We start from the raw sequence: 56,438 nt of genomic DNA, 5'->3' as shown, positions 1-56,438 counted from the left end.
TCGTCCGTTCGCCGATGGTCGGCACCTTCTACCGCGCTTCCTCGCCGGAAGCCAAGCCGTTCGCCGATGTCGGCCAGAGCGTCAAGAAAGGTGACATCCTGTGCATCGTCGAAGCCATGAAGATGATGAACCACATCGAGGCTGAAACCAGCGGCACCATCGAATCCATCCTGGTGGAGAATGGTCAGCCGGTCGAATACGACCAGCCGCTGTTCACCATCGTTTGAACCGCGGAGAGCCAGCGATGTTGGAAAAAGTACTGATCGCAAACCGCGGTGAAATCGCCCTGCGGATCTTGCGAGCCTGCAAGGAGCTGGGCATCAAGACCGTCGCGGTGCACTCCACCGCCGACCGCGAACTGATGCACCTGGCCCTGGCGGATGAATCCGTCTGCATCGGCCCGCCCCTTGCCACCAATTCATATCTGCACATCCCGTCGATCATCGCCGCGGCAGAGGTGACCGGCGCCACCGCCATTCACCCCGGCTACGGCTTTCTCGCCGAGAACGCCGACTTCGCCGAGCAGGTGGAAAAATCCGGCTTCGCCTTCGTCGGCCCGAAAGCTGAAACCATCCGCCTGATGGGTGACAAGGTGTCTGCCAAGGACGCCATGATCAAGTCCGGCGTACCCGTGGTACCCGGCTCCGACGGCCCGCTGCCGGAAGATGAGAAGGAAGCGCTGCGCATCGCCCGCGAAGTAGGTTACCCGGTGATCATCAAGGCCGCTGGCGGCGGCGGTGGTCGCGGCATGCGTGTGGTGCACAAGGAAGAAGACCTGATCAAGTCGGCCAAGCTGACCCGCACCGAAGCCGGTGCTGCGTTCGGCAACCCGATGGTCTATCTGGAGAAATTCCTTGGCAATCCGCGCCACGTGGAAGTCCAGGTGCTCTCCGACGGCCAGGGCAACGCCATTCATCTGGGCGATCGCGACTGCTCACTGCAGCGCCGCCACCAGAAGGTCCTGGAAGAAGCGCCAGCGCCCTTCATCGATGAAAAGGCCCGCGCCGAAGTGCTCAAGCGCTGCACCGATGCCTGCATCGAAATCGGCTATCGCGGCGCCGGCACCTTCGAGTTCCTCTATGAAGACGGTCGTTTCTACTTCATCGAGATGAACACCCGCGTGCAGGTCGAGCATCCGGTCACCGAGATGGTCACCGGCGTGGACATCGTCAAGGAGATGCTCAGCATCGCCGCCGGCAACAAGCTGTCGATCAAGCAGGAAGACGTGGTCATCCGCGGCCATTCACTGGAATGCCGGATCAACGCCGAAGACCCGGAGAAATTCCTCCCGAGCCCCGGCAAGGTGAAGCACTTCCACGCACCGGGCGGCAACGGCGTTCGCGTCGACTCGCACCTGTACAGCGGCTATTCGGTTCCGCCGAACTACGACTCGCTGATCGGCAAGCTGATCACCTACGGCGCCACGCGCGAAGAAGCCATGGTGCGCATGCGCAATGCGCTGGACGAAATCGTCGTCGACGGCATCAAGACCAACATCCCACTGCACCGGGATCTGGTTCGCGACGAAGGCTTCTGCAAGGGCGGCGTGAACATCCACTACCTGGAAAAGAAACTGGGTATGGACAAGCACTAAGCACCAGCCGAGAAAAGCGCTGAAGGCTGGAAGGCCGGACGAAAAAGCGGATAATCCCGCCACCTTTCGTTCAGCCTTCCAGCCTTCAGCCGTTTCTAGACGAGAATTTTATGCCCTGGCTACAACTTCGCCTCGCCATCGCCCCGGAACAGGCACCCGCCCTTGAAGATGCCCTGCTGGGCGTCGGCGCGGTATCGGTGACCTTCATGGATGCCGAGGACCAGCCCATCTTCGAGCCGGACCTGGGCACCACGCCGCTGTGGTCGCATACCCACCTGCTGGCCCTGTTCGAAGCCGACGTGAATGAAAGCGATCTGCTCGCGCATCTGCAATTGCTGACCGGCGGCGAACTGCCCGATTACCAGTTGGAACGCATCGAGGATCAGGACTGGGAACGCAGCTGGATGGACAACTTCCAGCCCATGCGCTTCGGTCGTCGCTTGTGGATCGTCCCCAGCTGGCACGCCGCGCCCGAACAGGATGCGGTGAATCTGCTGCTCGATCCCGGCCTGGCCTTCGGCACCGGCACCCACCCCACCACGGCGCTCTGCCTGGAATGGCTCGATGCCCAGCAGCTATGCGGCTTGCAGGTGCTGGATTTTGGTTGTGGCTCGGGCATCCTGGCCATCGCCGCCCTGCTGCTGGGTGCCGAGCAGGCCATCGGTACCGACATTGATATCCAGGCCATCGAAGCCTCGCGCGACAATGCCGGACGCAACGGCATCGACCCGGCACGCTTCCCGCTGTACCTGCCCGAACAGCTGCCGAGCGGTCAGGCCGACGTGGTAGTCGCCAATATCCTCGCCGGCCCACTGGTGGAACTGGCAGGGCAGATTGCCGAGCGCGTCAAACCCGGCGGTCTTCTGGCCCTGTCCGGAATCCTTGCCGAGCAGGCCGAAGAGGTTCGCGCAGCCTATGCGGCGCAATTCGATCTCGACCCCACCGCTGAAAAAGACGGCTGGGTACGGATTACCGGCATTCGTCACCACTGAGCCTCACGGCAGTGACGGGCAACACGCACCACCACTGCCGTTCGACGATATGCATGCGCTAGACTAGCGAGCATTCTTCGCCGGACCTGCGCATGACCAGCTTCGTCACCCAATGCCCGCATTGCCGTACCAGTTTTCGCGTCAGCCGCGCCCAGCTCGCTGCGGCTCGGGGCGTGGTGCGTTGTGGCGCCTGCATGGAGCTTTTCAATGCGGCCCAGCAACTGAGCGACGAGGAAAAACTGCGCGCCAGCGCCGCAGAGACGCCAGCCCCGGCGCCCGTCAGCGTGCCGGCTCAGCCTTCGGCGCCCTCGAACAGCGAAGACGATACCCTGTGGATTCACGACGACCTCGATCTGGACAGTCTCGACCTGGACGAGGAACTGGCCAGGCTTGAGCGTGAAGAACTGGAGCTGGCCCGCGAACTGCTTCAGCTGGAACAGACACAGCCCCACACAGCGTCACCGGATGATGATGAAGCCTGGGCCGAACGGCTTCTTGGCGCAGAAACGACACAGGCACCCGTGCCCGCCCCGGTTTCCCAGGCGCTTCCCGAGCCGGACATGGAGACGGCGAAGGCACCACCTGACACCGTCATGCCCCCTGCTACGCCGCTGGATACAGCACTGCCACAGCCAGCGGAGCGGCTGGAGCCCTCACTTTCCGAGCCCGAGGAAGCAGACTCCGGATGGCCTGCCGCCGACTCAACGCCAGCGACGCAAGCTCATGCGCGCGAACGCAAGGATCGCGACGCGCCACTGTTCGAGCTTGAAGACGAGCCCCTGCAACTCGACTGGGTGGCCCGCCGCCGCCCCTGGGGCCGCTGGCTGGGCTGGGGCGCACTGAACCTGCTCGCCCTGCTGGCGCTTGCAGGGCAATACGTGTTCTATAATTTCGACGAACTGGCGCGCCAGGATCAATACCGCCCCTGGCTTGAGCAGCTGTGCCCGGCATTGGGCTGCGAGCTGCCATCGCGAGTCGATATCGAGCAGATCAGAAGCAGCAACCTGGTCGTGCGTAGCCACCCCGACTTCACTGGCGCGCTGATAGTCGATGCGATCATTTACAACCGCGCCTCCTTTGCCCAACCCTTCCCGCTGCTGGAAATGCGCTTCACCGATATCAGCGGACAGGTTCTGGCAAGCCGCACATTCAAGCCTGGCGAATACCTCTCCGGAGAACTCGCCGGCCAGCGCCAGATGCCCTCGCAGATCCCCATCCATATCGCCCTCGACATCCTCGACCCTGGCACCAGCGCGGTGAGCTACAGCCTGGCCTTCCACTCGCCGGAATAGCAGACGGGCCGTCGCGAACCTGGGCAACCCGCCGCTCATCGCCCGAGCGTGACAAGCCGGCCTTCGGCTATAAGCTGATGACTGTTCAGATTTTGTTCAACGCATGCTTTAACCTGCCATGCAGAGCGGGTATTATGCACACCCTTTTTTACACCCGATCGCAGGCTCCAGGCAGGGAATCTTCATGTCAGCGGTACGCATCGGTCCTTATATTCTTCCGAATCGATTGATTCTCGCGCCCATGGCCGGCGTGACCGATCAGCCGTTCCGCCAGCTGTGCCGACGCCTGGGCGCCGGCCTGGTGGTCTCGGAAATGGTGACCAGCGACGTGCGCCTGTGGAACAGCCGCAAGTCACGCCTGCGCCTGCAGCATGATGGCGACCCCGAGCCGCGTTCGGTACAGATCGCCGGAGGTGATCCGCAGATGCTCGCCGAAGCGGCCCGGCGCAATGTCGAACTGGGCGCACAGATCATCGACATCAACATGGGTTGTCCGGCGAAGAAGGTCTGCAACAAGGCGGCCGGCTCGGCCCTGATGAAGGACGAACTGCTGGTTGCGCGGATTCTCGAAGCCGTGGTGACAGCCGTGGATGTTCCGGTGACGCTGAAGATTCGCACCGGCTGGGACAGACAGAACAAGAATGGGCTCAGGGTGGCACGGATCGCCGAACAGTCCGGTATCGCCGCGCTGGCCGTACATGGCCGTACCCGCGCCGACCTTTACACCGGCGATGCCGAGTACGAAACCATTGCCCGCATCAAGCAGGCCGTATCGATTCCGGTATTTGCCAACGGGGATATCGACTCGCCGCTCAAGGCGCGCCAGGTGCTGAAGGACACCGGCGTCGATGCGCTGCTCATTGGCCGCGCAGCACAGGGCAGACCGTGGATTTTTCGCGAAATCGACCACTTCCTCGATACCGGCGAGCTGCTGCCTGCGCCGGGCCTGGATGAGATCGAGCGGATACTGCTCGATCATCTGGACGCGCTGCACGCCTTTTATGGCGAAGTAATGGGCGCGCGTATCGCGCGCAAGCACGTCAGCTGGTATCTCGCAACACAACCGGGGGCACGGGAATACCGTAGCCGATTCAATCGTTTGGAAAACAGGGACGCGCAGTGCGCCAGTGTTCGAGCCTTCTTCGAGGAACGCCGAACCAGCCCTGACTCAGGGGATGAAACAGGGGTGGCCGCATGACGCTGTTGAACGAAACACTGGCTATTGGAACCACATCCGTGAGCGACAACGTAAACCTCAAGCAGCATTTGAATACACCGAGCGAGGCAGGCCAGACCCTGCGCGGCAGTGTCGAGAAAGCGCTGCACAACTACTTCGCCCATCTCGAAGGCGCCGATGTCACGGATGTGTACAACCTGGTGCTCTCCGAAGTAGAGGCGCCCTTGCTGGAAACCGTGATGAACTACGTCAAGGGCAACCAGACCAAGGCCTCGGAATTGCTGGGCCTGAATCGCGGCACCCTGCGCAAGAAACTCAAGCAGTACGACCTCCTTTAAAAAGCCGCTGGAGGCTCAAGGCCGGAAGCTGGACGACCAAGCGACACCCTCGTTCCGCCTCCCGCCTCCAGCGTTGTCTACCTTCCGATGGAAACCGTGATGACCGACCAAACTCTCCGCCTTCCCGTGCGTCGCGCACTGATCAGCGTGTCCGACAAGACCGGCGTTGTTGAATTTGCCCGTGAACTCGCTGCCCTTGGCGTCGAAATCCTTTCCACCGGCGGCACCTTCAAGCTGCTGCGTGAAAACGGTATCGCCGCCGTCGAAGTGGCCGACTACACCGGCTTTCCGGAAATGATGGATGGCCGGGTCAAGACCCTGCATCCGAAGATCCATGGCGGCATCCTCGGTCGCCGTGACCTCGACGGCGCGGTCATGACCGAACACGGGATCAACCCGATCGACCTGGTGGCGGTCAACCTCTATCCGTTCGCCGCGACCGTGGCCAAGGCCGGCTGCACCCTGCCGGACGCCATCGAGAATATCGATATCGGCGGCCCGACCATGGTTCGCAGCGCCGCCAAGAACCACAAGGACGTCGCCATCGTGGTCAACGCCGGCGACTATGCCGGTGTCATCGAGAACCTGCGCAACGGCGGTCTGAGCTATGCCCAGCGTTTCGATCTGGCGCTCAAGGCCTTCGAGCACACCGCCTCCTACGACGGCATGATCGCCAACTACCTGGGCACCATCGACCAGGCGGCCGAAACGCTGTCCACCGAGGGCCGCAGCCAGCTGCCGCGCACCTTCACCACCCAGTTCGTCAAGGCGCAGGACATGCGTTACGGTGAGAATCCGCATCAGATCGCGGCCTTCTACGTCGAACACGCCGATGAAGCCTGCGTCGCCACCGCACGCCAGCTGCAGGGCAAGGAGCTGTCGTTCAACAACGTGGCCGACACCGATGCCGCGCTGGAATGCGTGAAGAGCTTCGTCAAGCCCGCCTGCGTCATCGTCAAGCACGCCAACCCCTGCGGCGTCGCCGTGGTGCCGGAAGACGAAGGCGGCATCCGCCAGGCCTATGAACTGGCCTACGCCACCGACAGCGAATCGGCCTTCGGCGGCATCATCGCCTTCAACCGCGAGCTGGACGGCGAAACCGCGCGCGCCATCGTCGAACGCCAGTTCGTCGAAGTCATCATCGCCCCGAGCGTCAGCCAGGAAGCCCGTGAAATCGTCGCCGCCAAGGCCAACGTGCGTCTGCTCGAATGCGGCCAGTGGCCAGCCGAGCGCGCGCCGGGCTGGGACTTCAAGCGCGTCAACGGCGGCCTGCTGGTGCAGAGCCGCGATGTCGGCATGATCACTGCGGACGACCTCAGGATCGTCACCCGCCGCGCGCCCACCGAACAGGAAATCCATGATCTGATCTTTGCCTGGAAAGTGGCCAAGTTCGTCAAATCCAACGCCATCGTCTACGCCAGGAACCGTCAGACCGTAGGTGTCGGCGCCGGCCAGATGAGCCGTGTCAACTCCGCCCGCATCGCCGCGATCAAGGCCGAACACGCCGGCCTGCCGGTGCCGGGCGCGGTCATGGCCAGTGATGCCTTCTTCCCCTTCCGCGACGGCATCGACAACGCAGCCAAGGCCGGCATCAGCGCCGTGATCCAGCCCGGCGGTTCGATGCGCGACGAAGAAGTCATCGCCGCGGCAGACGAAGCGGGTATCGCCATGGTGTTCACCGGCATGCGCCATTTCCGCCACTGATCGTAAAAAGCCGCTGAAGGCTGATGGCTGATGGCTGGACGAAAAAGCGACACCCTCGTCCAGCTTCCAGCCTCCAGCCTCCAGCCCAACACAGGGTTATAACAATGAACGTATTAGTGATTGGCAGCGGCGGACGTGAACATGCGCTGGCCTGGAAGGTAGCGCAGGACCCTCGGGTCAATAAGGTTTTCGTCGCCCCGGGCAACGCCGGCACGGCAACCGAAGCCAAGTGCGAGAACGTCGCCATCGACGTACTGGCCATCGAGCAGCTGGCGGACTTCGCAGCGCAGAACGTGCAGCTGACCATCGTCGGCCCGGAGGCACCGCTGGTCACAGGCGTGGTCGATCTGTTCCGCTCGCGTGGCCTGGACTGCTTCGGCCCCACCGCCGCCGCCGCGCAGCTGGAAGGCTCCAAGGCCTTCACCAAGGACTTCCTCGCCCGTCACAGGATTCCCACCGCCGACTACCAGAACTTCACCGACGTCGAGCCGGCCCTGGCCTACCTGCGCGAGAAAGGCGCGCCCATCGTGATCAAGGCCGATGGCCTGGCCGCCGGAAAGGGCGTGATCGTCGCCATGACGCTGGCAGAAGCCGAAGAAGCGGTGCGCGACATGCTCTCCGGCAACGCCTTCGGTGATGCCGGATCGCGGGTGGTGATCGAGGAATTCCTCGACGGCGAGGAAGCCAGCTTTATCGTCATGGTCGATGGCGAAAACGTGCTGCCGATGGCCACCAGCCAGGATCACAAGCGCGTCGGCGACGGCGACACCGGCCCCAACACCGGCGGCATGGGCGCCTACTCGCCCGCCCCCGTGGTCACTGCCGACGTTCACCAGCGGGTGATGGACGAAGTGATCTGGCCAACCGTCAAGGGCATGGCCGCCGAAGGCAACGTCTATACCGGCTTCCTCTATGCCGGCCTGATGATCGACGGCAACGGCGCGCCCAAGGTGATCGAGTTCAACTGCCGCTTCGGTGATCCGGAAACCCAGCCGATCATGCTGCGCCTGCAGTCCAGTCTCGTCCTACTGGTCGAGGCCGCGCTGGCCAAGGCGCTGGACAAGGTCGAAGCGCAGTGGGACCCGCGCCCCAGTCTTGGCGTGGTACTGGCCGCCGGTGGCTATCCAGGTAATTACGCCAAGGGCGCCGTGATTCACGGCCTGGATGCCGCCGCCCAACTGGAAGGCAAGGTCTTCCATGCCGGCACCGCGCTGCAGAATGGCGAAATCACCACGGCAGGAGGCCGAGTGCTCTGCGCCACCGCCCTGGGTGAAACCGTTTGTGCAGCCCAGCAGAGTGCCTATGCTCTCGCGGCCCGTATCGACTGGAATGGCCATTTCTATCGCCACGACATCGGTTACCGTGCAATCGCGCGCGAGCAAGGCGAAAGCTGAAGTTCCGGCAGGCCAGGTGCGCAACGGTCGATTCCCTTTACCGTTGCGCGCATTACAGCGCCAGTCCCTCACGACTATAATTTGTCGCCAGACCAATGAAGGGACTTCAACCGTGCATCGACTCCGGGTAGCCGTTGCCTTTACCTTCAGCCTGCTCCTGGCTGTAGCAGGCGCTTACCCCGCTTTTGCCGGTACCGAAACGCAAGAGCCTACTCAGCAGGCTGCCCCGCAGAACTGGCGGTTGCTGGTCGACCAGTCGGGGCGGCTCACGCTGAACGAAATTCTGGATCAGCGAAGCCTGTTCCAGCGCATCGAAAAACTTTCCCATAGCGCCCCGGCAAGTGATCAGGCCATCTGGCTGCAGGTCAGCCTGCCGACTTTCGCCCAGCCCCACTGGCTGTGGCTGTTCGCCCCTCGCGTGCAATATCTGGATTTCTATCTGCTACGTGACGGACAGCTCGAACGCCATGTCGAAACCGGCGAACTGCGCACCCCGCAATCACGCCCTTTGCCCGCCCGCGCCTACCTGTTTTCCCTGCCCAATGACGGCCAGCCCCGCGAAGCCTACATTCGCCTGAACTCATCGCATCCAATCATGGCCTGGTTCCAGACCCTCGATGAACGCGGACTGGTCGAGCAGGCACGCCCCGCCTACCTTTTCGGCGGTCTGCTCAGTGCGCTGGCACTGCTGCTGCTCTATAACCTGCTGCGTTTCGCCCGCACCACCAGCTACAGCAACCTGGGGCTTGCCGTACTGCATGGCGCATTGCTGGCGTGCGTATCGGCGAACCTCGGGCTACTGGCGCTATGGCTGCCAGGGCTGCTGCACAGCCAGGCGATGATTGCCGACATCTCGGCCCTGATTGCCTGTATTGCCTTGCTGGCCTTCACCCTCGACTTCTTCAGCCAGCGCCGCAAAGCCTGGTTCAGCCGCCTGCTCGCGCTTGAACTCGGCTTCATCAGCGCGCTGGCGGCAACCATCGCTCTCACGCAGCAGCTCTGGGTCAGCTGGTTGATCTGCGCCACGATACTGCTCAGCGCAGTCAGCGTCACCCTCATCGCCCTGCAGTACTGGCGCCAGACACCGGCGCGCCTGCTGCTGGCGGGCATGCTGCTGTTCGACGCCGGCTTCATCTTCATGCTGCCCATGCTGCTCGGCTTCAATCAGCTCGATCCCGACTGGTTGTCCGGCGTGGTATTCAGCGTGGCAACAGGTGCCGGTCTGCTCTTCAGCCTTGCCGCACATGAACAGCAGCGCCAGATCCAGGCCAGCCACCGCACCCGGCACACGGCCGAGGCCGTCACCAGTGCCGAACAGAAGACCAAAGCCGATTTCCTCGCCAGTATCAGTCATGAAATCCGCACGCCGATGAACGGCGTGCTCGGCATGAGCGAGCTGCTGCTCGACACCTCGCTGTCGGCCAGGCAGCGCGACTACGTCCAGACCATCCATAGCTCCGGCAATGAACTGCTCAACCTGATCAACGAAATTCTCGACGTTTCCAAACTGGAGTCCGGGCAGATCGAACTGGACGACGTACAGTTCGATCTCAATGCGCTGATCGAGGACAGCCTGGGTATTTTCCGCGCCAAGGCCGAACAGCAGAAGGTCGAGCTGATCAGTTTTATCCAGCCACAGATGCCGCACATCGTTGCCGGCGATCCGACACGCCTGCGCCAGACGCTGCTGAGCCTGCTGGAAAATGCTTTCAGGCAGACCGAGGAAGGTGAAGTTCTGCTGGTGGCCGCAATGGATGAAGCCGACGGCCAGACCCGCTTGCGCATCACCGTTCAGGACAGTGGCCGTCCGCTGGAAGCCCAGGAGTGCGAGGCCCTGCTCAATGCCGAGCTGGACAGCCGCGACCTTCTCGCCGCGACCGGACATGGAGGGCGTCTCGGGCTGATCGTTGCGCGGCAGCTGGTGCAGTTGATGAATGGCGAATTCGGCATCCAGACCGGCGATGTCACCGGCAACACCCTCTGGATCAGCCTGCCGCTTACCGCCAAAGCACTGGAGCAATCCGGCAGTGACCTGAATGGTCCGCTCTTGGGCGCGCGTCTGCTGGTAGTGGACGACAACGAGACCTGCCGCAAGGTGTTCGCCCAGCAATGCAGCAGCTGGGGCATGGAGGTCACCACCGCCGCATCAGGCAAGGAGGCGCTGGCCCTGCTGCGCACCAAGGCCCATCTGCATGAGTATTTCGATGCGGTGCTGCTCGATCAGGACATGCCCGGCATGACCGGCATGCAGCTGGCCAGCAAGATCCGTGAAGATTTCAGCCTCAACCACGACATCCTGCTGATCATGCTCACCGGCATGAGCAGCGCACCCAGCAAGATCATCGCGCGCAACGCCGGCATCAAACGCATCCTCGCCAAACCCGTGGCCGGCTACACCCTGAAAGCCACCCTGGCCGACGAACTCGCCAGCCATCGCAGCAGCGTGGCACGCCCTTCGCCCAGCGCCGGGAGAGCACTTCCGATACCCAACGACTTCCGCATTCTGGTGGCCGAGGACAACAGCATTTCCACCAAAGTCATCCGTGGCATGCTGAACAAGCTCAACCTCAAGCCCGATACCGCCAGCGACGGCGAACAGGCACTGGCAGCCATCAAGGCACAGCCCTACGACCTGGTCCTGATGGACTGCGAAATGCCGATTCTCGACGGCTTCCAGGCCACCGCGCAGCTGCGCGCCTGGGAGGCCGCAGAGAACCGCCCACGCACGCCAGTGGTCGCACTCACCGCGCATATTCTCAGCGAGCACCGTGAACGCGCACGCGAAGCAGGCATGGACGGGCACATGTCCAAACCGGTGGAAATGTCCCAGCTACGCGAACTGATCGAGCACTGGGCTGCGATCAGGGCCGCCACGAATCGTACGCCCCACCCCTGAAGGTAATCCTTCTATGGTGCCGGTAAGGATCTGACGTCACTGATGACAAACAGACTTTCCGGCTGAGCAGGCATTCGAGACTCATCCATGTGCAGATCCTGAGCGGGAACCGTGTAACTCATTCGACGCGTCAGCATGCGCAAAGCGCTCGTCAGCAATGCGATCGCCAGGGGCTCACCTGGACAGCGATGCCCAGTCGCAGTATCACCGCCCCCCTGGGTGATGAAATTGAAAGCGCCCCCCTTCCATTCGGCGAAGCGCTCGGGGCGAAACTGCTCGGGCTGCGCCCAGAGTCTGGCGTCTCGATTGGTGCCATACAGGTCCAGCAGCACACGGGTGCCCTTGGGGAATCGATAGCCTTTCCATTCAAAGTCCTCGCGCACGCGCGCCGCGGTGAAGGGAAAGAATGCGTGGAGACGACGGACCTCCTGGGCAAAGGGTTCCAGCGCCGCATCCTCCTGCTGTAAACGTTGGCGCCATTGCGGATGTGCCAGCAATTCCAGCGCCGCATAAATGATAAAACGCGCCACCGCCACGGTCGGCCTCAGCAGGTTAAGCATTTCCACAGCCGCAATCCGCTCATCCAGCGGCTGTCCATCCGGCCCGAGATGCCGGGCAACGACGGCCAACGCCCGGCCTTCATCGATCGACAGCCCCCCGTCGCGTACCTGCGCAATCAGCCCGGCCATCCATCTTTCGGCTTCCTTGCGGGCCTTTCGCGCGTGCCAATGGCGGGCGCCGACACCACCCGCACCGTCGATCAGCGCAGCCAACTGATCTCGACGTGTTTCCAGCTCCGCCGGACCGAGTGGAACGCCCGCCCATGTGCATACCGAACGGGTAAGGATTGCTTGCACCTCGGGCAGCAACGTGACGTGATCACAGCGTTGCCACATCCCGATGGCGGCTTGCCAGTTGGCCTCGTTCATTCGCACCAGTTCGGCGACCGCATCGGGGTTGAGCAACGACATGAACAGCTGCTTGCGATGCCGATGAGCAGAGCCGTCGAGGCCCTGCACCCCTCCCTGGCCAAACAGTGTTTTCTGCAACATGCGTGGGGCGGCATGCTCACGCTTGAACAGCTGCTCGTCGTAGAACAGCCTCGCCGCCTCTTCGCCGCTCATGCAGATAGTGTTCTGCAACAGCAGCCGGACCTGGAACAGGTCCGATTGCAACCGCTGACAGCGACTCGGAATGAATGAATAGCCTTCACGAAGCAACGCAATCGAACTTTCGACGCCCGGGCTGTGGGGAATATCAGGCATAAACCACCTCGGCAAAGAACGGCAACTGACCAATAGACAGCACCCAGCAGCTTCGGGTGCCTCAACCGTCCGCTTGCATGAAATGAACAAAATGCGATGGCCACTGCCGATAAGAAACGAACACCGTATTATTCCGCGGCCAGATCACCTATTGCCCGAGCCCTGCTTCGAGGCGAATAACCATCGCCAAGGAGCCCATGCATGATGAAGAGAAGCGATGCCGCCTGGACCCTGGTCGGCATCACTGCGGTACTGCTTTGCGGCTATCTGCTCTATCAGGAAATTCGCACGCTCTCGCTGGCCGAGCTCGCCGAAAGCCTCGCGGCCATCAGTTACCGCAACTGGCTGCTGGCAGGGCTGGCAACCCTTGGCGCCTATGTCGCGCTCGCCTGGTACGACCGAATAGCCATCGCCCATCTGGGCAAGCGAATCTCCTGGTGGTTCATCACCCTCTGCTCGTTCACCACCTACGCCCTGGCGCATAACATAGGCGCATCGGTGTTTTCCGGCGCGGTCGTGCGCTACCGGGCCTACCGCAGCAAAGGGCTCACGCCACAGGAGATCGGCGTGCTGATCGTATTCTGTTCGCTGACCTTCTTCCTCGGCACCCTGCTGGCCGGCGGCGCAGTCCTGGTTCTGAAGCCTGAACTGCTGAACCGACTCATCGATGTGCAACCCTGGGTATCGACCGCCATCGGCCTGTCTCTGATGTCCCTGGTCGGGCTCTACGTGACAGGCGCCTGGCGGCAGTTGGCGCCGTTTCGCATCGGCAAATGGCGGATCGAATACCCGCGCCTGCCGATCGTCGGCAAACAACTGATTGCGGCCCCGCTTGAGCTTGTCTGCGCTGCCGCGATCATCTATTTCGCACTCCCCGCAGCGGAAAATCCCGGCTATCTGGTGGTGCTCGGCGTGTTTCTCGCCTCCTTTTCGCTGGCCCTGCTCTCTCATGCACCGGGCGGGCTTGGCGTGCTTGAAGTGACTTTTCTGGCCGCGCTTCCGGAGCTGGACACCGCCGACGTCCTGGCCGCCTTGATCGTCTTCAGAGGCTTTTACCTGATCCTGCCCTTCGCCCTGGCGATTCTCGTCGTCACGGTATTCGAAACCACCCAATGGGCGGAGAAGCGCAAGCGGGGCTCGACACCCGGCCCGTAACGGAGCCGTTGAAAACGCAGGTCTTTAACTGATTGTCACGGAACAGCACATTGGCCCTATAGCCAAGCTCTCAGCGACAGGCGATGATTCCGCCCTTAATCGAAACGAACCGACCCAGATGACCGACTCACATACCCGCCAGCCGACCGAGCACAAGCCCCGCCCCCTGATCGACCTGCTGATAAGCATCCTGATCCCTTCGCTGATTCTCATGAAGCTCAGCGGTGAAGAGCGACTGGGGGCAGACGGCGCACTGGTGCTGGCGCTGGCATTCCCTCTCGGCTGGGGCCTTTTCGAGCTGGTGAAATATCGCAAATTCAACTGGATCGCCCTGCTGGGGCTGATCAGCGTGCTGCTGACCGGCGGCATTGGCCTGTTGCAGCTGGACCCGCAATGGCTGGCCATCAAGGAAGCGGCCATCCCCGGGATCATCGGTATCGCCGTACTGGGCTCGACCCGTACGCGCTTTCCGCTGATCCGCACGCTGCTCTACAACCCCAAGGTGCTCAACGTCGACAAGGTTCACGAGCAGCTCGAACGCAACGGCCAGACGGCTCACTTCGAGACCCGCCTGTTGCGCGCCACCTACTTTCTCAGCGGTACCTTCTTCTTTTCGTCCTTCATGAATTACGTGCTGGCCAAGTGGATCGTCAACAGCCCGGCCGGCAGCGAGGCCTTCAATGCCGAACTGGGCCGCATGACCCTGCTCAGCTACCCGATGATCGCCATTCCCAGCATGGCGATGATGATGGCGATCTTCTATTACCTCTGGCGCACCATCCACGGGCTGACCGGGCTGCGCCTGGAAGAAATCATTGCCACTGGCGCGCAGGACGGACAATCCGACAAACAGCCCTGACTGCCTAATAGAGCAGGGCGATCGGGCTATGGCGATGGTCGTTCGATAAAAGCGCTGGAGGCTGGACGAAAAACGCCATGTGCGCTCGAACCTGGATCGCTTGTCGTTCAGCCTCCAGCTTTCCAGTGCTGTTTTCGGCTCTTTGGCGCATAGCGCGGAGGCTGATTTCAACGCGGCATGATCGGGCGCAGTAATCTGTAAACGCCCTCTCAGAACCTGTTCAAAGTCTCGCGAGCTAGAGCAATGCAAGGCAAAAACAGGCGAGGACGCGGAGTTTACAGCTGTAAATGAGTAGTCCGAGCCTGTTTTTAACGCAGCAGTGCCGACGCGCAGCAGACTTTGGACAGGTTCTCACACCGCCATCAGCCACATCCACAATGGCAAGGTGGCAGCCGACAGCAGAGTGGACAGAAAGACCGCCGAACTGACCGCGCGGGTATCTTCTGGATTGGCCACGAAGGCCAGTACATTGACACCACTCGGGCAGGCGGCCAGCAACACCAGCACCGCACGCGCTTCCTGGCCCAGCCCCGGCAGCAGGCCGCTGAAATACCACACCAGCAGCGGAAAGACGCCCAGCTTGACCAGGGTCAGCACCAGCGCAGCCATATTGGGACGCAGGCGATAACGCGACAGACTGAGCCCCAGCACCATCAGCGCACAGGGCAATGCCGCCTGGGCCAGCCAGTCGGCCATACGCCAGAGCGGCTGCGGCAGATCCAGATTGGAAACGTTCAGCGCCGCCCCCAGCAGTAATCCGACGATCAGCGGGTTGGCCAGGTTCTTCAGCAATGATCGGGCACTGACCTTCTGCCCCGAGCCGAAGGCACTGTAGAAGCTCTGCAGTGAAAACAGAATCAGGCTGTGGAACACCAGAATGGCGAAGACATAGACCAGGCTCGCCGCACCCAGCAGGGTGGTTACCAGGGGAATTCCGACAAGCACATTGTTCGAATAGGCGGCAGTCAATCCCAGTGCGGACGAGCGCCCGAGCAAACGCTGGGTAACCAGCCCGACTACGGCAAAGACCGTCAGCACCGGGCCGAAATAGGCCAGCAACAGCATCGGCGACATGCCATCGCCCAGCTCGGCCCGGGCGATGCCGGTGAACAGAATCGCTGGCATGAACAGCTTGAAGGTGATGTTGGCAAGGCCGGTCGCCGCCTCACCGGCGAGCCAGCGCCGCCAGCCCAGCACATAGCCGAGCATGATCAAGCCAAAGATAGGCACAATCGCCTGAAGTACGCTCACACAGGATTCTCCACAAACGACGCGGCCCAATGTCACGCCGCAAAAAGGTCGCAAGAATACCCCGCGCCGGGGGTGAGATCACCTGATGGCGATGACGTCGGAATGCATTGCCGGCCCGCACTGGCCTTCAGGAGTTCGCCGCAGATACCCTGTGTCCGGCCAGCGTGTCGAGCACACTGGCCAGGTCGTCATGCCAGTCCCGCAGGGCGATGTCGAAGGTCTGCTCGAACTTCGTGCAGTTCAGCACCGACCAGGCCGGTCGGCGCGCAGGCGTGGGGTATTGCGCGGTAGTGATTGCCGACACTTGCGGTATTTTCACCAGCAGGCCCCTTGCCGCAGCCTGACGAAAGATCTCCTGTGCGAAGTCGAACCAACTGCACGGCGGATGACCGCTGTAGTGGTAAAGCCCCCAGGCAAGAGTGCCTTTGTGCGCATAGCGCTGAGCCAGTTGCAGCAGGACCTCGGCAAGGCTGCCAGCCTGGGTGGGGCAACCGAACTGATCGGCAACCACCGACAGCGCATCGCGCTGCTGCCCGAGACGCAGCATGGTCTTGACGAAGTTGTGCCCGTGCACGCCATACACCCAGCTGGTGCGCACGATCACATGCCGCTCCAGAACCGCCTGGATCGCGACCTCCCCTGCCCGCTTGCTGGCGCCATAGACACCGGTTGGCGCCACCGGATCGGTTTCACGATAGGCCTCTGGCGTGGTTCCGGAAAAGCCCGTCTCGCCGGAAAACACATAGTCGGTGGAGATATGCAGCAAGGGGATATCGGCCTGTCGTGCAGCCTCGGCCAGCCGGGCCACGCCATCACGGTTGACCGCATAGGCCTGTTCGGCCTGTGTCTCGGCATTGTCGACGTGCGTATAGGCGGCAGCGTTGATGATCAACCCCGGCCTGAACTGGCCAACCAGTTCCTCGATCCGATGGCTATCGGTGATATCCAACTGTTTCCGAGTCATGCCCAGCGCCTCGAGACCGTACACGCGGGCTCGGTCTACCAACTCGTGGCCGACCTGGCCACTGGCACCGCATACAAGGATTCGCATCGGGTCATCACCTCATCGAGAGCTCGTCAATAATGGCGAGCTCGGAATTGTAAAGCAGATTCGATTCACGCTCATCAGGCCGCGCTATGCGCTCAAAGAGCCGAAAACAGCGCTGGACAGCTGGAGGCTGAACGACAAGCGATCCAGGTTCGAGCGCACATGGCGTTTTTTCGTCCAGCCTCCAGCGCCTTTATCGAACGCCCATCGCAGAATGACGCCATAGCGCGATCGCCCTGAAGTACCGTCCTAGTGCGGTCCGTGCCTCGTTCAGGCCCGTTTTGAAGGCATTTGTTCCCAGGCAGCAGGTAATTACAGGGGCTGTTTCGATAGCCGGTGAAACTCGCGACCTGCAGTGCGGCCAAAACAGGAACAACCGGAGTCACCATCACGAATCCGCACGAGGATCGATGTCATGCCCAGAGGCGATAAATCCAGCTATACGGATAAGCAGCAGCGCAAGGCCGAGCATATCGAACAGAGCTATGAAGAGCGTGGGGTAGCGCCCAAGGAAGCCGAGGCGCGCGCCTGGGCCACCGTCAACAAGCAATCCGGTGGCGGGGAGCGCAAGGGCGGCTCGGGACAGAAGAAAAGCGAGACGGCCAAGCGCGCCGACCGCAAGGACTCGGCCCATCGCGCGGCACAGACCCGCACCGGCGCCTCCCCCAACAAGGGCTCGGCACGGGACAGGCAATCCGGCAGCACCTCGCTAACCGATCTCAGCCGCGACGAACTGATGCAAAAAGCCCGTGAACGCGATATCCGGGGGCGCTCGAAGATGCGCAAGCATGAGCTGCTGCAGGCGTTGAGCTGAAAGCGAGCCAGGGTCGATGACCACCTAGCAGGTCGGGTCACGCTTCACCGACCCGACAGGCGAGCGGCCAGGCGCGTTAAATGCTGAGGTGTCAGGCATGAATTGTCGGATTACACTTCGGATCGTCGGATTACGCCTTCGGCTAATCCGACCTACAACAGCCTGCGCCTCGGATATTCGCGGCTGAAGCCGCTCTCATAAGGGTTTCCTCTCACGGGCTCGCAACGGCTATTAACGGGGACAGAGCCTAAAAAAAAGCCACCCGAAGGTGGCCTTGAAAAGGAAAGAGAGTACTGCTCAGCCGGCGGCTGCCGGGCGCATGTAGGAGATCGGCGCGGTCTGGGAGTCATCGAAGGTCACCATTTCCCACGCATCCTTCTGTTCCATCAGGGTGCGCAGCAAACGGTTGTTCAATGCATGTCCGGATTTGAAGCCGCGGAATTCACCGATCAGGCTTGTGCCCAGCAAGTAAAGATCACCAATTGCATCGAGAATCTTGTGCTTGACGAATTCGTCCTCGTAACGCAGGCCGTCTTCGTTAAGCACCTGGTCTTCATCGACCACGATGGCATTATCGACACTGCCACCCAGGGCCAGGTTGTGCGAGCGCAGGAATTCGATGTCGCGCATGAAGCCGAAGGTTCGCGCACGGCTGACTTCCTTGACGAAGGAAGTGCTGGAGAAATCCACGCTGGCAGTCTGAGTACGACCCTTGAATACCGGATGGTCGAAGTCGATCTCGAAACTCACCTTGAAGCCTTCGAACGGCAGGAAGGTGGCGCGCTTGTCGCCGTCCTCCACCGTGACTTCACGGATGATGCGGATGAACTTCTTCGGGGCGTCCTGCTCCTGCAGGCCAGCCGATTGAATCAGGAATACGAAAGGACCAGCGCTGCCATCCATGATCGGCACTTCCGATGCCGACAGTTCGACGAAAGCATTGTCGATGCCAAGCCCGGCCATCGCCGAGAGCAGGTGCTCCACCGTGTCGACTTTGACGTCGCCGCTGACCAGCGTTGTCGACATGGTGGTCTCGCCGACGTTCTCGGCCCGCGCGGCAATCTGTACCGGCGGATTGAGGTCGGTGCGGCAGAACACGATTCCAGTATCCACAGGTGCCGGCTTCAGGGTCAGGTAAACCTTTTCCCCCGAATGCAGGCCGACGCCCGTGGCGCGAATGATGTTCTTCAAGGTGCGTTGTCTGATCATGGCCTGGTTTCGCTAGTGCGCTGTTGCGAATGGTTTCCAACAAAGGCGGGGATCATAGCAGAAGCCCACTTTGCTGAATACCAATCACGCCAATAGTCCTGATAAACCCAATCAATCAGCCTGGCGACGCAGGAATGCCGGAATATCCAGATAATCGAGATCCTCCTGGGGATTCAGCTTGGCCGCTGTAGCGGCAGCATGGGCCTGGTTGCGCATGATGGTCGGGCGATCCAGGTCACGGTAATTCACCGCAGCCTGATCCTGGCGAGGAGCCGAGGCAGCTTGCGACGCGACCGCTGCAGTCTGCACGGTGTTGTCCACAACCTTGACCGGCTTCTCGTTGCGCGGGCCAAGACCGGTTGCAACCACAGTGACATGCAGCTCGTCGGTCATTTCCGGGTCGATGACGGCGCCGACCTTGACGGTGGCCTCATCGGAAGCGAAGGCCTCGATGATTTCACCAACAGCCGCGTACTCGCCCAGGGACAGGTCAAGACCCGCCGTGATATTGACCAGAATGCCACGTGCACCTTGCAGATTGACGTCTTCAAGCAGTGGATTGCGAATCGCCGCCTCGGTAGCTTCACGGGCGCGGTTCGGGCCAGTGGCGCAACCGGTACCCATCATCGCCATGCCCATTTCACCCATGACGGTCTTGACGTCGGCGAAGTCGACGTTCATCAGCCCCGGACGCTGCATGATGTCGGAGATGCCGCGTACCGCACCAGTCAGCACGTCATCGGCCTTGGCGAACGCGGACAGCAGGCTGGCATCCTTGCCGAGGATGGTCAGCAGTTTTTCGTTAGGGATGGTGATCAGCGAATCGACGCACTCGGACAGCTGACGAATGCCTTCGTCGGCAACCTGCATGCGACGACGCCCCTCGAACGGGAACGGACGGGTCACCACGGCCACGGTGAGAATGCCCATTTCCTTGGCCACCGAAGCGATAACCGGCGCCGCGCCAGTGCCGGTGCCGCCGCCCATGCCGGTGGTGATGAACACCATATCGGCGCCCTGCAGCACCTCGGCGATGCGCTCGCGGTCGTCCATCGCGGCCTGACGACCGATGTCCGGATTGGTGCCTGCACCCAGGCCCTTGGTAATCGCGGAGCCCAACTGCAGTACGGTCCGCACATCGATTTTCTTCAGCGCCTGAGCATCGGTGTTGGCGCAGATGAACTCCACGCCTTCAACGTTGTTGCGCACCATGTGGTTGACAGCATTGCCGCCGCCTCCGCCTACGCCAATCACCTTGATGACTGCACTTTGCGGGGTATGATCTACGAGTTCGAACATGTCCCTCTCTCCTTCCAGCTTTCTAGTTGTGGTACTGCCGCACTGCTCAGAAATTGCCCTGGATCCAGCTTTTCAGCCGCTCCACGACAGATGGTTTGGTTTCTTCGGCGAAGTTGCCGAGGCCGGACATGGAGGTGCCATCGGTCTGCTTGCGCATGCCGTACAGCAACAGGCCCACGCCCGTTGAATAGATGGGGTTGCGGACGACGTCCGTCAGTCCCTGGAAACTGTGCGGCGCGCCCAGGCGCACCGGCATGTGAAAGATTTCTTCGGCCAGCTCGACGGCGCCTTCCATCTTCGCCGTACCGCCGGTGAGAACGATGCCCGCCGGCACCAAGTCCTCGTAGCCGCTGCGGCGCAGTTCGGCCTGGATCAGGGTGAACAGCTCGTCGTAACGCGGCTCGACCACTTCGGCCAGTGCCTGGCGCGAGAGTTCCCGTGGTGGCCGGTCGCCAACGCTGGGCACCTTGATGGTTTCACCTGGGCCGGCCAGCTTGGCAAGCGCGCAAGCATAGCGAATCTTGATCTCTTCGGCGTACTGCGTGGGCGTTCGTAGCGCCATGGCGATATCGTTGGTGACTTGGTCGCCGGCAATCGGAATCACCGCGGTGTGCCGGATCGCACCCTCAGTGAAGATGCAGATATCGGTGGTGCCGCCGCCGATGTCCACCAGGCAGACGCCCAGTTCCTTCTCGTCATCGGTCAGCACTGCGTGTGCCGAGGCCAGCTGTTCGAGAATGATGTCGTCCACTTCCAGGCCGCAGCGGCGCACGCATTTTTCGATGTTCTGCGCGGCATTCACCGCACACGTCACCACATGGACCTTCGCCTCCAGCCGCACGCCGGACATGCCCAGCGGCTCGCGCACGCCTTCCTGGTTGTCGATCACATAGTCCTGCGGCAGGGTATGCAACACACGCTGATCCGCTGGAATAGCCACGGCCTGAGCCGCATCCAGCACGCGCTCCAGGTCCGCACTGCTGACTTCGCGGTCGCGGATAGCGACAATCCCGTGGGAATTGAGGCTGCGGATGTGATTGCCCGCCAGACCGACGAATGCCGAATGGATACGACAGCCCGCCATGAGCTGGGCTTCCTCAACCGCACGCTGAATCGACTGTACGGTGGATTCGATATTGACCACGACGCCCTTCTTCAGGCCGCGCGAAGGGTGAGTACCGATGCCAACGATCTCCAGCTCACCATCGGGCGTTACTTCGCCCACCAGCGCCACCACCTTGGAGGTGCCGATATCGAGACCGACGATCATCTTGCCGCTTTGCACGCTAGACATGTGTTTCATTCCTCAATTCTTCGCAACGACGGATAGATCCGCCGCAGTCGGACTCGGCTCGTGCCAGGCCACGGCCAGGCCGTTGGCATAGCGCAGATCGATCCGCGCAATTTTTTCGCTCTCCTGCGCCAGCGTTTGCTGGTAAATGGCAGTGAAGCGACGCATTTTTTCGATTATCTGATCCCTGCCCAGCAACAGCTCGATACCCTGGCCTGTCGTCACGAACCAGCTGCCGCGCGCGCGCAACTCCAGGCGTTCGATGGAAAAACCCAGAGGACGCAACATCTGGCTGAGCATCTGGTACTGCTGCATGACGCGCTGCTGGGCCCGCTTCGGACCATGCAAGTGCGGCAGGTGTTCATAACGGGCCAGGTCACTGGGCGTAAAAGCCTGGCCGCTGTTGTTCAACAGTGCCTCCTCGCCCCAACGGGCGATGGGCAGGTGTTCCTCCAGACGTACCGTGACCTGATCCGGCCAGACCCGACGCACCTCGACATGGGCTATCCAGGGCATCTGTTCAAGGTCGTGGCGCAAGCCATCCAGATCAACCTTGAAGAAGCTGGCTTCGACGAACGGCGCCATGCGCTCCTGCACGGTCAACTGATCGACATAGGTCAGATCACCCCGAACGCTGACCTTGGATATCGGTCGATCGGCATAGGGCGCCAGACGCTCGGCCAGCTCGTAGAGTCCGACAGCCAGCGCCATCAGCAGTACCGGCCAGAGGATGCGTTTCACTGCACCCAGGCTCGGACGCGGCAGACGCGCCGACAGTGGCTCACGCTGCACCAGACGGCTCGCGCCACGCTGCACCGGCTTGCGCGTGGCGCGACCGCTGGCGGGTTGCGAGTGACGCAGCGTGGTAATCATGGGTCAGTTCCCCGCCATGCTGGCATCGAGAATCGCCAGCACCAGTTGCTGGAAATCCAGTCCGGCGGCGCGTGCGGCCATCGGCACCAGACTGTGATCGGTCATGCCCGGAACGGTGTTCACCTCCAGCAGCCAGAACGCGCCGGCGGCGTCCTGCATGACGTCCACCCGCGCCCAGCCGCGAATGCCCACCGCCTCACAGGCGCGCGCGGTGAGCGCCCGCAGTTCCTGCTCCTTGTCCGCTTCGAGGCCGCAGGGAATGCGGTACTGGGTATCACTGGCCAGGTACTTGGCGTCGTAGTCGTAGAAGGCGTGCGGCGTGCCCAGCCCGATTGGCGGCAGCACTTCGCCGCGCAGCGTGGCGATGGTGAATTCCGGGCCCTGGATCCATTGTTCGACCAGCACCTGGGCGTCATAGACGCTGGCCGCTTGCCAGGCCTCAATCAGCTCGGCAAGGCCAGCGACCTTCGCCATGCCGATGCTGGAGCCTTCATGGGCGGGCTTGACGATCAGCGGGAAGCCCAGACTGTCAGCCGCGGCCCGGCAATCGGCTTCGCTGGCCAGCACGGCATGCCGTGGCGTTGGCAGGCCGAGGCTCTGCCAGACCTGCTTGGTGCGCAACTTGTCCATGGCCAGGGCCGAAGCAAGGATGCCGCTGCCGGTGTAGGGAATCCCCGCGCATTCGAGCAGCCCTTGCATGCTGCCATCTTCACCGCCACGCCCATGCAGGACGATGAAGGCGCGGTCGATGCGTTCGCGACCCAGTTGCTGCAGCAGGTCGTCACCGACATCGATACCGAAGGCATCGACGCCCGCCGCCTGCAAGGCCGAGAGCACGGCCGCGCCGGACTTCAAGGAGACTTCGCGCTCCGCGCTCTTGCCGCCGTAGAGTACGGCGACCCGGCCAAATGCCTTGGGATCACGGGTCGATTGCAGGGCAGTCATTCACTCTTCCTCGCGGCGCTTGTAGCGACAAACAGGGGGCTGTTGAGCAGCTGTGGAGCCAACCCGCCGATATCGCCGGCGCCCTGGCACAGCAGGATGTCGCCGGCACGCAGCAGCGGCTTGACCAGCGGCGCCAGCTCGACGCCACGCTCGATATAGATCGGATCGAGCTGGCCGCGCTGGCGAATGCTGTGGCACAGGCGACGGCTGTCGGCGCCGGGAATCGGCTCTTCGCCCGCCGGGTAGACCTCCATCAGCAGCAGCACATTGGCCTCGGCCAGCACCTGGACGAAGTCCTCGTAGAGATCGCGGGTACGACTGAAACGATGCGGCTGATAGACCATCACCAGCCGGCGCTCCGGCCAGCCGTCACGCACGGCCTGGATCACGGCGGCGACTTCGCGAGGATGGTGGCCGTAGTCGTCGACCAGCATCACGCTGCCGTCTTCGACCGGCAGCTCGCCGTACACCTGGAAGCGCCGACCCACGCCACCGAACTCCGACAGCCCCTGAATGATGGCGGCATCGTCGATACCTTCATCGGTGGCGATGGCGATGGTTGCCAGCGCGTTGAGCACGTTGTGCTTGCCCGGCATCTTCACCGATACGTCGAGCGGCTCGCAGCCGGCGCGCAGCACGGTGAACCAGGTACGCATGCCTTCCTGGCGGATGTTGATGGCGCGCACGTCGGCATCTTCGCTGACACCGTAGGTAGTGGTCGGTCGGCCAATCTGCGGAAGGATTTCGCGCACCACCGGATCGTCCACACAGAGCACCGCCAGTCCGTAGAACGGCAGGTTGTGCAGGAATTCGATGAAGGTCTTCTTCAGCTTGCCGAAGTCGCCGCCGTAGGTACTCATGTGGTCGGCGTCGATGTTGGTCACCACCGCGACCATCGGCTGCAGATGCAGGAAGCTGGCATCGCTTTCGTCCGCCTCGGCGATCAGGTAGCGGCTGCTGCCCAGCTGCGCATTGGTGCCGGCGGCAGTCAGGCGACCACCGATGACGAAAGTCGGGTCCAGGCCACCGGCGGCGAACACCGAGGCCAGCAGGCTGGTGGTGGTGGTCTTGCCATGGGTGCCGGCCACGGCGATGCCGTGACGGTAGCGCATCAGCTCGGCGAGCATTTCCGCACGCGGCACTACCGGAATGCGTTGCTCCAGCGCCAGCGCCACTTCCGGGTTGCTGGTATTGACCGCGCTGGACACCACCAGCACGTCGGCGCCGGCGACGTTGCCGGCCTGATGGCCGATAAAGATATGTGCGCCGAAGGTCTGCAGGCGCTGGGTACTGGGCGACTCCCTGAGGTCGGAGCCGGACACCTCATAGCCGAGGTTGAGCAGCACCTCGGCGATGCCGCACATGCCCACCCCGCCGATGCCGACGAAATGAATGCGGCGGATACGGCGCATACGCCGCACTTCGGCCTTGACGGCGGCTGGGGACTTAGCCATTGGCCACCTCCAGGCACATATCGACCACGCTACGGGTGGCATCGGGCCGGGCCAGCCGGCGTGCAGCGAGCCCCATGGTCTTGAGTGTTTCCGGCTGCATCATTACCTCGGTCAGCTGCGCGGCCAGCGCGGCAGCATCGGTCTTTGCTTGAGGGAGAAGAACGGCAGCGCCTTCCTTCGCCAGATATTCGGCATTGCGGGTCTGGTGGTCGTCGATGGCATGCGGCAGCGGCACCAGGAACGACGGCAGCCCGGCGGCGGCCAGCTCGCAGACGGTCAGCGCGCCGGCGCGGCAGATCACCAGGTCGGCCCAGGCATAGGCCTGCGCCATGTCCTTGATGAACGGGGCGACCTCGGCCTCGACAGCGTGCTCGGCATAGCGCGCGCGGGTGATGTCGGCGTGCTGTTTGCCGGCCTGGTGGAACACCTCGGGGCGCAACTGCGCCGACACCTGCGCCAGCGCGGCGGGCAGCAGCTTGTTCAGCGGCTCGGCGCCCAGACTGCCGCCCAGTACCAACAGACGCGGGCGACGGCCAGCCAGCGAATCGCGGGGCGTTTCCAGGAACAACTCCACGCGCACCGGATTGCCGGTGGTACGGCGCTTGTCGCTGTTCGCGAAGGTATCCGGAAAGGCTTCGCACACGCGCCGGGCAAAGGGCAGCAGGCTGCGGTTGGCGGTGCCGGCAACCGCGTTCTGCTCGTGGATGATCAACGGCACACCGGCCAGCTTCGCCGCCAGTCCGCCCGGCCCCGTGACATAACCGCCAAGCCCCAGCACGCAGACCGGCTGCAACTCCCGCATGATCCGTCGCGCCTGCCAGAGCGAGCGCAACAACTGGAACGGGGCCTTGAGCAGGGAGCCGAGACCCTTGCCACGCAGGCCGCTGACCTCGATCAGGTGCAGCGGCAGCCCCGCCGCCGGCACCACTTCGTTCTCGATTCCGCGCGGCGTGCCCAGCCAATGAACCTGATAGCCACGGCTCTGGAATTCATGCGCGCAGGCCAGCGCCGGGAACACGTGCCCGCCGGTGCCGCCGGCCATGATCAGGACGTTAGCGGCCATGGGCGGCCTCCTTTTTCCTGAGCGCAGGCGCTTCGGCGAAATCCGCCTCGTTGAGCTCGGTATCTTCGCTGCCCAGCACCGTGCGGCTTTCCCACTCGATACGCAGCAGCAGCGCCATGCTCGCGCAGGTCACCACCAGCGAACTGCCGCCATAACTGAGGAACGGCAGGGTCAGACCCTTGGTCGGCAACAACCCGACGTTCACCCCGACGTTGATCAGGAACTGACCCAGCCAGAGGAAGGCCAGCCCCCAGGCGACATAGGCCGCGAAGAACTGCCGCGAGCGCTCGGCGGCCAGCCCGATATACAGGGCACGTATGCCGACGAAGGCGAACAACGCGATGGTCAGCAGCGCGCCGACCATGCCCAGCTCTTCGGCCAGCACGGAAAAAACGAAGTCGGTATGGGCTTCAGGCAGGTAGAACTGCTTCTGCACACTGTTGCCCAGCCCCACGCCCAGCCACTCGCCACGTCCGAAGGCGATCAGCGCCTGGGTCAACTGGTAACCGGCGCCGTACTGATCGGCCCATGGGTCGGTGAAGGTAATCAGGCGCTGCAGGCGATACTCCTGGGTCTGTACCAGCACGAACACCGCGCCCACCGCCAGCAGCACCAGCAGGCTGAAGCGGATCAGGCCGACGCCCCCCAGAAACAGCATCGCCACCGCCGCGCCCATCATCACCACGGTGGCGCCGAAATCGGGTTCCAGCAGCAGCAGCGCGGCCATCGGCATCAGCACTAGGAACGGCTTGAAGAACCCCCACAGGCTTTCACGCACTTCCTGCTGACGACGCACCAGGTAGCCGGCGAGATAAACCACGACGAAGAGTTTCGCCAGCTCCGAAGGCTGCACGTTGAAAGCGCCGAAGCCAATCCAGCGCATCGAGCCGTTGACCTCGCGGCCAATGCCGGGGATCAGCACCAGTATCAGCAGCGCGAAGGCGGCGAGCAGCAACATCCAGTCGAACCGCTGCCACACGGACAGGGGCACCAGCAGCACCGCCGCCGCCGCGCCCAGACCCAGCACCAGATAAACCAGATGGCGGATCATGTGGAACATCGAGTTGCCGGCGTTGACCGCGGCAACCTCGGACGACGCTGAGGTGATCATCACCAACCCCAGCCCCAGCAGCCCCAGGCAGCCGGCGAGCATCGGGAAGTCAAGGTCCAGGCCACGACGGCTGAACAGCGGCGAAGGCGCACTACGCAGGAAGGCAAGCATCAGTCGAGCCCTCCTACCGCAGCAGCAAACAAACGACCGCGCTCCTCGAAGTTCCTGAACATGTCCAGACTGGCGCAGGCTGGCGACAGCAGCACTGCGTCGCCGGGCCGGGCGCTCAGGGCCGCATGCTGCACCGCCTGTTCGAGCGACTGCACCCGCTGAATCGGCGCCGCGCCGTCGAGCGCGTTCGCCAGCAGCCCGGCGTCACGGCCCAGCAGAATCACTTCCCGACAGTAACGCGCCACCGGAGCATGCAGCGCGGAGAACTCCGCACCCTTGCCATCGCCGCCGGCGATCAGTATCAGCTTGCCGTCGATATCGCGGCCCAGGCCGTCGATCGCCGCCAGCGCGGCGCCGACGTTGGTCGCCTTGGAGTCATCGTAATAATTCACGCCCCCATGCTCACCGACCCACTGGCAGCGGTGCGGCAAGCCGCCGAAGCGGCGTAGCGTCTCCAGCATCGGCACGAACGGCAGGCCCACGGCATGGCCCAGCGCCAGTGCGGCGAGGGCGTTGGACTGGTTGTGTGCGCCACGCATTTTCAACTCACGCGCGGGCATCAGGGCCTCGAACTGGAAGGCCAGATGCTTCTCGCCATTCTCCTCGACCAGTCCGAAGCCCTTGAAGTCCGGCTTGCCGAGCCCGAACGACCAGACCGGCACCTCTTCGCCCACCAGCGGTCGGCTGAGACGGTCGTCACGGTTGATCACCACCTGACGCGCGCCACGGAAGATCCGGTGCTTGGCCTGATGATAGGCCGGCAGCCCGGCGTAGCGGTCCATGTGGTCTTCGCTGACGTTCAGGCAGGTCGCCACTTCGGCATTCAGCTGCTCGGTGGTTTCCAGCTGGAAGCTGGACAGTTCGAGCACATAAAGCTCGACATCCTCGCTGAGCAGATCCAGCGCCGGCGTACCCAGGTTGCCACCCACCGCCACCTTGCGTCCGGCGGCCTGGGCCATTTCGCCGACCAGCGTGGTCACGGTGCTTTTCGCATTGGAACCGGTGATGGCGATGATCGGCGCACGGGCCTCACGCGCGAACAGTTCGATATCGCCGGACAGCTTCACGCCGCGGTCGGCGGCAGCCTGCAACGCGGGCGTGCTCAGCGCCAGCCCCGGGCTGACCAGCAGTTCGCTGGCGCGGCAGAGAAACTCGACATCCAGCTCGCCGCAACGCACCTCGATTTCCGGGTACTGCGCCTGGAGAGTGGCCAGCTCCGGCGGGTTCGCGCGCGTATCGACGACGGCGAACGGCTGCCCTCGGCGCGCCAGGTGGCGTACCACGGACATGCCGCTCTTGCCGAGGCCGACAACGATGCGGAACTGGTCGGAAGCGATCAGCACTCTCTATTACCTCAACTTCAACGTGGCCAGGCCGACCAGCACCAGAATCACGGTGATGATCCAGAAACGCACGATCACCCGTGGCTCGGGCCAGCCCTTGAGTTCGAAATGGTGATGAATGGGCGCCATGCGGAACACGCGCTTGCCGGTCAGCTTGAACGAAGCGACCTGGATCATCACCGACAGGGTTTCCATGACGAACACGCCGCCCATGATGAACAGCACCACCTCCTGGCGAACGATCACCGCAATGGTGCCCAGCGCGGCACCGAGGGCCAGCGCCCCGACGTCGCCCATGAAGACCTGCGCCGGATAGGTGTTGAACCAGAGAAAGCCCAGGCCCGCACCGATCAGCGCGCCGCAGAACACGATCAGCTCGCCCGCGCCCGGTACGTAGGGAATCAGCAGGTATTCGGCAAAATTCACGTTGCCCGACAGGTAGCAGAAGATACCCAGGCCACCGCCGACCATCACCGTCGGCATGATCGCCAGGCCATCGAGGCCGTCGGTGAGATTCACCGCGTTGCTCGAACCGACGATGACGAAATAGGTCAGGACGATGAAGCCGATGCCCAGCGGAATCTCGATATCCTTGATCAGTGGCAGGATCAGGGTGGTCTCCACCGGCGTCTGCGCGGTCATATAAAGGAAGACCGCCGCGCCAAGGCCGAACACCGACTGCCAGAAATATTTCCAGCGGCTCGGCAGGCCGCGCGAATTCTTCTCGATCACCTTGCGGTAATCGTCCACCCAGCCCACCGCGCCGAACAGCAGCGTGACGGCCAGCACCACCCAGACATAGCGGTTGGACAGGTCGGCCCAAAGCAGCGTGCTGATGGCGATGGCGCTGAGGATCAGCGCACCGCCCATGGTCGGTGTGCCGGATTTGGACAGGTGCGATTGCGGGCCGTCGGTGCGCACCGACTGGCCGATCTGGCGCATCTGCAAGGTGCGGATCAGCCAGGGGCCCATCCACAGCGACAGCACCAGGGCCGTGAGCACGCCGAGGATTCCGCGCAGGGTCAGGTACTGGAAGACCGCGAAGCCCTTGTGGAACTGTTGCAGGTACTCGGCGAGCAGCAGCAGCATCAGTGTTTCTCCATGGCAGTTTCAGCCAGCGCGGCGACAATCCTGTCCATCGCGGCGCTGCGTGATCCCTTGATCAGAATGGTGGTATTGCCCTGCTCTGCGCGTAGCGCCTCGATCAGGCTCTGCTGATCGGCAAAATGACGACCGCCGGCACCGAACGCTTCGACCGCATGCTTCATCAGAGGGCCGATAGCCAGTAGCGCGTCGACCTTACCGGCGGCGTAGCGGCCCACATCGGCATGGCTCTGCTCGGCCCAGTCGCCCAGCTCGCCCATGTCGCCCAGCACCAGCAGGGTGCGCCCGGAAAAACCGGCCAGCACATCGGTGGCCGCACGGATGGAGGCCGGATTGGCGTTGTAGCTGTCATCGATCAGACGCACGCCGCTGCCGAGCACCTGCGCCACCCCGCGACCCGCGACCGGCTGCAGGGCCTGCAGGCCGGCGACGATAGACTCCGGCGCGACACCCAGCGCATGCGCCGCAGCGGCGGCGGCGAGGGCGTTGGCGATATTGTGCTGCCCGAGCAGATTGAGCTGCACCGGCAGCGAGGCGCCCGGACCGACGAGGGTGAAATTCGGACAGCCACGCGCGTCCCGGCCCATGGCGGCGGGATGGAAATCGGCTTGAGCATCCAGCAGGGCAAAGCTCAGCACGCGCTTGCCGGCAGCCCGCCGTTGCCACACGGGCCAGGCCGGATCATCCCGGTTGAGCACGGCAATGCCCTGCGCGCCCAGGCCGTCGAGAATCTCGCCCTTGGCCTCGACGATCTTTTCCGGCCCACCGAACTCGCCGACATGGGCGGTGCCGGCGTTGGTAATCAGACTGACATCCGGGCGCGCCAGTCTCACCGTATAGGCGATTTCCCCCAGGCGCGAAGCGCCAAGCTCGATGACGGCGGCCTTGTGCTGCGGCGCCAGTTCGAGCAGGGTCAGCGGCGCGCCCAGGTCATTGTTCAGATTGCCACGCGTGGCCAGCACCGCATCGGCGCCATAGGCCGCACGCAGGATGCTGGCGAGCATTTCCTTGACGCTGGTCTTGCCACTGGAGCCCGTGATGGCCACCAGCGGACCGGCAAAGGCGGCACGGTTCAGCGCGCCCAGCTGGCCGAGGGCAATGCGGCTGTCGGCGACTACCAGCTGCGGCAGCGCCACCTCGGCCACAGGCCGTTCGACCAGTGCGGCGACCGCGCCCTTGGCGGCGACTTCGGCCAGATAGGCATGACCATCGAAACGCGGCCCACTCAGGGCAATGAACAGCTGCCCCGGCTCGATGACGCGGCTATCAGTGCTGACGGCGGCAAACGCCACGTCATCGTCTGTCAGCTCAGCGGACAGCGGCGCGACCAGCTCGCTCAGGCGCAAGGCTTCAAGCATGGGCATTCTCCCAGGCGGCCAGGGCCTGCTCGGCCTGCTCCAGATCGGAGAACGGCAGGCGCTCACCCTTGATCTCCTGGTAATTCTCGTGTCCCTTGCCCGCCAGCAGCACCACGTCATCCAGGCCACAACCGGCGATGCAACTGGCGATGGCCTCGGCGCGGCCCGGCTGGAAGATCACCTGCTCCGGCGCGGCGAAGCCGGCGCGAATCTCGTCGAGAATCTGCTGCGGGTCCTCGTTGCGCGGGTTGTCGTCGGTCACCCGCACTTGGTCGGCCAGGCGCTCGGCCACTTCGGCCATCAGCGCACGCTTGCCGCGATCACGCTCGCCACCGCAACCGAACAGGCACAGCAGTTGCCCGCGCGTATGCGCACGCAACGCGCCGAGGACCTTTTCCAGGGCATCGGGCGTGTGCGCGTAATCGACCACCACCAGCGGCTTGTCGCCGCCGCCCAGCCGCTGCATGCGGCCAGCCGGCCCTTCAAGCTCGGGCAGCACGGCGAGAATCTCGTCCAGCGGATAATTCATGCCCAGCAACGCGCCAATCGCCGCCAGGGTATTGCTGAGATTGAAACGCCCCAGCAGCGGGCTGCGCAGCGAGCGCTCGCCCTGTGGCGTGACCAGCCGCGCATGAACGCCATCATCGTCCAGTTGCGCCTCGGGGCAGTAGAGATAGGCGTCAGGATCTTCCAGACTGTATGTAATCAGGCGTGATTCACCTTTTTCCGCCACCAGCCTGCGGCCAAAGGCGTCATCCAGATTGATCACCCGGCAACTCAATCCCGGCAACCTGAACAGCCCGGCCTTGACCTCGCCATAGGCCTCCATCGAGCCGTGATAATCGAGGTGGTCGCGCGACAGGTTGGTGAAGACCGCGACATCGAACGCCAGAGCAGTCACACGCCCTTGCGCCAGGCCGTGGGACGACACTTCCATCGCCACCGCCCGCGCGCCCTGCGCACGCAGATTGGCCAGGTTGGCCTGTACGCCGATGGCATCCGGCGTGGTGTGACGTCCCAGCTCCAGCTCGCCATGAAAGCCGGTGCCCAGGGTGCCGATGATGCCGCAACGCTCGCCGAGGCGATCCAGAGCCTGGGCAATCAGGTAACTGACGCTGGTCTTGCCATTGGTGCCGGTCACGCCGACCAGATGCAGGCCGCGGCTGGGCTCGCCATAGAAGCGCCCGGCAATCGCCGACAGCTGCCCGGCAAGATTGCGCACCGACACCAGTTCGGCGCTCGCGGCGGTCATCGGCTGCGCACCTTCGGCCTCGAAGGCCACCGCCGCCGCGCCGCGGGAAATCGCATCAGCGATATGCACGCGACCATCCTGCTGCAGACCGGGCACGGCCAGAAACAAATCGCCTGGTCGAACCTTGCGGCTGTCCAGGGTCAGTTCGCGAATCAGCGTGGCGCTGTCGGCCTGTGGCAATAATTGATTCAACGGCATTGGCATCAGATTCGCCCTCCCTTGCCCTTGGCTGCTTCGGCGGTTTGAATCTCCGCCGCTGGCGGCAGGTTGTCTGGGGTGATATTCATCAGGCGCAACGCACGGGCTGCGACCTTGCCAAATACCGGCGCAGCGACGAGACCGCCGTAGTAACCACCCTCGCTGGGCTCATCTACCACGACCACCACGGCAATACGCGGATTGGAGACGGGCGCCACACCCGCGAAAAACGCCCGGTAGGCGTCTTTGGTATAGCCTCCGGTTCCAGAGACCTTTTTCGCCGTGCCGCTCTTGCCGCCGACGTGATAGCCCGGAACCCTGGCGCGCGACCCACCGCCGCCCTCTTCCTCGACCACCGCCTGCAGCATCTTCAGCACTTTGTTGGATATGTCCCTGTCGATGACCTGGACCCCGGCTTGCGGCTGATCCAGGCGCAGCAGCGACAGCGGCACGTTGCGACCGTCGTTTCCGAGCATGGCGTAGGCGTGGGCCAGCTGAACGGCTGTCACCGACAGGCCGTAGCCATAGGCCAGGGAGGCGGTTTCGGCGTCACGCCACTTGCGATGATTGGGCAGGTTGCCGACACGCTCGCCCGGAAAGCCGAGGCCGGTGGATTGGCCGAAACCTGCCTGTTGCATCACCGCGTAGACAGGCTCGGCGCCGATGTCCAGGGCGATCTTGCTGATGCCGACGTTACTCGACTTCATCAGGATCCCGGTCAGGTTGAGCATGCCGCCGCGCGATACGTCGCGAATGGTGTAGCGCCCGATACGCATCCAGCCCGGCAGGGTATTGATCACGGTTTCCGGCTGGTATTTGCCGGTGCCGAGTGCCGCGGCAATGCTGAACGGCTTGACCGTCGAACCAGGCTCGAACACATCGATCAGCGCACGGTTGCGCATGGCCGCCGGCTGCAGGTTGCGACGGTTGTTGGGGTTGTAGGTGGGTTGGTTGGCCATGGCGAGCACTTCGCCGGTGTGCACGTCGACCATCACCAGGCTCGCCGCCTTGGCGCCGTATGCCTGCACCACATTGCGCAATTCGCTGTGCGCCAGATACTGCAGGCGCAGATCGATGGACAGTGCCAGGGCCTTGCCGGCCTTGGCATTCTGAACCACCTGCACATCCTTGATCAGCCGACCGCGACGATCCTTGAGGACCTGGCGCTTGCCGGGTACACCAGCCAGCCATTCTTCATAGGCCAGCTCCATGCCTTCGCGCCCGCGATCATCGATATCGGTAAAACCGATCACGTGGGCAGCGACTTCGCCAGCCGGATAGAAACGACGGAATTCTTCCTGGGCATAGACACCGGGAATGTTCAGGTCCAGCACACGCTGCCCCTGCTCCGGCGTCAGGCCGCGCACCAGGTAGATGAATTCGCGCCCGGCCTGCTCCTGCAGGCGCTTCTTCAGCACACCTGCATCCTGGCCCAACGCTCTGGCAAGTTCGTCCCAGCGAGCCTGGGCGTCCTGCAATTCACGCGGATTGCCCCACAGTGTGGTCACCGGCGTACTGACGGCCAACGGTTCGCCATGACGGTCGGTGATCAGCCCGCGATGGGCCGGGATCGGGATATGCCGCACGCTGCGCGCATCGCCCTGGCCCTTGAGAAATGCCTGATCGAGCACCTGCAGATCGACGATACGCCAGGCGATGGCACCCACCATCAGCGCGAGCAACGCCAGGACGATACGAAAACGCCACGGATAGAGCGCGCCCTGAAGTCTCACTGAGACACCAGCCTGACATCAGCCGCTTCGGGGACATGCATTTTCAGTTGCTCAGTGGCCAGCGCTTCGATGCGGCTATGGGCCGTCCAGGTGCTCTGTTCGAGGATCAGTCGCCCCCATTCGGCCTGCGCCTTGTCACGCACGCTGAGTTCGCCGTACAACTCATTGAGCAACTGGCGATTCCAGTGCGCGCTGTAGGCAACCAAAATGGCCGAAACCAGCACGGCAACGAACAGCACCAGCATCGTCATGCTGCCGCCGGGCATCGCCCGACCCAGGCGGCTCATCGCAATTTCTCCGCAACACGCATCACTGCACTGCGTGAACGGGGATTGGCCCTGACTTCTTCGGCCGAAGCGTACTGTGGCTTGCCGAGCAGCTTCAGGCGCGGGATGAACTTTTCCGGAATGATCGGCAGATCGCGCGGCAGGGTATCCGCCTCGCCCTTGGCATGGCGCCGCATGAACTGCTTGACGATGCGATCTTCCAGCGAATGAAAGCTGATCACCACCAGCCGGCCACCCACCGCAAGCGCTTCGAGGGCGGCGTCGAGGCCACGCTCCAGGTCGCCCAGTTCATTGTTGATAAAGATACGCAGGCCCTGAAAGGCGCGTGTCGCGGGATTCTTGCCCTTTTCCCAGGCGGGATTGGCGACGGTCAGCACCTGCGCCAGATCTCCTGTGCGCTCGAAGGGCTTTTCCAGCCGGCGCTGCACCACGGCCCGCGCCATGCGCCGGGCGAAGCGTTCTTCACCGTAGTCCTTGAAAACACGGGCGATCTCTTCCTCGGGCGCGCTGGCGATCCACTCGGCGGCACTGATGCCGTGATCAGGGTTCATGCGCATGTCGAGCGGGCCATCGTTGAGAAAACTGAAGCCTCGCTCAGGGTCATCGAGCTGCGGCGAAGACACTCCAAGGTCCAGCAGGATGCCGTCAAGAGTACCCGTCCAGCCCCGCTGCTCCATTTCTTCGCCCAGTTCGGCGAAACTTCTTTGCACAACGACAAAGCGGCCATCTTCGGCCGCCAGTGCTTGCCCCGTAGCGATTGCCAACGGGTCCTTGTCGAACCCTAGCAAGTGGCCATCAGACCCAAGCTGCTGCAAGAGCAGCCGGCTATGCCCGCCCCGCCCGAAGGTTCCGTCCAGATAGCGACCACCCGCGCGCACGGCGAGCGCCGCGACGGCCTCGTCGAGCAACACGGTCACATGCTTGTAGCTGCTGGTCTGGCTCACAGGATTAGCTCACGCAATGCTTCCGGCAAGGCACCGGGTTGTTTGATGGCCGCCAGATCCGCATCTGCCTGTGCGTTCCAGTCGTCCTCGTTCCACAAACTGAATTTGTTCAGCTGGCCGACCAGCATGGCCCGCTTGTCCAGCCCTGCGTGCTCGCGCAAACGCGGCGGCACCAGTACACGGCCATTGCCATCCATTTCCAGGTCCACCGCATTGCCGATCAGCAGACGCTGAAGGCGGCGGCTCTCTTCGTGCAGCGACGGCAACTCGCGAAGCTTGGCTTCGATTTGCTCCCACTCGGGCAGGGGGTAGATACACAGGCAGGGATCGACAGCATCGATGGTGACAATCAACTGGCCATCACAACGCGAAACGAGCTCGTCACGATACCGGCTGGGCATGGCTAGCCGCCCCTTGGCATCGAGACTTATTGCGTTTGCTCCGCGAAACACGGCTGCGCTTCCCCTGAAATCAGCTATCCATACCCATAAATATCCACTTCATTCCACTTTTCACCACTTATGCGCACTATAGAAATGCAGCAGCCCCACCGTCAAGGTGAGCCGCAGGGGAAAAACCCTTATGTGGCGGGAATTTAGGAGGCAATCACGAGGCAGGCGCCAAATCGCAGACGAGCGAAAACCAACTTTTTCAGGCAGACCAAAAGCCTGCACTCAGAAGTTAAAGTGCTTTCTCAAGAGCAATACTTTTTTGGACTAGAAACGAGGGGATTCTGGAAGTGAATCGGAGAGTCGATCTGTAAGCCGGGTTCTGTCGAGGACAGCCATTCCTCTACGACAGCCATCACTGACTGCCTCTAGCAACCTACCCGGATCCAGCGCGGGCCACGCCAATGGATCCCTATTTGGTCTTGCTCCAAGTGGGGTTTACCTAGCCACGGACTGTTGCCAGCCGCGCGGTGCGCTCTTACCGCACCTTTTCACCCTTACCGGCGCCGAAGCGCTTAGGCGGTTATTTTCTGTGGCACTTTCCGTAGGCTCGCGCCTCCCAGGCGTTACCTGGCACTTCGCCCTATGGAGCCCGGACTTTCCTCCCTCCCTTTTTGCGGAACAAAAAGAGACAGCGACTGTCCAATCGACTCTCCGAGCGCTAGGTTACTTGGCCAGCCCCCGCCCCGCAAGCTGATAAATCCTCCGATCACAGGCGATCGCGCTATACGCTCAAAGTGCCGAAAACAACGCTGGAAAGCTGGAGGCTGAACGACAAGCGATCCAGGCTCGAGCGCAAATGGCGTTTTTTCGTCCAGCCCCCAGCGCTTTTATCGAACGACCATCGCAGAATAACGCCATAGTGTGATCGCCCTGCCCCCGATCAGCTCTAGCCCTTTTCCTGCAAAGCCAGCTGATACAGCAGGTTCTTGCGAACGCCGGTGATCTCGGCAGCAACGGCGGCGGCGCGCTTGAGTGGCAATTCCGCCAGAAGCAGCTGCAGCACACGCCGGGCGTCGGCATCCACCGCTTCATCCCCCTCGGGCGCCTGCCAGCCACCGATCACCAGCACGCATTCGCCACGCTGCTGATTGCTGTCAGCCTCGACCCAGGCGCGCAGCTGCGCCAGCGGCAATCCCTTGAGGGTTTCGAAGGTCTTGGTCAGCTCGCGCCCAAGCACCGCGGGCCGATCCTCGCCGAATACAGTTTCCAGGTCCTGCAGGCATTCCAGAATGCGATGCGGCGCCTCGTAGAAGATCAGGGTTCGCGGCTCTTCGCGCAGGTGTTCCAGCCGCGCGCGACGCGCCGCCTGCCTGGCCGGCAGGAACCCCTCGAAGATGAAGCGATCGGATGGCAGACCCGCCGCCGAAAGCGCCGCGACCAGCGCACAGGCGCCGGGCACCGGCACGACACGCACGCCTGCCGCCCGCGCCTGCCTGACCAGATGGTAGCCAGGGTCGGAAATCAGCGGTGTTCCGGCATCAGAAACAAGCGCCACATCTTCCCCAGCCAGCAGCCGCCCGATGAATCGGCCACCCTCGTCCCGCTCATTATGCTCATGGCACGCCGCCAGCGGCGTGCCAATGCCGAAGTGCTGAAGCAGTCGCGCCGAGTGACGGGTATCTTCCGCTGCAATCAGCGCCACCTCTCGCAGTATGCGCAGCGCCCGCGCACTGATGTCTTCGAGATTTCCGATCGGCGTGGCAACGACATAGAGCACGCCCGCGGTGGAATTCACGGCATCTGCTGCAGTCACAGGGCGTACCTCACATCACGAAAACGGGCATTGTAGCTCGTTTGACGGCCACAACATCGCGGTGCCGGCAGGGCTTGGGTACAATCAGACGTTCTTTGCCGGTGTTTCCAGGAATGATCACATGATGGCTCGCTTACGCCCGATTCTCTTCATCTGCCTTGCCGCTATCCTGTCGGCCTGCGCCAGTTCGCCCGAGTCGACATTGGGTGAGTTGCCTCGCACGCCCCAGGCTTCGACGCAGCAGATGTTGGAGGAAGCCGATGCCAGCGATCCGGCCAGGGCCGCCTTGCTGCGCCTCTCCGCCGCCGACCAGAGTATTCGCCAGGGCAACCCTGCCCAGGCCCGCCTGATTCTGGAACAGGTCGCAATCGAGCAGCTGCCGCCGGCCCAACAGATTTTCGCAAGCACTCTGAGCGCAGAGCTGGCACTGGCCGACAACGACCCGCAGCGTGCACTGCAGGCCCTGCAACATCCGGCCTTCGAACGCCTCGGGGAATTACCCACCGACCAGCAGCTTCGCAGTCAGCTGACGCGCGCGCAGGCACTTGAAGCCAATGAGCAGCCCCTCGATGCCGCTCGCGAGCGAACCTTTGTCGCCCCCCTGCTGAGCGGGGAAGCCGCGACGCAGAACCATCAGAAAATCTGGTCGCTGGTCTCGGGCCTGCCGACCAGCCAACTGCAGCCTGTGGCCGATCAGGATCTGTCCGGCTGGCTGTCGCTGGCAGCCATGCTGAAGCAGTCCGGCACACTGCCCCAGCAGCAACGGGCCATCGATACCTGGGTGCAGCAGAACCCCAGTCATCCGGCTGCGCTACAGCTACCAGAAGCCCTCGTAACACTGCGTGAACTGGCTGATCGCCCGCTGTCGCACGTCGCCCTTCTGCTACCCATGGACGGCCCACTGGCCAGCGTCTCACGCGCCTTGCGCGACGGCTTCCTTGCCGCCCACCTGGAAGCAGGCCAGGAGCTGAAGATCGAGCTGTTCGACAGCACACGCATCACCTCCATGGACGCCTTCTATCAGCAGGCCGCTGCATCCGGCGTGGAACTGGTGGTTGGCCCGCTGGACAAGACCCTGGTGCGGCAGCTCGCCGACCGTGACCAGCTCCCGATTACCACGCTCGCACTCAACTACAGCGATGCCGACCAGAAACAGCCGCCACAACTGTTCCAGTTCGGCCTGGCCGCCGAAGACGAAGCCCGCGAGGTCGCTCGCCGCGCCTGGGACGACGGCCATCGCCGCGCCATCGCCCTGACGCCCCGCGGCGACTGGGGCAATCGCGTGCTGGATGCCTTTCGCCGGCAATGGCAGGAACAGGGCGGCACGCTGATTGCCGCCGAGCCCCTGGCCGAACCCGTCGCGCTCGCCAACCAGATCGCCGACATGCTGCAAGTACGTAACAGCACAGGCGGCTCCAGCAGCAGTCTGCAAGCACAACCCACACGCCGCCAGGACGTCGACTTCCTGTTCCTGGCCGCCACCCCACAGCAGGCCCAGCAGGTCAAACCCACCCTGATCTTCCAGTACGCCGGCGACCTCCCGGTATACGCCACGTCCCACCTGCATGCCGCAACGGACAATCGCAGCCAGTACCTTGATCTTGAAGGCATCCGCTTCACCGAAACCCCTTGGCTGCTGGACGCCCAACTGCCCCTGCGCCAGCAGATCGAGAACAAATGGCCGCAAGCTCGCGGCAGCCTCGGACGGCTTTACGCGATGGGCGCCGACGCCTACTTGCTGGCACCACGCCTGAACCAGTTGCTGGCACTCCCGGAGACGCAGCTGGACGGATACTCCGGCACGCTCAGCCTGACCCCCGGTCAACGCATCGAACGCCGCCTGCCATGGGCCGAATTCCGCGACGGCACGGTCCAGCCCCTCGGGAACACGCTGCTTGACCAGCACTGACAAACAGACCAGCGGACGCCAGGCCGAAGACCGCGCGCTGCGCCATCTGGAACAGCAGGGCCTGCGCCTGCTGCAGCGCAACTGGCTGTGCCGCTGCGGCGAGCTTGATCTAGTCATGCTCGATGGCGATACAGTAGTATTCATCGAAGTTCGCTACAGACGCCACAGCGCCTGGGGTGGCGCCCTGGAAAGCATCGACCGGCGCAAACAGCAGAAGTTGATCCGTGCGGCTCAGCTGTTCCTGCAGAAGGAAAGTCGCTGGTCCGGATACCCGTGCCGCTTCGATGTCATCGCAATCGAAGCGGTCAGCAACACAGCGACACCCAACTGGCTCCGCAACGCGTTCGATGCCTGACAGGCTGTTGGATAGTTTTAGCGCCGGAGCAACTCGTTTCCGCCATGGCCATACGCACAGCCCGACACTTGAAGGTCAACACATCGATGGATATGCAATCCCGTATACGTCAGCTTTTTCAGGCCAGTATCGAAACCAAGCAGCAGGCGATGAACGTACTCGCCCCAAGCATCGAGCAGGCCGGACAGGTGATGGTCAATACACTGCTCAGCGAAGGCAAGATACTCACCTGCGGCAACGGGGGCTCGGCTGGCGATGCCCAGCACTTCTCCTCCGAACTGCTCAACCGCTTCGAGCGCGAGCGCCCCAGTCTTCCGGCGATAGCCCTGACAACCGACAGCTCCACGCTGACCTCCATCGCCAACGACTACAGCTACAACGAAGTCTTTTCAAAGCAGATCCGTGCACTCGGCCAGCCGGGTGATGTACTGCTGGCAATTTCCACCAGCGGCAACTCCGCCAACGTGATTCAGGCAATCCAGGCAGCCCATGACCGCGAAATGCTGGTCGTTGCCCTCACAGGCCGCGATGGCGGCGGCATGGCCTCGCTGCTGTTGCCGGAAGATGTCGAGATTCGCGTGCCAGCCAAGGCCACTGCGCGCATTCAGGAAGTGCACCTGCTCGTCATTCACTGCCTGTGCGACCTGATCGACAACCAACTGTTCGGGAGTGAAGAATGAATCCGCTCCGCCCCCATCTGCTCGTACTCGCCCTGTGCATTGTCGCCACCGGCTGCAGTTCGGTTCTGACCGCCACACGCGACACCCCGATCGATGACAACCGGGGCACCCGCACCATCGGCAGCAAGATCGATGATTCGCTGATCGAAACCAAGGCCGCAGTGAACATCGCCAAAGCCCACCCTGATCTGGATAAAGGCTCGCATATCGTCGTGGCCAGCTACAACGGCGTCGTACTGCTCGCCGGCCAGACACCTCGCAGCGAACTGAAGCAGACCGCCGAACAGGCGGCAGGCTCGGTCCAGCGCGTCAAGCGCGTGCACAACGAAATACAGGTACTGCAGCCCTCATCCGCCCTGGCCCGCAGCAACGATTCCTGGCTCACGACCAAGATAAAAACCCAGATGCTGGCCAATCAGGACATTCCGGGCTCGCGCATCAAGGTGATCACTGAAAACGGCATCGTCTACCTGCTGGGCCTCGTTACCCGCCAGGAAGGCAACCGTGCGACAAGCGTGGTCCAGGGCGTCTCCGGTGTGCAGCGCATCGTCAAGCTGTTCGAATATATCGATTAGCGGAAAGTCGGACAGAGTCAGGGAGTGCTTTACCCAAGCCCGTGCCAAGCTTTCCTCTGACCCCACCTCCGCTCGTCGGGTCGGTGAAGCATGGCCCGACCTACGTGCCGCGGCTTATTTGACGACCTTCAGACTGGGCCGCCCCGCCGAAGCCGGGCGAGGCGCAACGCCAGCATCCGGTGCGGAAGCGCCATCGTCTGGCGTATCGTCACTGGGCGGCTCGATCTCGAACACCATCCCCTGCCCGTTTTCCCGCGCATAGATCGCCATTACCGCAGCAGCCGGCACATGCAGGCTGTGCGGAACGCCACCGAAACGACTCTCGAAACTGATCGCGGCATTGTCCATCTGCAGATGACGCACGGCACTGGGCGCAACGTTCAGCACGATCTGCCCATCACTGGCGAAGCCTGCGGGCACCTGGACACCGGGATACTCGACATCGACCAGCAGATGCGGCGTGCAATCGTTATCGACGATCCACTCGTACAGCGCCCGGACCAGATAGGGACGACTTGAATTCATAGCAACCTCTCTTGGCAGACCCTTGAAACACTACCTGCTAGCGCATGCTGCGTTCAACGGTCGATAGACTGGCCTGAAAGGCCTCACGGGCAAAGTTTACTTCCATATAGTCGAGCAGCGGCTTGGCCGCCTTGGGCAACTCTATCCCGAGCGCGGGCAAACGCCAGAGGATCGGCAACAGGCAACAATCCACCAGGCTGATCTCGTCGCTCATGAAATAGGCTTTCTCGGAAAAGATTGGCGAAACCCCCGTGAGGCTTTCACGCAACTCCTTGCGCGCCTGCTCCCGCGCCTTCTCGGTGGTTCGCCGATCAGTCACGAGATCCACCAGCGCACACCAGTCACGCTGAATTCGATGCACCAGAAGCCGGGTATTGGCCCTTGCCACCGGATAGACCGGAAGCAACGGCGGATGTGGATAGCGCTCTTCCAGATATTCGCTGATCACGCCTGGCTCATATAGCGCAAGGTCACGATCCACCAGTGTCGGAACACTGGCGTAAGGGTTCACTTCACTCAACCTGACCGGGCAGTGAGCAGGGTCGACATCGACTATCTCGACGTTTACACCCTTCTCGGCAAGCACGTAGCGCACCCGATGCGAATAATGATCGGCGGGATCGGAATAGCAGACCAGTCGATTGGTCGCAGCCATAGCGCCCTCCTGATGGGATTTCATGAATGCAGAAAAGCGCGCGCGCCCAATAGGGCGCGCGCAGGGTTGTAGCAGAACAGCGGAGGATCAGTGAACGTCTTTCCAGTACTCGCGCTTGAGCAGATAGGCGAACACGAAGAAGACCGCCAGGAACAGCAACACATAGGTGCCGATGCGCTGGCTTTCCAGCTTGACCGGATTGGCCGAGTAGGCCAGGAAGGTCACCAGGTTCTTGATCTTCTCGTCGTACTCCGCCTCGGTCAGCTCGCCAGTACCGGGAACGACTGTCAGTTGCCCGCAATCCTCATGAGTGATCGGCGTGCCGGTCAGCGGATCGAACTGCTTGCGGCCCTTCTCGACGACCTGGACCTGCTTGCAGGCTACCGACTCGCCTTCAGGCAGCGCGCTTGGCAGAACCTGACGACCCTGCAGCGGCGCCAACACGTGGGGCATGCCTACGCTCGGGAATACCGTGTTGTTGTAGCCGTAGGGACGCGCCGGGTCCACATAGAAGCCGCGCATGTAGGAATACAGCCAGTCGTTGCCACGCACGCGCGCAACCAGCGTCAGATCCGGTGGAGCCGCGCCGAACCAGACCTTGGCGTCATCAGGCGACATACCGGTCTTCATGTGGTCGCCAAACTTGGCATCGTTGAAGACGATGTTGTCCATCATGACATCTTCAGGAATGCCCAGATCGGTGGCCACACGCTCGTAGCGCTGATACTGCGCGCTATGACAGCCCATGCAGTAGTTGGCGAAGGTCTTCAGACCATCCTGCATGGCCGCCTTGTCGGTCAGATCGATCTCGACCTTGTCCAGAACGACACTGGGGGCAGCGGCAAAACCGAATGCCGGCACCAATGCAAGAATCAATGCAGCAAATTGCTTTTTCATCAGCCATCCACCCTTTGCGGAACTACTTTGGTCTTCTCGAGCTTGGTGTAGAACGGCATCAGGATGAAGTACGCGAAGTAGATGATCGTACAGATCCGCGATACCAGGGTCCGCTCAGGAGTCGGAGAGAGCACACCCAGCACGCCGAGGATGATGAACGAGATGCAGAACAGGATCAGTGCGACCTTGCTCATCCAGCCCTTGTACTTCATGGACTTGACCGGACTGCGGTCCAGCCAGGGCAGCACGAACAGCACGGCGATCGCGGCACCCATGGCGATCACACCCATGAGCTTGTCGGGAACGGCGCGCAGAATCGCGTAGTAAGGCGTGAAGTACCAGACCGGCGCGATGTGTTCCGGCGTCTTGAACGCGTTCGCCGGCTCGAAGTTCGGTTTCTCCAGGAAGTAACCGCCCATTTCCGGGAAGAAGAACACGACGGCACAGAAGACGAACAGGAAGACCACTACGCCGACGATGTCCTTGACGGTGTAGTAGGGATGGAACGGAATGCCGTCCAGGGGCACGCCCGCTTCATCCTTGTTCTTCTTGATATCGACGCCCAGCGGGTTGTTCGAACCCACTTCATGCAACGCCAGAATGTGCAGCACGACCAGACCGAGAATCACGATCGGCAACGCGATGACATGCAGCGCGAAGAAGCGGTTCAAGGTGATGCCGGAGATCAGGTAGTCACCACGGATCCACTGGGTCAGGTCGTCGCCGATCACCGGGATGGCGCCGAACAGCGAAATGATCACCTGGGCGCCCCAGTAGGACATCTGCCCCCAAGGCAGCAGGTAGCCCATGAAGGCTTCGGCCATGAGGGCCAGGTAGATCATCATGCCGAAGATCCACACCAGCTCGCGCGGCTTCTGATAGGAGCCATAGAGAATGCCGCGGAACATGTGCAGGTACACCACGACGAAGAACGCCGAAGCACCGGTGGAGTGCAGATAACGCAGGATCCAGCCGTACTCGACATCACGCATGATGTATTCGACAGAAGCGAAGGCGCCTTCTGCAGACGGCTCGAAGCTCATCGTCAGCCAGATACCGGTGAGAATCTGGTTGACCAGTACCAGCAAGGCCAGGGAGCCGAAGAAGTACAGGACGTTGAAGTTCTTCGGTGCGTAATACTTGCTGAGATGGTCTTCCCACATCTTGGTCGCGGGGAAGCGCGCATCAACCCATTCCATGAACTTGCTCATCACGCGCTCTCCTGATCCACGCCGATGACGACTACAGCGTCAGTCTCGTACGAATGAGGGGGAACCGGCAGGTTCAAGGGTGCAGGCTGCCCCTTGTAGACGCGGCCAGCCATGTCATATTTCGAACCATGGCAGGGGCAGAAATAGCCACCAAGCCAATCGGCACCCAGATCAGGCGCCGCCACTTCCGGCCGGAAAGACGGAGCGCAACCAAGGTGCGTGCAGAGCCCGACCACGATCAGCAGCTCCGGCTTGATCGAACGAACCTGAGGATCGACATAGGTCGGCTGCTCGGACGCTTCGGAGTTCGGATCGGCAACCGTATCGGTGAGCTTGCCCAGATTGGCAAGCGCCTCCTCGGTACGGCGCAGGATGAATACCGGCTGTCCGCGCCACTCGGCGACCATTTGCTGGCCCGGCTCGACCTTGCTGATATTCACCTTAACCGGTGCTCCGGCCGCCTTGGCCTTGGCACTTGGGAACCACGATCCCACAAACGGGACCGCGGCCCCCACCGCTCCTGCAGCACCCACTACCGAAGTAGCGGCTACCAGGAAGCGACGCCGGCCAGCATTCACGCCGTCATTGCTCATTCAGTCGTCTCCCATCAGTTTCTTATGGCCTACCGAAAGCAGGCGTCTACTACGTGCGTCTACCGAAAAACTAGGCCGCGAAAAAATTCGCCAAATGGTAAAGAAAACCCCCTCGCATGACAAGGCAATAAGCCGTCACACCTCAGCTGCAAGCCCCTAAAACCGGGACCCCACACACGCGACACACTGTCGCAGGAGAAAAAATCACCCATAAAAAAAGCGCCCAGATTCTTGCGAAACTGGGCGCTTTTCTTGGAAGCCTGAATTAGCGCTTCGAGTACTGCGGACGCTTGCGCGCCTTACGCAGACCGATCTTCTTACGCTCTACTTCGCGAGCATCGCGAGTAACGAAGCCAGCCTTGCGCAGAGCAGGACGAAGAGTCTCGTCATAATCCATCAGTGCACGGGTAATGCCGTGGCGAATAGCGCCAGCCTGACCACTTACACCACCGCCCAGGACGGTAACGTAGATATCGAACTTCTCGACAGTCTCGGTCAGCTCCAGCGGCTGACGAACGACCATGCGAGCGGTTTCACGCCCGAAGAAGTTGTCCAACTCGCGGTTGTTGATGGAAATCTTGCCAGTACCGGGGCGCAGAAAGACGCGCGCGGTTGCAGTCTTGCGACGGCCAGTGCCGTAATTTTGAGTCGCCGACATAGTGAACTATTCCGTTAAATCTTCAGTTCTTGGGGCTGCTGAGCGGTATGCGGATGGCTGGCACCCTTGTACACCTTCAGCTTACGATACATGTCGCGACCCAGCGGATTCTTCGGCAGCATGCCTTTTACCGCGGTCTCGATCACACGTTCTGGCGCCTTGGCGATCAGCTTCTCGAAGTTGATCGACTTGATGCCACCCGGGAAACCGGAGTGGGAGTAGTACATCTTGTCGGTGGTCTTGGCACCGGTAACACGCACTTGCTCGGCATTGATAACGACGATGTAGTCGCCGGTATCGACGTGAGGGGTGTATTCCGCCTTGTGCTTGCCACGCAGGCGGCTAGCGATCTCGGTTGCCAGACGACCCAGGGTCTGGCCGGCAGCGTCGACGACGAACCAGTCGCGCTTGACGGTTTCCGGTTTAGCAGTAAAAGTCTTCATTCGTTATAGCCTCAGGGGCCGCCCTGAAAATAAGACGGCGAATCTTACTGAATGGTGCTCGCCCTGGCAAGGCCAGGACAGCCGGAAACAGACGCTATCGGGGGCTCGGGTCAGCGCGTCCGCTACGGCAGTGATTTGGCAGGCTAGGCATCCCCTACCTTGGTTTTGTGTCGGCGGGCTAGGCATCCCCAGCGACAGGCTGCGGAATTATCCCGATTACCAGCGAAATAGCAAGCAGCTTCGACCTGCGCAACGCCAGAACATGGCAGCAGCGCCACAAATACCATCGCCCCGACGTTTTCTATCCCCAGCAGCAGCTTTGCCTCGCACGAACCAGTTCCCGCACGATCGGTCACAATTGCACCACTTATGATCCGTCCACTATTGATAAAGCTCCGCGACGAGGAGAAACAAGGATGATTGCCGCCGAACTGCTCGCACCGTCCAGCCTCTTTCTGGGCTGGCTGCTCTATGCAGCCGGGCTGGCCTGGGCATGCATGCGAGCACCCTGGGTGGAGCTTTTCAGCGATACCCGCCGCCAGCACCTGATGTGCGGCGCGATGCTGGCGATCTTCCTGCTCTGGCTGGTCCGCCGGGATTTCGATTCCGGGCTGTCGGTGCATTTCATCGGCCTGACGGCGGTGACTCTGCTGCTGGACTGGCCCCTGGCAATCCTCGCCGCCTTCGTCGCCCAGGTCGGCCTGACCCTGATCGGCCATCAGCAGCCAAGCGCGCTGGGCCTCAATGGGGTGCTGCTGGTATTGATCCCGGTTGGCGTCACCTATCTGTGCGCACTGCTGGTCGAGCGCCTGCAGCCACGCAATCTGTTCATCTATATATTCTTTTCGGGCTTCTTCGCCGCAGGTCTGGCAGCGCTGTTCTGCATTCTGGCCGGGCTCGGCATCCTGCTGTTCGATGGACGCTACCCGATGCCCCCCTGGCTCGATGACTTCGCCGGCTTCATCTGGCTGCTGATGTTTCCCGAAGCCTTCATCAACGGCACCGTAGTCAGCGCACTGGTCGTGTTCTACCCGGACTGGGTGGAAAACTTCAATCGAAGCCGTTACCTGCAGGCGCCGCCCTGGAATGATGAGTAGGAATCAGCGAGCTGGCGATGCTTACCGCCAACTCGCCCATACGGCAGCAGATACCTTTAGCAGACCGTCAATGCTGACGCGGCGGCACATCGCCCGAGAACACATCGTCCTCCAGCTCGTCGCCGGGGATCACGTGCTCCTCCGAAGCCCAGGCGCCCAGGTCGATCAGCTTGCAGCGATCCGAGCAGAAAGGCCGGTTAGGGCTCTGCGGCCCCCACTCCACCGGCGCACGACAGGTTGGACATTCAACTACGGCAGTACTCACTCCTGACCTCCTCGCAGCGTCAGATAGAAATTGTGCAGGCGCTCGACCTCAGCCTTCAGCCAGCTCATGTCACTATCATTGAGCAGCACGTCATCGGCATGACGCAGGCGCTCTTCGCGACTGGCCTGAGCCTTGAGGATGGCACGAATCTGCTCTTCGCTGGCCTGATCGCGCCGGGCGGCACGCTGCAGCTGCAGCGCCTCGGGCACATCGACCACCAGCACACGGTCGGCCTGGCGGTATTGACCGGACTCGATCAGCAGCGGCGAAACCATGATCGCATAGGGCGACTGCGCCCTGGCCAGATGCTCGGCAATCTCCTGACGAATCAGCGGATGCAGCAACTGCTCGAGCCACTTGCGCTGCTCCGGGTCCTCGAAAACCAGCCCGCGCAACACCGCCCGATCCAGGCTTCCATCCGACGCGAGGACGCTCTCACCGAAGCGCTGCGCAATCAGCCCCAACGCCGGCCTGCCGGGTTCGACAACCCAGCGCGCCGCATGGTCGGCATCCACCCAGTGCACGCCAAGCTCGCCGAACGCCTCGGCCACCGCACTCTTGCCGCTGCCGATGCCGCCGGTCAAACCCAGCACCCATGGCTTCTTCATCGGACTCATCAGCACATCATCCAGCCAAAAAACGACGCGCAGTAGTAACGCCTTGCAGGGACAGATGCAACAGCCTGCGGAGTCGCCACTCCAGACTCTCCTCGACACATGTGCGCTCGAAAGACAGGCGTCTTTTATTCCAGGTCCACAAGCCGAGCAGCCATCTTCTGCTTGCTGTCCAGTTGAAAGAACAGCGCGGCGGCCAGCATCGACATGCCGCCGATACACAGAAAGGTCATCTGGAAGGCCTGCAGCACGGCCTCGCCATCGCTACCGGGAAGGGTAAAGCCGCCCAGCAAGGCCCCGGCGGCAGCGACGCCGAGACTCATGGACAGTTGCACCACCACCGACAGCAGGCTGTTGCCGCTGCTGGCGTCCTGATAGCTGAGCCCGACCAGGGTAACGGTATTCATCGCCGTGAACTGCATCGAGTTGACCATGCCGATCAGGCTCAGGTGCAGCAGCAACAGCAGCGTGGGCGTAGCGGCATCGATGGTGGCCAGGCTGGCGATAAGGCCACCCAGCAGCAAGGTGTTGCCAATGAGGATGCGCCGGTAGCCGAGGCGATCGATCAGCGGCTTGGCCAGCGGCTTGATCAGCATGGCGCCAAGCGCCAGCGGAATCATCATCATCCCCGCCTGCGCCGGCGAATAGCCCAGCGCCACCTGTAGCAACAGCGGCAGCAGGAACGGCAGCGCGCCACTGCCCAGACGGGCGAACAGATTGCCGAAGATGCCCACGGCGAAACTGCGGGTACGGAACAGCGAAGGACTGAACAGCGGTTTTTCGATATGCCCGGCACGCAGCCAGTAGGCGGTCAGACAGGCAAGGCCGATGACGATCAGAAGCAGCACGCGGGCATGCGGCATATGCATTTCGCCCAGACCTTCCAGTGCGATGGTGATCAGCACCATCGCCGCCCCGAACAGGATGAAACCGAAGGTATCGAAACGTATCCGCTCGGCGCTTTTCAGGTCGGGCATGAAGCGAAACGCTGCGATGCCGCCCAGCAGCCCCACCGGCAGGTTGATCAGGAATATCCAGTGCCAGGACGCATACTCGACCAGCCAGCCACCCAGTGTCGGACCGATCAGCGGGCCGACCATGCCAGGCAACGCGATAAAGGTCATCACCCGCACGAACTCGCTGCGCGGATAGGCACGCAGCACCACCAGACGCCCCACCGGCAGCATCAGCGCCCCGCCCATGCCCTGTATCACACGCGAGATCACCAGTTGGTTGAAGCTGGTGGACATCGCGCAGAACAGCGAACCGAGGGTGAACAGCACGATGGCGGAAAAGAAGATACGCCGCGTGCCGAAGCGGTCCGCCAGCCATCCCGACGCCGGGATCAGCAACGCCACGGTCAGCATGTAAGCGATGACCACGCCCTGCATGCGCAGCGGATCCTCGGCCAGATCCCGCGCCATGGCCGGCAGGGCCGTGTTGAGAATGGTGCCGTCGAGGGTTTGCATGAAGAACGCGATGGCGACCAGCCACGGCAGCACCCGGGCGGTGCGGGCGTCCAGCACAGCGGTTTGAGGCATGGGCTTCCCTGATTGAAAAATGCATATGGTAGGCCGCGAGCCAGCTCGATACACAGCTCATTTCCGCTCGCGGCGCTTTCCTGAACGCCGCCGCGCGGTCTGATGAACCGGCTCGCAAGGGTGTGACAACTTAACGCAGCGGGATGCTCGCAGCCCTTTTCATCCGCGCGCTTGAGCCTGCCGAGCCTTCACCTCAGAGCAGACCCGCCCTATACGTAACAAAGTATTTCCTTCAGAATTGACGCGAATCATTATCGTTAACCCTTGCGGATGCGAGTCTTGCTTCGTCATTCATAACGCTCCTTACGGAGGCTACATGCGTATTCCCGTTACCCTCGCCATCGCATCGCTGATGCTGACGCCCCTCGCCCAGGCCAAGGAATATCCCATCGGTGAACCACAGCAATGCGGCGGCATGGAAGTCGGCGCAGTGTACCTGCAGCCGGTGGAGATGGAGCCGGCTGGCATGATGCGCGCCACAGCCGAATCCGACATCCATCTGGAAGCCGACATCGCCGCCACCGAAGACAACCGCAACGGCTGGCAGGAAGGCAGCTTCGTGCCCTACCTGAACATCAAATATTCGCTGAGCAAGAAAGGCTCGGACGAGAAGATCGAAGGCGACTTCCACCCGATGGTGGCCAACGACGGCCCGCATTACGGCGACAACGTCAAGCTGATGGGCCCCGGCAAGTACCAGCTGACCTTCACCATCCTGCCGCCGGGTGGCGATCACGCCATGTTCGGTCGTCATGTCGACAAGGAAACCGGCGTCGCGCCCTGGTTCGAACGCTGCGAGCTGAACTACGAGTTCACCTATGCCGGCATCGGCAAGAAAGGCGGCTATTGAGCCGGAGGCCAGCCATGCGACGCGCCCTGTTGCACCTGCTGCCCCTGTTCGTCGTCGGCTTTGCCGGCGGCGCCCAGGCTGGCCTGCCCACTTACGAGCTGACCATCCGCGACGGCCATTTCGAGCCGGCGACCCTGGAAGTGCCGGCCCGTCAGCGCTTCAAGATCATCATCAACAACGCCGGCAGCGGCCCCACCGAGTTCGAGAGCACGCCGCTGCGAGTGGAAAAGGTCCTCTCGGCCGGCGTCACCTCGTTCGTCGTGATTCACCCGCTGAAACCGGGCCGCTATCCCTTCTTCGACGAGTTCCACATGGATCTTCCCGAAGGGGAAATCATCGCCAAGTAGTCCCTGTGGCCTGCACGGCTGCGGCCTCGATAGCGAAACCGAGCCCGCCATCAGGCCACCCGACAGGAGAAGCGCCATGGGCCAATCCATGTTCATCGTCTGGCGCGAAAGCGTCGAGGCCCTGCTGGTCATCGGCATCCTGCATGCCTGGCTGAGCCAACAACCGGATAATCGCCATGCGTTGCGCATGCTCTGGGGTGGCGTGGCCGCCGGGCTTGGGCTGGCGACGCTGCTGGCCTGGGGCATTCTCAGCGCTGGCGACTGGCTGGCCGGCCCGGCGGGCGAATGGTTCCAGTGCGCCATGCTGCTGGTGGCCAGCCTGCTGATCCTGCAGATGGTCGGCTGGATGCACCACCACGGGCGCGACCTCAAGCGCAGCCTGATCGACAACGCCAGCGCGCACCTGAGCCAGGGCAGCGGCATCGGCCTGCTGGTGCTGGCGATGCTCGCCGTGGCCCGCGAGGGTAGCGAGACGGTGGTGTTTCTCTATGGCATCGGCCATCAGCAGCAAGGCACGGACCTGATCGGTTTCGTCATCGGCGGCGTGCTCGGCTTCGTCCTGGCGCTGCTCAGCTACGCCGCGCTGCAAGCCGGCAGCCGGCTGTTTTCCTGGAAGCGTTTCTTCAAGGTCAGCGAAGCCCTGTTGCTGCTGCTCGGCGCGGCCCTGCTCATGGCCGGGCTCGACCGCTTCAGCGGCCAGCTGATGGGCATGGACATTCCGGAAGTGTTCTACAGCCTCTTCGGCGATCCGCTCTGGGACACCTCCGCCCTGCTCGATGACGGCGGCACCCTGGGCAGCACCGTCGCGGGGCTCACCGGCTACCGCGCCATGCCATCGCTCGCCGCCGTGGTGCTGATGGGGCTGTACTGGCTGGCCGTCTGGGCCTGGTTGCGAGCGAAACCGGAGGCTCGTCTGGAGGCTCGCATCGCATGATCACCAACGCTCCCTGGCTGGCGCGCGTCGGTGATCTGCTGCGCCAGCATGCCAAGGCCATCCGGCTGGTCCAGTGGCTGGTGGTCGGCTTTTATCTGATCCTCCTGCTAGTGCCCGCTGTCCTCTCACTGCCGCCGTCCGAGGCGCGCATGCTCGACAACATCACGGTGTTCGCCCAGTTCCTGTTCTGGGGGCTATGGTGGCCCTTCGTGCTGCTGTCGATGGTGTTCTTCGGCCGCCTCTGGTGCGGCGTGCTCTGCCCGGAGGGTTCGCTCAGCGAATGGATCAGCTGGCGCGGGCTGAACAAGGGCACACCGCGCTGGATCCGCTGGAGCGGCTGGCCGACCATCGCCTTCATTCTGACCACCGTCTACGGCCAGCTGATCAGCGTGTACGACTATGGTCGGGCCGCGGCGCTGATTCTCGGCGGCTCGACCGTGGCCGCTATGCTGGTGGGCTTCCTCTACGGACGTGGCAAGCGCGTCTGGTGCCGGCACTTGTGCCCGGTGAGCGGCGTATTCAGCCTGCTCGCGCGCCTGGCGCCGGTCCACTACAAGGTGGACGAGAAGCGCTGGCAGGCCAATCAGGGGCCGCACCTGCCCACACCCAACTGCGCGCCGCTGATCGACATCCGCCGCATGCAGGGCAACAGTGACTGCCACGCCTGCGGTCGCTGCAGCGGCCAGCGTGGTGCCGTCGCGCTGAGCGCACGCTCGCCCAACCAGGAAATCCTCATCGTCGGCAACCCGCCACAACATGGCCACTGGGACAGTACCTTGCTGCTGTTCGGCATGATCGGCCTGGCGATGGGCGCCTTCCAGTGGACGGTCAGCCCCTGGTTCATCACGCTCAAGCAGACCGCCGCCGAATGGCTGGTGGATCGCGATATCTTCTGGCCGCTCGAAGCCAACGCGCCCTGGTGGCTGCTGACGCACTATCCGCAGGCCAACGATGCCTTCAGCTGGCTCGATGGCGCGGCGATCCTGAGCTACATCGGCGCCAGTTCGCTGGTGATCGGCGGCGCGCTCTGGTTGCTGCTGCGTGGCGCGGTACGCCTGATGAACCGGGGCGACAACCTGTTCCACCACCTGGCACTGACCTTGACGCCACTCGGCGGGGCCGGACTGTTTCTCGGCCTCTCGGCGACAACCATCAAGCTGCTGCGTTATGAAGGTTTCATCCTCGCCTGGGCGCAGCCAACCCGAGCCCTGATGCTGGCCGGCGCGGTCGCCTGGAGCCTCTACCTGGCCTGGCAGGTGATCAGCCGCCACGGCGCCAACGGCCTGCGCCGACTGACCGCCTTTGCCTGTGTGGGCCTGGGCAGCGCGGTAATCGGCTATGGCTGGTATCTGCAGTTCTGGGGCTGGAGCTGAGCTTTCATCGGTTCGCAGGGTCGAGCCATGCCCCGCTCAACCGCGCAATACGAATGCTGAAAACAGCTTGCCCATGCGTTCCCACAGACGCAGCTGATCATGGGGGGCGCGGCTGTCCGGCAGGCTCTCGTCGAGCATCCGGGCGGTGCGCACGCATTGCACGACGAAGCGCTCGACGCCTTGCCTGCGCAGGCGCTGGGCCATCTGCCAGAGCCGATCGGCATCGAACAGGTGCCAGTGCACGGTGGTGCGGCATTCATGGGCGACGCCGCTGTCGAGCAGATGCTGGAGGCTTTTCCAGTTGGCCTGGCCGCTTCCCTCCACACCGGTGATCAGCGTGCTGTGCTCCGGCAGGGCCTTGATGTCGAAACCCACCCAGTCCACCAGCGGCAATACCTGGCGAAACAGCCTGGGTTTGATCCCCGCGCTGTGCAGGCCGACCTTGAAGCCCATGGCGCGCACCTGGGCAATCGCCTCGGGCAAGGCCAGTTGCAGGGTCGGTTCACCGCCGCTGAAAACGACCGCTTCGAGCAGGCCGACGCGCTGTTCGAGGAAGTCGATAATTTCCTCCCAGGATCTTTCCTGCGCGCCGCAGGCCGGGATCAGCTGCGGATTGTGACAGTAACGACAGCGCCAGCCACAGCCCTGGCAGAACAGCACGCAAGCCAGATGATCGGGGAAATCCAGCGTGGTCAGGGGGACCAACCCCCCGACCCGTAACGTCGCGATCACGCAACCGCTGCCTGCGCGGCGGCTTCGGTGAAGTGCTGCCGCTCGCGGTGCTCGGACTGCTTGCCGGGATTGAACGCGGCGACCGGGCGGTGATAACCCATGACGCGGGTCCAGACCTCGCAGCGCTGGCGCTGGGCTTCGGGTAGTTGAATCGTTTGCTTCATGGTGCTCACTCCGTTGGGTTGGAAAGGGTTCAGGCGCAGCAACTCTGCTGTTTCTGCAGCAGTGCTTCGTCGCACTTGGGACAGAATTCGTGTTCGCCACTCAGGTAGCCGTGCACGGGGCAGATGGAAAAGGTCGGCGTGAGCGTCAGATAGGGCAGACGGAAACGCCCGAGCGCCTTGCGCACCAGGTTCTTGCAGGCCTGTGTCGAGGAAATCTGCTCGGCCATGTACAGGTGCAATACGGTGCCGCCGGTGTAGCGGGTCTGTAGCTCATCCTGCAGCGCCAGCGCCTCGAAGGGATCGTCGGTAAAACCCACCGGTAGCTGCGAGGAGTTGGTGTAGTACGGCGCCTCGTCGGTGCCGGCCTGGAGGATGCCCGCAAAGCGCTTGCGATCTTCCTTGGCGAACCGGTAGGTGGTGCCTTCCGCCGGCGTGGCTTCGAGGTTGTAGAGATGACCGGTTTCTTCCTGAAAGCGCACCAGCACCGCCCGCACATGGTCCAGCAGTTCAAGGGCCAGCGCCCTGCCCGCAGCCGTATGCAGGCCCTCGGCGTCCTCGCTGAAGTTGCGCACCATCTCGTGCAGACCGTTCACGCCAATGGTGGAGAAGTGATTGCGCAGCGTGCCCAGGTAGCGCTTGGTGTAGGGATAGAGCCCGGCATCCATGTGATGCTGGATGACCTTGCGCTTGACCTCGAGGCTTTCCTTGGCCATTTCCAGCAGTGCATCGAGGTGTTCGTACAAGCCGCGGCGATCGCCCTGATGCAGGTAGCCCAGGCGCGCGCAGTTGATGGTCACCACGCCGAGCGAGCCGGTCTGCTCGGCGGAGCCGAACAGACCGCCGCCACGCTTGAGCAGCTCGCGCACGTCCAGCTGCAGGCGGCAGCACATGGAACGCACCTGGTTGGGCTGCATGTCCGAGTTGAGGAAGTTCTGGAAGTACGGCAGGCCGTAGCGCGCCGTCATCTCGAACAGACGGTCGGCGTTTTCGCTGTCCCAGGGAAAGTCGTGGGTGATGTTGTAGGTCGGAATCGGGAAGGTGAACACCCGGCCGAGGCCATCGCCGGCCTGCATGACCTCTATATAGGCGCGGTTGATCAGTTCCATCTCCGCCTGCAGCTCGCCATAGGCGAAGGGCATCTCCTCACCGCCGATGTAGGGAATCTGCTCGCGCAGGTCCTCCGGGCAGACCCAGTCGAAGGTCAGGTTGGTGAAGGGCGTCTGCGTACCCCAGCGCGACGGCACGTTGAGGTTGTAGATGAACTCCTGGATGGCCTGGCGGATTTCGCCATAGCTCAGGTTGTCCTTGCGCACGAAAGGCGCCAGGTAGGTATCGAAGGAGCTGAACGCCTGGGCGCCGGCCCACTCGTTCTGCAGCGTACCGAGGAAATTGACCATCTGCCCCAGCGCGCTGGACAGATGCTTCGGCGGCCCCGCCTCGACCCGTCCGGGAATGCCGTTGAAGCCCTCGTTGAGCAGCGAACGCAGCGACCAGCCGGCGCAGTAGCCGGCCAGCATGTCGAGGTCGTGGATGTGCAGGTCCGCCTCGCGATGCGCGGTGCCGATCTCGGGGCTGTAGACCTCGTCCAGCCAGTAGTTGGCGGTGACCTTGCCGGACACGTTGAGAATCAGCCCGCCCAGCGAATAGCCCTGGTTGGCGTTGGCCCGCACGCGCCAGTCCTCGCGGGAGAGATACTCGTTCATCGAGGAGGCGACATCGACGATGGCCTTGCGGTCGCGCCGCAGGCGCCCATGGCGCTCGCGATAGACGATGTAGGCACGCGCGGTGGCGTAGTGGCCAGCCTCCATCAGCCCCCGTTCGACGGCGTCCTGCGCCTGCTCGATCTGCACCACCCGCTGCGGCAACCGCAGCACTACCCGGGCAGCCAGCGCCTGTGCCGTTTCGGCATCGAATTCACCGGTGGCATGTCCCGCCGCCTTGATCGCCTGCACGATCTTGCCCAGCTCGAAAGCCACCAGCCGTCCATCGCGCTTGCGCAGCGAGACCGGTTGATGCAGTTCGGCGACTTCGTTCATCAGACCCCTCCAAGGCACTACATATAGATTAATTAAACTAAAAAACCACAATATGCTGTGCACATTAGAAGAACATGCCTCGGTGCGAATTGACCATGGTCAATTCGCGCCAGGCATTTTCAAACCGGGAGTCCGGTCATTTCGGCAAGCAATCTTGTCAGCGGTCAAGGAGCAATGGGCGCCGGGCCTTTTAGGATGCAGCCTCGAACAATCCTGGACTCGCGCCGGGAGGGAGAAACCATGCTCACCGAAACATCTCTTGTTGCGGAGCTGCGCCGCCACCACCTGTTCAGCCGGCTTCCCGAGGCTGCGATGCAGGAAGTCTGCGCTTCGGCCAATCTCCGTCGCCTGCCCGCCAGCACTGTGCTGTTCCATCAGGGTGACAAGGCTGATCGGTTCTACTTTCTGTTCAGCGGACAGGTGAA

General features: G+C 62.6%; 55 protein-coding genes and 1 other RNA gene (2 of these 56 only partly in view). 22 read left to right on the top strand and 34 right to left on the bottom strand.

Going from position 1 to position 56,438, the window contains the following annotated elements:
* The 9 genes from accB to ACYCFC_RS20800 form a co-directional block, all read left to right on the top strand.
* On the top strand, positions 1 to 227 hold the 3' portion of the coding sequence (gene accB, locus ACYCFC_RS20840; RefSeq protein WP_181082020.1) for an acetyl-CoA carboxylase biotin carboxyl carrier protein. Its footprint begins 229 nt before the window's first position; 227 of the gene's 456 nt are visible here — the last part of the coding sequence; its start codon lies off the left edge, out of view; its stop codon occupies positions 225 to 227.
* A gap of 17 nt (positions 228 to 244) precedes the next feature.
* Entirely contained in the window at positions 245 to 1,594 is a 1,350-nt protein-coding gene (accC, locus tag ACYCFC_RS20835) for an acetyl-CoA carboxylase biotin carboxylase subunit (RefSeq protein WP_181082021.1), read from the top strand.
* A 110-nt stretch (positions 1,595 to 1,704) separates the two neighbouring features.
* Positions 1,705 to 2,586: a 50S ribosomal protein L11 methyltransferase gene (gene prmA, locus ACYCFC_RS20830; protein ID WP_459652772.1), complete on the top strand. Its 882-nt coding sequence runs from the start codon at positions 1,705 to 1,707 to the stop codon at positions 2,584 to 2,586.
* 92 nt (positions 2,587 to 2,678) lie between these two features.
* Complete coding sequence (locus ACYCFC_RS20825; protein WP_459652771.1) at positions 2,679 to 3,878, top strand: DUF3426 domain-containing protein; 1,200 nt, start codon at positions 2,679 to 2,681, stop codon at positions 3,876 to 3,878.
* 184 nt (positions 3,879 to 4,062) lie between these two features.
* A complete protein-coding gene (gene dusB / locus ACYCFC_RS20820; RefSeq protein ID WP_459652770.1) occupies positions 4,063 to 5,076 on the top strand; it encodes a tRNA dihydrouridine synthase DusB in 1,014 nt (337 codons plus the stop codon).
* The gene (gene fis, locus ACYCFC_RS20815) at positions 5,073 to 5,393 is read left to right on the top strand and encodes a DNA-binding transcriptional regulator Fis (RefSeq protein WP_181082025.1); all 321 of its coding nucleotides are present in this window, start codon (positions 5,073 to 5,075) and stop codon (positions 5,391 to 5,393) included. Before dusB ends, fis begins: the two co-directional genes overlap by 4 nt.
* A 99-nt stretch (positions 5,394 to 5,492) precedes the next feature.
* Positions 5,493 to 7,097 carry a bifunctional phosphoribosylaminoimidazolecarboxamide formyltransferase/IMP cyclohydrolase gene (purH, locus tag ACYCFC_RS20810; RefSeq protein WP_181082026.1) on the top strand — a complete coding sequence of 535 codons (1,605 nt, stop codon included), beginning with the start codon at positions 5,493 to 5,495 and terminating at the stop codon, positions 7,095 to 7,097.
* Between the two features lie 104 nt (positions 7,098 to 7,201).
* Positions 7,202 to 8,491: a phosphoribosylamine--glycine ligase gene (gene purD, locus ACYCFC_RS20805; protein ID WP_181082027.1), complete on the top strand. Its 1,290-nt coding sequence runs from the start codon at positions 7,202 to 7,204 to the stop codon at positions 8,489 to 8,491.
* A 112-nt stretch (positions 8,492 to 8,603) separates the two neighbouring features.
* The gene (locus ACYCFC_RS20800) at positions 8,604 to 11,387 is read left to right on the top strand and encodes a response regulator (protein WP_459652769.1); all 2,784 of its coding nucleotides are present in this window, start codon (positions 8,604 to 8,606) and stop codon (positions 11,385 to 11,387) included.
* A gap of 11 nt (positions 11,388 to 11,398) precedes the next feature.
* Here ACYCFC_RS20800 and ACYCFC_RS20795 read toward each other — a convergent pair whose 3' ends face one another.
* Complete coding sequence (locus ACYCFC_RS20795) at positions 11,399 to 12,652, bottom strand: cytochrome P450 (protein WP_459654036.1); 1,254 nt, start codon at positions 12,650 to 12,652, stop codon at positions 11,399 to 11,401.
* 201 nt (positions 12,653 to 12,853) lie between these two features.
* Here ACYCFC_RS20795 and ACYCFC_RS20790 point away from each other — a divergent pair, with 201 nt between their 5' ends.
* Both ACYCFC_RS20790 and ACYCFC_RS20785 read left to right on the top strand, forming a co-directional pair.
* On the top strand, positions 12,854 to 13,807 hold the full coding sequence (locus ACYCFC_RS20790; RefSeq protein ID WP_181082030.1) for a lysylphosphatidylglycerol synthase transmembrane domain-containing protein: 954 nt from the start codon (positions 12,854 to 12,856) through the stop codon (positions 13,805 to 13,807).
* Between the two features lie 118 nt (positions 13,808 to 13,925).
* Positions 13,926 to 14,666 carry a VC0807 family protein gene (locus tag ACYCFC_RS20785; RefSeq protein WP_459652768.1) on the top strand — a complete coding sequence of 247 codons (741 nt, stop codon included), beginning with the start codon at positions 13,926 to 13,928 and terminating at the stop codon, positions 14,664 to 14,666.
* A gap of 351 nt (positions 14,667 to 15,017) precedes the next feature.
* On the opposite strand, the gene ACYCFC_RS20780 is transcribed toward ACYCFC_RS20785, so the two are convergent.
* A complete protein-coding gene (locus tag ACYCFC_RS20780) occupies positions 15,018 to 15,917 on the bottom strand; it encodes an AEC family transporter (protein WP_459652767.1) in 900 nt (299 codons plus the stop codon).
* 127 nt (positions 15,918 to 16,044) lie between these two features.
* Positions 16,045 to 16,968 (bottom strand): dTDP-4-dehydrorhamnose reductase, encoded by a 924-nt coding sequence (rfbD, locus tag ACYCFC_RS20775; RefSeq protein WP_459652766.1) that lies wholly within the window; start codon positions 16,966 to 16,968, stop codon positions 16,045 to 16,047.
* A gap of 412 nt (positions 16,969 to 17,380) precedes the next feature.
* On the opposite strand from rfbD, the gene ACYCFC_RS20770 reads away from it, so the two are divergent.
* Positions 17,381 to 17,779 (top strand): termination factor Rho, encoded by a 399-nt coding sequence (locus ACYCFC_RS20770; RefSeq protein ID WP_459652765.1) that lies wholly within the window; start codon positions 17,381 to 17,383, stop codon positions 17,777 to 17,779.
* 297 nt (positions 17,780 to 18,076) lie between these two features.
* On the opposite strand, the gene lpxC is transcribed toward ACYCFC_RS20770, so the two are convergent.
* From lpxC to rsmI, 18 genes are all read right to left on the bottom strand, one after another.
* Positions 18,077 to 18,988, bottom strand: a complete 912-nt coding sequence (gene lpxC, locus ACYCFC_RS20765) for a UDP-3-O-acyl-N-acetylglucosamine deacetylase (protein ID WP_256052819.1) — start codon at positions 18,986 to 18,988, stop codon at positions 18,077 to 18,079.
* 111 nt (positions 18,989 to 19,099) lie between these two features.
* Positions 19,100 to 20,287, bottom strand: a complete 1,188-nt coding sequence (gene ftsZ / locus ACYCFC_RS20760) for a cell division protein FtsZ (protein ID WP_256052820.1) — start codon at positions 20,285 to 20,287, stop codon at positions 19,100 to 19,102.
* Positions 20,288 to 20,333: 46 nt separating this feature from the next.
* Entirely contained in the window at positions 20,334 to 21,581 is a 1,248-nt protein-coding gene (ftsA, locus tag ACYCFC_RS20755) for a cell division protein FtsA (RefSeq protein WP_459652764.1), read from the bottom strand.
* A gap of 12 nt (positions 21,582 to 21,593) precedes the next feature.
* Positions 21,594 to 22,451: a cell division protein FtsQ/DivIB gene (locus tag ACYCFC_RS20750; RefSeq protein WP_181082038.1), complete on the bottom strand. Its 858-nt coding sequence runs from the start codon at positions 22,449 to 22,451 to the stop codon at positions 21,594 to 21,596.
* 3 nt (positions 22,452 to 22,454) lie between these two features.
* On the bottom strand, positions 22,455 to 23,396 hold the full coding sequence (locus ACYCFC_RS20745; RefSeq protein WP_459652763.1) for a D-alanine--D-alanine ligase: 942 nt from the start codon (positions 23,394 to 23,396) through the stop codon (positions 22,455 to 22,457).
* A complete protein-coding gene (murC, locus tag ACYCFC_RS20740) occupies positions 23,393 to 24,850 on the bottom strand; it encodes a UDP-N-acetylmuramate--L-alanine ligase (RefSeq protein WP_181082040.1) in 1,458 nt (485 codons plus the stop codon). Before murC ends, ACYCFC_RS20745 begins: the two co-directional genes overlap by 4 nt.
* A complete protein-coding gene (murG, locus tag ACYCFC_RS20735) occupies positions 24,843 to 25,913 on the bottom strand; it encodes an undecaprenyldiphospho-muramoylpentapeptide beta-N-acetylglucosaminyltransferase (RefSeq protein ID WP_459652762.1) in 1,071 nt (356 codons plus the stop codon). The genes murC and murG overlap by 8 nt, the downstream gene beginning before the upstream one ends.
* Positions 25,903 to 27,135 (bottom strand): putative lipid II flippase FtsW, encoded by a 1,233-nt coding sequence (ftsW, locus tag ACYCFC_RS20730; RefSeq protein WP_181082042.1) that lies wholly within the window; start codon positions 27,133 to 27,135, stop codon positions 25,903 to 25,905. The genes murG and ftsW overlap by 11 nt, the downstream gene beginning before the upstream one ends.
* On the bottom strand, positions 27,135 to 28,478 hold the full coding sequence (gene murD, locus ACYCFC_RS20725; RefSeq protein WP_459652761.1) for a UDP-N-acetylmuramoyl-L-alanine--D-glutamate ligase: 1,344 nt from the start codon (positions 28,476 to 28,478) through the stop codon (positions 27,135 to 27,137). Before murD ends, ftsW begins: the two co-directional genes overlap by 1 nt.
* A gap of 6 nt (positions 28,479 to 28,484) precedes the next feature.
* Complete coding sequence (gene mraY, locus ACYCFC_RS20720) at positions 28,485 to 29,567, bottom strand: phospho-N-acetylmuramoyl-pentapeptide-transferase (protein ID WP_459652760.1); 1,083 nt, start codon at positions 29,565 to 29,567, stop codon at positions 28,485 to 28,487.
* Positions 29,567 to 30,940 (bottom strand): UDP-N-acetylmuramoyl-tripeptide--D-alanyl-D-alanine ligase, encoded by a 1,374-nt coding sequence (locus ACYCFC_RS20715; RefSeq protein ID WP_459652759.1) that lies wholly within the window; start codon positions 30,938 to 30,940, stop codon positions 29,567 to 29,569. The genes mraY and ACYCFC_RS20715 overlap by 1 nt, the downstream gene beginning before the upstream one ends.
* Positions 30,933 to 32,396, bottom strand: a complete 1,464-nt coding sequence (locus ACYCFC_RS20710) for a UDP-N-acetylmuramoyl-L-alanyl-D-glutamate--2,6-diaminopimelate ligase (RefSeq protein ID WP_459652758.1) — start codon at positions 32,394 to 32,396, stop codon at positions 30,933 to 30,935. The genes ACYCFC_RS20715 and ACYCFC_RS20710 overlap by 8 nt, the downstream gene beginning before the upstream one ends.
* Complete coding sequence (locus tag ACYCFC_RS20705; protein WP_181082047.1) at positions 32,396 to 34,123, bottom strand: penicillin-binding transpeptidase domain-containing protein; 1,728 nt, start codon at positions 34,121 to 34,123, stop codon at positions 32,396 to 32,398. Before ACYCFC_RS20705 ends, ACYCFC_RS20710 begins: the two co-directional genes overlap by 1 nt.
* Positions 34,120 to 34,410 carry a cell division protein FtsL gene (ftsL, locus tag ACYCFC_RS20700; protein ID WP_459652757.1) on the bottom strand — a complete coding sequence of 97 codons (291 nt, stop codon included), beginning with the start codon at positions 34,408 to 34,410 and terminating at the stop codon, positions 34,120 to 34,122. Before ftsL ends, ACYCFC_RS20705 begins: the two co-directional genes overlap by 4 nt.
* Positions 34,407 to 35,354 (bottom strand): 16S rRNA (cytosine(1402)-N(4))-methyltransferase RsmH, encoded by a 948-nt coding sequence (rsmH, locus tag ACYCFC_RS20695; RefSeq protein WP_181082049.1) that lies wholly within the window; start codon positions 35,352 to 35,354, stop codon positions 34,407 to 34,409. Before rsmH ends, ftsL begins: the two co-directional genes overlap by 4 nt.
* Complete coding sequence (gene mraZ, locus ACYCFC_RS20690; protein WP_181082050.1) at positions 35,351 to 35,806, bottom strand: division/cell wall cluster transcriptional repressor MraZ; 456 nt, start codon at positions 35,804 to 35,806, stop codon at positions 35,351 to 35,353. The genes rsmH and mraZ overlap by 4 nt, the downstream gene beginning before the upstream one ends.
* A gap of 292 nt (positions 35,807 to 36,098) precedes the next feature.
* Positions 36,099 to 36,457, bottom strand: an RNA gene (rnpB, locus tag ACYCFC_RS20685) — RNase P RNA component class A.
* A gap of 235 nt (positions 36,458 to 36,692) precedes the next feature.
* A complete protein-coding gene (rsmI, locus tag ACYCFC_RS20680) occupies positions 36,693 to 37,559 on the bottom strand; it encodes a 16S rRNA (cytidine(1402)-2'-O)-methyltransferase (RefSeq protein WP_459652756.1) in 867 nt (288 codons plus the stop codon).
* A gap of 121 nt (positions 37,560 to 37,680) precedes the next feature.
* On the opposite strand from rsmI, the gene ACYCFC_RS20675 reads away from it, so the two are divergent.
* From ACYCFC_RS20675 to ACYCFC_RS20660, 4 genes are all read left to right on the top strand, one after another.
* Positions 37,681 to 39,468 (top strand): penicillin-binding protein activator, encoded by a 1,788-nt coding sequence (locus tag ACYCFC_RS20675; RefSeq protein WP_459652755.1) that lies wholly within the window; start codon positions 37,681 to 37,683, stop codon positions 39,466 to 39,468.
* Positions 39,455 to 39,823, top strand: coding sequence for a YraN family protein (locus ACYCFC_RS20670; RefSeq protein WP_181082053.1), 369 nt, complete (start codon positions 39,455 to 39,457; stop codon positions 39,821 to 39,823). Before ACYCFC_RS20675 ends, ACYCFC_RS20670 begins: the two co-directional genes overlap by 14 nt.
* Before the next feature lie 86 nt (positions 39,824 to 39,909).
* On the top strand, positions 39,910 to 40,503 hold the full coding sequence (locus ACYCFC_RS20665) for a phosphoheptose isomerase (RefSeq protein ID WP_181082054.1): 594 nt from the start codon (positions 39,910 to 39,912) through the stop codon (positions 40,501 to 40,503).
* Positions 40,500 to 41,078 carry a BON domain-containing protein gene (locus ACYCFC_RS20660; protein WP_181082055.1) on the top strand — a complete coding sequence of 193 codons (579 nt, stop codon included), beginning with the start codon at positions 40,500 to 40,502 and terminating at the stop codon, positions 41,076 to 41,078. The genes ACYCFC_RS20665 and ACYCFC_RS20660 overlap by 4 nt, the downstream gene beginning before the upstream one ends.
* Positions 41,079 to 41,192: 114 nt before the next feature.
* On the opposite strand, the gene ACYCFC_RS20655 is transcribed toward ACYCFC_RS20660, so the two are convergent.
* From ACYCFC_RS20655 to rplM, 7 genes are all read right to left on the bottom strand, one after another.
* The gene (locus ACYCFC_RS20655; protein WP_181082056.1) at positions 41,193 to 41,603 is read right to left on the bottom strand and encodes a ClpXP protease specificity-enhancing factor; all 411 of its coding nucleotides are present in this window, start codon (positions 41,601 to 41,603) and stop codon (positions 41,193 to 41,195) included.
* 37 nt (positions 41,604 to 41,640) lie between these two features.
* Complete coding sequence (locus ACYCFC_RS20650; protein ID WP_459652754.1) at positions 41,641 to 42,258, bottom strand: glutathione S-transferase N-terminal domain-containing protein; 618 nt, start codon at positions 42,256 to 42,258, stop codon at positions 41,641 to 41,643.
* Positions 42,259 to 42,345: 87 nt separating this feature from the next.
* Entirely contained in the window at positions 42,346 to 43,155 is an 810-nt protein-coding gene (locus ACYCFC_RS20645) for a cytochrome c1 (protein ID WP_181082058.1), read from the bottom strand.
* Complete coding sequence (locus ACYCFC_RS20640) at positions 43,155 to 44,366, bottom strand: cytochrome b (RefSeq protein WP_181082059.1); 1,212 nt, start codon at positions 44,364 to 44,366, stop codon at positions 43,155 to 43,157. The genes ACYCFC_RS20645 and ACYCFC_RS20640 overlap by 1 nt, the downstream gene beginning before the upstream one ends.
* On the bottom strand, positions 44,366 to 44,959 hold the full coding sequence (gene petA, locus ACYCFC_RS20635; RefSeq protein WP_181082060.1) for a ubiquinol-cytochrome c reductase iron-sulfur subunit: 594 nt from the start codon (positions 44,957 to 44,959) through the stop codon (positions 44,366 to 44,368). Before petA ends, ACYCFC_RS20640 begins: the two co-directional genes overlap by 1 nt.
* 265 nt (positions 44,960 to 45,224) lie before the next feature.
* Positions 45,225 to 45,617 (bottom strand): 30S ribosomal protein S9, encoded by a 393-nt coding sequence (gene rpsI / locus ACYCFC_RS20630; RefSeq protein WP_181082061.1) that lies wholly within the window; start codon positions 45,615 to 45,617, stop codon positions 45,225 to 45,227.
* A gap of 14 nt (positions 45,618 to 45,631) precedes the next feature.
* Positions 45,632 to 46,060 carry a 50S ribosomal protein L13 gene (gene rplM / locus ACYCFC_RS20625; RefSeq protein WP_168425219.1) on the bottom strand — a complete coding sequence of 143 codons (429 nt, stop codon included), beginning with the start codon at positions 46,058 to 46,060 and terminating at the stop codon, positions 45,632 to 45,634.
* Positions 46,061 to 46,476: 416 nt separating this feature from the next.
* Between rplM and ACYCFC_RS20620 the strand changes: the two genes are divergently transcribed.
* Entirely contained in the window at positions 46,477 to 47,157 is a 681-nt protein-coding gene (locus ACYCFC_RS20620) for an energy-coupling factor ABC transporter permease (RefSeq protein ID WP_459652753.1), read from the top strand.
* Between the two features lie 67 nt (positions 47,158 to 47,224).
* On the opposite strand, the gene yacG is transcribed toward ACYCFC_RS20620, so the two are convergent.
* The 3 genes from yacG to mdtD all read right to left on the bottom strand — a co-directional run bounded on the left by yacG (position 47,225) and on the right by mdtD (position 49,577).
* Positions 47,225 to 47,422 carry a DNA gyrase inhibitor YacG gene (gene yacG, locus ACYCFC_RS20615; RefSeq protein ID WP_459652752.1) on the bottom strand — a complete coding sequence of 66 codons (198 nt, stop codon included), beginning with the start codon at positions 47,420 to 47,422 and terminating at the stop codon, positions 47,225 to 47,227.
* Complete coding sequence (gene coaE, locus ACYCFC_RS20610; RefSeq protein ID WP_459652751.1) at positions 47,419 to 48,039, bottom strand: dephospho-CoA kinase; 621 nt, start codon at positions 48,037 to 48,039, stop codon at positions 47,419 to 47,421. The genes yacG and coaE overlap by 4 nt, the downstream gene beginning before the upstream one ends.
* Before the next feature lie 125 nt (positions 48,040 to 48,164).
* A complete protein-coding gene (gene mdtD / locus ACYCFC_RS20605) occupies positions 48,165 to 49,577 on the bottom strand; it encodes a multidrug transporter subunit MdtD (RefSeq protein ID WP_181082065.1) in 1,413 nt (470 codons plus the stop codon).
* 316 nt (positions 49,578 to 49,893) lie between these two features.
* Between mdtD and ACYCFC_RS20600 the strand changes: the two genes are divergently transcribed.
* The 4 genes from ACYCFC_RS20600 (at position 49,894) to ACYCFC_RS20585 (ending at position 53,081) form a co-directional block, all read left to right on the top strand.
* Entirely contained in the window at positions 49,894 to 50,427 is a 534-nt protein-coding gene (locus tag ACYCFC_RS20600) for an iron transporter (RefSeq protein WP_181076756.1), read from the top strand.
* Between the two features lie 14 nt (positions 50,428 to 50,441).
* The gene (locus tag ACYCFC_RS20595; RefSeq protein WP_181082066.1) at positions 50,442 to 50,774 is read left to right on the top strand and encodes a cupredoxin domain-containing protein; all 333 of its coding nucleotides are present in this window, start codon (positions 50,442 to 50,444) and stop codon (positions 50,772 to 50,774) included.
* 76 nt (positions 50,775 to 50,850) lie between these two features.
* Entirely contained in the window at positions 50,851 to 51,708 is an 858-nt protein-coding gene (locus ACYCFC_RS20590; protein ID WP_459652750.1) for an FTR1 family iron permease, read from the top strand.
* Positions 51,705 to 53,081, top strand: coding sequence for a 4Fe-4S binding protein (locus ACYCFC_RS20585; protein WP_459652749.1), 1,377 nt, complete (start codon positions 51,705 to 51,707; stop codon positions 53,079 to 53,081). Before ACYCFC_RS20590 ends, ACYCFC_RS20585 begins: the two co-directional genes overlap by 4 nt.
* A gap of 36 nt (positions 53,082 to 53,117) precedes the next feature.
* Here the strand turns inward: ACYCFC_RS20585 and ACYCFC_RS20580 are convergent, their stop codons facing one another.
* The 3 genes from ACYCFC_RS20580 to ACYCFC_RS20570 are packed head-to-tail and all read right to left on the bottom strand — an operon-like array spanning position 53,118 to position 56,013.
* On the bottom strand, positions 53,118 to 53,813 hold the full coding sequence (locus ACYCFC_RS20580) for an anaerobic ribonucleoside-triphosphate reductase activating protein (RefSeq protein ID WP_459652748.1): 696 nt from the start codon (positions 53,811 to 53,813) through the stop codon (positions 53,118 to 53,120).
* On the bottom strand, positions 53,810 to 53,977 hold the full coding sequence (nrdD, locus tag ACYCFC_RS20575; protein ID WP_181082070.1) for an anaerobic ribonucleoside-triphosphate reductase: 168 nt from the start codon (positions 53,975 to 53,977) through the stop codon (positions 53,810 to 53,812). Before nrdD ends, ACYCFC_RS20580 begins: the two co-directional genes overlap by 4 nt.
* A gap of 29 nt (positions 53,978 to 54,006) precedes the next feature.
* Entirely contained in the window at positions 54,007 to 56,013 is a 2,007-nt protein-coding gene (locus ACYCFC_RS20570; protein WP_459652747.1) for a ribonucleoside triphosphate reductase, read from the bottom strand.
* Between the two features lie 240 nt (positions 56,014 to 56,253).
* Here ACYCFC_RS20570 and ACYCFC_RS20565 point away from each other — a divergent pair, with 240 nt between their 5' ends.
* A protein-coding gene (locus tag ACYCFC_RS20565; RefSeq protein WP_181082072.1) for a Crp/Fnr family transcriptional regulator crosses the window boundary here: on the top strand, positions 56,254 to 56,438 show its 5' end (the start). It continues 493 nt past the right edge of the window; only the first 185 of its 678 coding nucleotides appear in the window; the start codon lies at positions 56,254 to 56,256; the stop codon falls past the right edge of the window.

The organism is Stutzerimonas sp. NM35 (assembly GCF_054604355.1).
Note: the sequence above shows the minus strand (reverse complement) of the source record. Positions and strands in the feature narration are given on the sequence as shown.

Excerpts from the sequence above, each read along its gene's own strand:
- accC (WP_181082021.1), top strand. The coding sequence starts at position 245 with ATGTTGGAAAAAGTACTGATCGCAAACCGCGGTGAAATCGCCCTGCGG.
- prmA (WP_459652772.1), top strand. The coding sequence starts at position 1,705 with ATGCCCTGGCTACAACTTCGCCTCGCCATCGCCCCGGAACAGGCACCC.
- ACYCFC_RS20825 (WP_459652771.1), top strand. The coding sequence starts at position 2,679 with ATGACCAGCTTCGTCACCCAATGCCCGCATTGCCGTACCAGTTTTCGC.
- dusB (WP_459652770.1), top strand. The coding sequence starts at position 4,063 with ATGTCAGCGGTACGCATCGGTCCTTATATTCTTCCGAATCGATTGATT.
- fis (WP_181082025.1), top strand. The coding sequence starts at position 5,073 with ATGACGCTGTTGAACGAAACACTGGCTATTGGAACCACATCCGTGAGC.
- purH (WP_181082026.1), top strand. The coding sequence starts at position 5,493 with ATGACCGACCAAACTCTCCGCCTTCCCGTGCGTCGCGCACTGATCAGC.
- purD (WP_181082027.1), top strand. The coding sequence starts at position 7,202 with ATGAACGTATTAGTGATTGGCAGCGGCGGACGTGAACATGCGCTGGCC.
- ACYCFC_RS20795 (WP_459654036.1), bottom strand. The coding sequence starts at position 12,652 with ATGCCTGATATTCCCCACAGCCCGGGCGTCGAAAGTTCGATTGCGTTG.
- ACYCFC_RS20790 (WP_181082030.1), top strand. The coding sequence starts at position 12,854 with ATGATGAAGAGAAGCGATGCCGCCTGGACCCTGGTCGGCATCACTGCG.
- ACYCFC_RS20785 (WP_459652768.1), top strand. The coding sequence starts at position 13,926 with ATGACCGACTCACATACCCGCCAGCCGACCGAGCACAAGCCCCGCCCC.
- rfbD (WP_459652766.1), bottom strand. The coding sequence starts at position 16,968 with ATGCGAATCCTTGTATGCGGTGCCAGTGGCCAGGTCGGCCACGAGTTG.
- ACYCFC_RS20770 (WP_459652765.1), top strand. The coding sequence starts at position 17,381 with ATGCCCAGAGGCGATAAATCCAGCTATACGGATAAGCAGCAGCGCAAG.
- lpxC (WP_256052819.1), bottom strand. The coding sequence starts at position 18,988 with ATGATCAGACAACGCACCTTGAAGAACATCATTCGCGCCACGGGCGTC.
- ftsZ (WP_256052820.1), bottom strand. The coding sequence starts at position 20,287 with ATGTTCGAACTCGTAGATCATACCCCGCAAAGTGCAGTCATCAAGGTG.
- ftsA (WP_459652764.1), bottom strand. The coding sequence starts at position 21,581 with ATGTCTAGCGTGCAAAGCGGCAAGATGATCGTCGGTCTCGATATCGGC.
- ACYCFC_RS20750 (WP_181082038.1), bottom strand. The coding sequence starts at position 22,451 with ATGATTACCACGCTGCGTCACTCGCAACCCGCCAGCGGTCGCGCCACG.
- ACYCFC_RS20745 (WP_459652763.1), bottom strand. The coding sequence starts at position 23,396 with ATGACTGCCCTGCAATCGACCCGTGATCCCAAGGCATTTGGCCGGGTC.
- murC (WP_181082040.1), bottom strand. The coding sequence starts at position 24,850 with ATGGCTAAGTCCCCAGCCGCCGTCAAGGCCGAAGTGCGGCGTATGCGC.
- murG (WP_459652762.1), bottom strand. The coding sequence starts at position 25,913 with ATGGCCGCTAACGTCCTGATCATGGCCGGCGGCACCGGCGGGCACGTG.
- ftsW (WP_181082042.1), bottom strand. The coding sequence starts at position 27,135 with ATGCTTGCCTTCCTGCGTAGTGCGCCTTCGCCGCTGTTCAGCCGTCGT.
- mraY (WP_459652760.1), bottom strand. The coding sequence starts at position 29,567 with ATGCTGCTGCTGCTCGCCGAGTACCTGCAACAGTTCCACAAGGGCTTC.
- ACYCFC_RS20715 (WP_459652759.1), bottom strand. The coding sequence starts at position 30,940 with ATGCTTGAAGCCTTGCGCCTGAGCGAGCTGGTCGCGCCGCTGTCCGCT.
- ACYCFC_RS20710 (WP_459652758.1), bottom strand. The coding sequence starts at position 32,396 with ATGCCAATGCCGTTGAATCAATTATTGCCACAGGCCGACAGCGCCACG.
- ftsL (WP_459652757.1), bottom strand. The coding sequence starts at position 34,410 with ATGAGCCGCCTGGGTCGGGCGATGCCCGGCGGCAGCATGACGATGCTG.
- ACYCFC_RS20675 (WP_459652755.1), top strand. The coding sequence starts at position 37,681 with ATGATGGCTCGCTTACGCCCGATTCTCTTCATCTGCCTTGCCGCTATC.
- ACYCFC_RS20665 (WP_181082054.1), top strand. The coding sequence starts at position 39,910 with ATGGATATGCAATCCCGTATACGTCAGCTTTTTCAGGCCAGTATCGAA.
- ACYCFC_RS20660 (WP_181082055.1), top strand. The coding sequence starts at position 40,500 with ATGAATCCGCTCCGCCCCCATCTGCTCGTACTCGCCCTGTGCATTGTC.
- ACYCFC_RS20655 (WP_181082056.1), bottom strand. The coding sequence starts at position 41,603 with ATGAATTCAAGTCGTCCCTATCTGGTCCGGGCGCTGTACGAGTGGATC.
- ACYCFC_RS20650 (WP_459652754.1), bottom strand. The coding sequence starts at position 42,258 with ATGGCTGCGACCAATCGACTGGTCTGCTATTCCGATCCCGCCGATCAT.
- ACYCFC_RS20645 (WP_181082058.1), bottom strand. The coding sequence starts at position 43,155 with ATGAAAAAGCAATTTGCTGCATTGATTCTTGCATTGGTGCCGGCATTC.
- ACYCFC_RS20640 (WP_181082059.1), bottom strand. The coding sequence starts at position 44,366 with ATGAGCAAGTTCATGGAATGGGTTGATGCGCGCTTCCCCGCGACCAAG.
- petA (WP_181082060.1), bottom strand. The coding sequence starts at position 44,959 with ATGAGCAATGACGGCGTGAATGCTGGCCGGCGTCGCTTCCTGGTAGCC.
- rpsI (WP_181082061.1), bottom strand. The coding sequence starts at position 45,617 with ATGTCGGCGACTCAAAATTACGGCACTGGCCGTCGCAAGACTGCAACC.
- rplM (WP_168425219.1), bottom strand. The coding sequence starts at position 46,060 with ATGAAGACTTTTACTGCTAAACCGGAAACCGTCAAGCGCGACTGGTTC.
- ACYCFC_RS20620 (WP_459652753.1), top strand. The coding sequence starts at position 46,477 with ATGATTGCCGCCGAACTGCTCGCACCGTCCAGCCTCTTTCTGGGCTGG.
- coaE (WP_459652751.1), bottom strand. The coding sequence starts at position 48,039 with ATGAGTCCGATGAAGAAGCCATGGGTGCTGGGTTTGACCGGCGGCATC.
- mdtD (WP_181082065.1), bottom strand. The coding sequence starts at position 49,577 with ATGCCTCAAACCGCTGTGCTGGACGCCCGCACCGCCCGGGTGCTGCCG.
- ACYCFC_RS20600 (WP_181076756.1), top strand. The coding sequence starts at position 49,894 with ATGCGTATTCCCGTTACCCTCGCCATCGCATCGCTGATGCTGACGCCC.
- ACYCFC_RS20595 (WP_181082066.1), top strand. The coding sequence starts at position 50,442 with ATGCGACGCGCCCTGTTGCACCTGCTGCCCCTGTTCGTCGTCGGCTTT.
- ACYCFC_RS20590 (WP_459652750.1), top strand. The coding sequence starts at position 50,851 with ATGGGCCAATCCATGTTCATCGTCTGGCGCGAAAGCGTCGAGGCCCTG.
- ACYCFC_RS20585 (WP_459652749.1), top strand. The coding sequence starts at position 51,705 with ATGATCACCAACGCTCCCTGGCTGGCGCGCGTCGGTGATCTGCTGCGC.
- nrdD (WP_181082070.1), bottom strand. The coding sequence starts at position 53,977 with ATGAAGCAAACGATTCAACTACCCGAAGCCCAGCGCCAGCGCTGCGAG.
- ACYCFC_RS20570 (WP_459652747.1), bottom strand. The coding sequence starts at position 56,013 with ATGAACGAAGTCGCCGAACTGCATCAACCGGTCTCGCTGCGCAAGCGC.